The sequence below is a fragment of the Streptomyces sp. NPDC004838 genome (assembly GCF_053600955.1).
The window spans coordinates 57,672-98,320 of sequence record NZ_JBSGAW010000033.1; the positions used below are offsets into that span (position 1 = coordinate 57,672).

Sequence of the window (40,649 nt, forward strand, 5' to 3'; positions counted from 1 at the left end):
GTCGCCGATGAGCGCGGCGAAGCAGGCAGCCGAGTCGAAGCGCGGCAGACAGAGCCAGTCGATGGAGCCGTCCATGCCCACCAGCGCCGCAGTCTGCAGATCGCCGATGAGCGCGTAGTCCTCGATGCGTAGGGTCACGCTTTGGCGTGTTCCCGTCTTGCGCGAAGACTAAGCAGGCACGCGGTCCGGATCGCATGGGGCCGGAGGTGTTGGAGCGACTGATTCCGCTGCGGGAAGGGCGGGTTGCCGGTCTGCGCCGGGTCTGTTCCGGGCGCTTTTCGGACCTTTCGTGAGCGGGCGGGGTTCAGACGCTCGCGGGCTCGGGCTCCGGCGTCTTCCGGGCCTCGGCGGCCCGGCGGTCGCGCAGTTCACGGCGTACGAGAACCACCCAGCCGATGGGCACTCCGGTCGTGAACAGCCACCACTGGATCGCGTACGCCATGTGCGCGCCGATGGACTCGTGGTCGGGCTCGGGAATCAGCTCGGGGCTGTCGCCCGGAGGCTTGGGCTCGCTCTGCTCCAGATAGCCGCCGAGCACCGGCTTCCCCAGCGCCTCCGCCCGCTGCTCACTGTTGATCAGCATGACCTGGCGCGGCGGCAGACCGGCGAGGTCCTTGATGCCGCTGCCCTTCGTCGTCTCGTCGGCCTTGAGGCGGCCGGTGACGGTCACCGTGCCCTTGGGCGCGGGCGGCACGGCGGGGTACGCCTTCTGGTCGGCGGAGGCCGGGACCCAGCCCCGGTTGACCAGGACGGCGCGGCCGTCGGTGAGGAGCAGCGGGGTCAGCACATGGAAGCCGACGCGTTCATCGGCGTTGGTGCGGCGGCGTACGACGACCTCGTTCGCCACGTCGTAGACGCCGGTGGCGGTGACCGTACGCCAGTAGTCCGAGCGGGGGACCCGGTGGCCGGGGGAGGTGAGATCGGTCATCGGCACCGGGGCCGCTTCGAGGTTCCGGGCGATCAGCGCGTTCTGCTCGACGCGGCGTTCATGGCGGTGGAACTGCCAGAAACCCAGCTCGATCATCGTGGGGATGAGAACGAGTCCGATGAGGGTGAGGATCACCCACTGCCGGGACAACAGGAAGCGGTACACGGCACTGACCGTACCCGCTGCCGTCCCGCGTCCCGCCGGTGGGGCCCGGTCCGCGCCCGGCCCGGCCCGCCCGGAGTGGCCGGGCCCGGCGCGGCACCGGCCAGGCGCGGACCGGCCCTGCGTCACCGTGGCCGGGTGGGCCCCGTGTCCCACCCGGCCACGAGCTCATACCTTGTCGACGATGCCCACCCTGCCCTCCGCCCGGGCGCAGTGCGCGCCGCAGTACCAGTGGCCCTCGACTTCCACGCCCTGACCGATGATTTGGACCCGGCAGTGCTCACAGATGGGCGCCATGCGGTGGATGGCGCAGGAGAAGCAGTCGAAGACGTGCACGGCGCCCTGCGCGTGCACCTCGAAGGACATTCCGTAATCATTTCCGCAAACCTCACAACGTGCCATGCGCCACAGGGTGCGGGGCGGGATTCCCGAAGAGTGGGCGGCACGCCCGTCCGTCACCCGTCTGCGTCGCCCCCGCCGTCTCCGTCCACCGGGGCCACGTCCCGCAGGAGCTGGGTGAAGGCCGCCTCGTCGACGACCGGGGTGCCGTACGCCCTCGCCTTGACGACCTTCGAGGTGAGGGAGTCCGGATCGTTGGTGACCAGAAGGCTGGTCAGCCGGGAGACGCTGGTGGCGATGTGCAGACCCGCCTCGAAGGCCCGGTCCTCCAGCAGCTCGCGGTCGACGGAGGTGTCGCCGGAGAACGCCACCCGCATGCCCTGCTTCAGCGGTTTGTCCCTCTCGTACCGCCCCGGATTGGGGTAGGGGCAGGCCGGGCGCTTGCGCGAGGGCCGCCAGCCGCCGGCCGCCCCCCGTGCGGACGGGCCGTACGAGGACTGTCCCGGCCGCCCGTACGGGGGGCGGCCGGCGGACCGGTCGTACGACGCCTGGTAGCCGATGCGCGGGCTCACGGGCGAGTCCGACCACTCGGTGAGCGGACGGCACTCCAGCAGCGGCAGCCGGACGCCGTCACGGGCCGCCCTGTGCAGACTCGGCCGGAACGCCTCCGCCAGCACCCGCGCGTCGTCCAGCGCGTGGTGGGCGCGCCGCTGGACGACCCCGAAGTGCGCGGCCAGCGACTCCAGTTTGTGGTTGGGCAGCGGAAGCGCCAGTTCCTTCGCCAGCGCGATGGTGCACAGCCGCTGCCGGGTGGGGGCGGTGCGCTCCGCCCGTGCGTACTCGCGGGCGATCATGGACCAGTCGAAGATCGCGTTGTGCGCGACCAGCACCCTGCCGTCGAGCCGCTCGGAGAACTCGTCGGCGATCTCGCCGAACAGCGGAGCCCCTTCCAGCGCGTCGCTGGTCAGGCCGTGGATCCACACCGGGCCCGGATCGCGCTCCGGATTGACCAGCGTGTACCAGTGGTCCTCGACATCGCCCTGGGCGTCGAGACGGTACACCGCGGCGGAGACTATCCGGTCGTCGCGTGCGAGCCCGGTGGTCTCCACGTCGACGACCGCATACCCCTGGGGGTATGCGGTCGGCCAAGTCGCGGCTGCTGTCGTCCTGTCGTCGAGCATGGTCACAGAGAATACGGGCACGGACTGACATCCCTGACGCGCCTGTCCTGTACGCCCCTTACGCCCCCTCATATCAGGAGGGGACGGTCCTCGACCCGATCGCGGCGAAGGCCGCACCGACGCCGGCGGAGATCGCGGAGCCGCCGACGGACGTCCCGGCCGGAGCGGGAAGCCCGGTGTTCGCCGGGGGCGGGTCGGTGCGCGTCCGGTGACCTCGGTGGTGGGACCCTCCCGTGGTGACCCATCATGAGCCGCACGTCGGCGCGGCGATCAGCACCCGGCTGAACTGGCTCCGCGCCGCCGTGCTCGGCGCCAACGACGGCATCGTCTCCACCGCGGGCATCGTCGTCGGCGTCGCCGGCGCGACCGGCGACCGTGCCTGGCTGCTGACCTCCGGCCTCGCCGGGCTGCTCGCCGGTTCGTTGTCCATGGCCGCGGGCGAGTACGTCTCCGTCTCCACCCAACGCGACTCCGAGAGAGCCGCGCTGGCCGTGGAGAGACAGGAGCTCCAGGAGGAGCCGACGGCCGAACTCGAAGAGCTGACCGCCCTGCTGACCGACCGCGGACTCTCCCGCGAGGTCGCCCGCGAGGCCGCGGTCCAGCTCACCGAACGCGACGCGCTGAGCGCGCACGCGCGCGTGGAACTGGGGATCGACCCGGAAGCCCTGGCCAACCCCTGGCACGCGGCAGGCGCGAGCTTCGTCGCCTTCACGGTCGGCGCGCTGCTCCCGCTGCTGGCGATCGTCCTCCCGCCGGCCTCGGTCCGGCTCGCGGTGACGGTCTGCTCGGTCCTGGCGGCCCTGGCGTTCACCGGCTGGTGGAGCGCCAGGCTCGGAGCCGCGAGAACGGGCCCGGCGATGGCCCGGAACGTGGGCGGGGGAGCGGTGGCGATGGCGGTGACCTATGGGGCGGGGGCGTTGCTGAGGGCGGTCGGCGTGTGAGCGGCCGATCGCGGGTGCGCGGGTGCGCGGGTGCGGCCCGCCCGGCCCGACTCCGCCGGGACCACAGGCCCGACACGCGGGATCGCGTACGTACGAAGGGGCCGGACGGCCCGAGTGCCGGCGCGCCCGGCCCCCCCGCGTAAGGAGATCGGCGGAGATCAGCGGCGAACCGCGTCCAGAGCGTCCGCGACGCCTTCTCCATAGAACCCGTTCTTCCGCCTGTCGCCCTCGCACACCGCGTCCACGACGCCGTCCTTGTCGATGTCGTACGGATCGGTGCACCCGGTGTCGTCGGCCTGCCCGTACAGCAGCGACTTCACGACGGCGGGTGAGGCATGCGGGTGCTTCGACTTGATGAGCGCGACGACGCCCGCGACATGCGGTGAGGCCATCGACGTACCGGCCTTGTAGCCGTACCGGCCGTTCGGCAGCGTCGACAGGACGCGGCCGTCCGTGGCGGGGGCGTCCGGGGCCTGGAAGCGGGTGCCGTCGCCGCCGGGCGCCGAGATGTCGACCACGTCGTCACCGTAGTTCGAGAACGAAGACTTCAGGCCCTTCGCGCCGAGCGAGGACGTCGTCACCACGCCGGGGAGCTGTGTCGGGATGTCCAGACACCGGCTCGGGTCGACGACCCGCGGGCCCGGGGCGGAGTCGTTGGGGCTCGTCACGTCCGTCAGCTCGTCCGCCGCCAGATCCATGGCGGAGTTGCCCGCCGCGGCGACGTTCACCGCGCCCTTGCGCTCCGCGTACCGTGTGGCGCGGGCGAGGGCGTCGGTCAGCGCCTTCTGGTCGGGGTCGTCCGCGCAGTTGAACAGCCACGGGTCCACGTAGTAGCTGTTGTTGGTCACCTCGACACCGCGCTCGGCGGCCCATACGAAGCCGCAGACGACCGCCTCGGTGTAGAAGAACCCGTCCGTCGTGGACACCTTGATGCCGGAGACCTTGACGCCCGGCGCGACACCGGTGACGCCGACGCCGTTCCTGGCCGCGGCGATCGTGCCGGCCACATGGGTGCCGTGGTCGCTCTCGTTCTCGGCAGGACGCCAGGAGCCGGGTGTGGTGTCGGGCTTGCCGGTGACGCAGTTCGCCGAGGCGTCCCGGTCGAAGTTGGGCGCGAGATCGGGGTGCGTGTCGTCGACACCCGTGTCGATGACGGCGACCGTGACCTTCTCGCTGCCCAGCGAACGCTTGTGCGCCTGGTCCGCCTTGATGGCGGGCAGGCTCCACTGGAGCGGTTCGAGCGGATCCTGCCCCGCGTCCGCGGCCTCGGCAGCGTCCCGCGCCTCCTGGGCGGTCAGCGGACGCTCGGACCCGATCGAGGTGTCCTTCGCGGCGGCCAGCGGCGCGGTACGGGTGGCACCGGCCGACTCCACCCCCCTGACCTGACGGATCGTCCCGGCGAAGTCGGGGTTCCGCGAGTGGACGACGATGACCCCGATCCGGTCGTAGGCGACCACGATCGAACCGCCGGCCTCCGCTATCGCCTCCTTCACCGATGCGGCGACGCGGCGGCCGCCCTCCACGTTCACCACGTACGACAGCTTCGGACCGTCGGTCACCACAGCGGCGGACGGGTTGTCGGCGGCCGGGGCGGCTAAGGCGGCCCCCACGGGGAGGAGGCCGAGCGAGGCCGTGAGCGCCAGACCCGCGGGCAACGCGATCGCGCGCCGTCGTCTTGGTCCCGGATGAGCCATGGGTTCTCCACATCATCGGTGTCGACCGTCCGAACACGGGGTTGCGTTTGGACGGGTACATGACGAGCGAAGCTAGCGTCGATCCTGATCATCATCAATGCGTTCGAGTGGAATCGGATCACGGCGCGAGGAAAAAAGGCCGATGTTGAACCGGTTCGGCGTGCTCACCGTGCCGTTGTCAGGGGGTGGAACGACATCACACCTCTCCCGCCCCCATGGAACGAGGTTCCGCCTTGTCCAACCCCACCGCACCCGCGTCACGAGGAGATTCCGTGGCTACCGACGCACCCCCGCCCCCGCCTCCGCCCGATACGGCGACCGGCCCGGCCCAGCCAACGACCGAGCAGTTCATCGAGGTGCAGGAGAGCGCGGAGTTCGGCGAACTGCGCCGTGCCTACCGCTCCTTCGCGTTCCCCCTCACCATCGCCTTCATCGCCTGGTACCTGCTCTATGTGCTGCTCTCCAACTACGCGGGCGGCCTGATGGGCGCCAAGGTCTTCGGCAACATCAACGTCGCCCTCGTCTTCGGCCTCGCCCAGTTCGCCACCACCTTCCTGATCGCCTGGTTCTACTCGCGCCACGCGGCCCGGAAGCTCGACCCCAGGGCCGAGGCCATCAAGTCCCGTATGGAGGCAGAGGCATGAGCGGCACCCTCCAGCTGGCCGCCGGCGGCCTCGCCACCTCGGACCTGGCCGCCGAGAGCGTCACCACCGAGCACCGGCCGCTCATCATCACCCTCTTCGCCGCCTTCGTCGTGGCGACCCTCTTCATCACCGTCTGGGCGGGACGGCAGACCAAGAGCGCCGCCGACTTCTACGCGGGCGGACGCCAGTTCACCGGATTCCAGAACGGCCTGGCCATCTCCGGCGACTACATGTCCGCCGCCTCGTTCCTCGGCATCGCCGGCGCCATCGCCCTCTTCGGCTACGACGGCTTCCTCTACTCCATCGGCTTCCTGGTGGCCTGGCTGGTCGCCCTGCTGCTGGTCGCGGAGCCGCTGCGCAACTCCGGCCGGTTCACCATGGGCGACGTCCTCGCCTACCGGATGCGCCAGCGCCCCGTCCGTACCGCCGCCGGCACCTCCACCATCGTCGTCTCCATCTTCTATCTGCTCGCCCAGATGGCGGGGGCCGGTGTGCTGGTCTCCCTGCTGCTCGGCATCACCAGCGACAGCGGCAAGGTCCTGATCGTCGCGCTCGTCGGCGTCCTGATGATCCTCTACGTCACCATCGGGGGCATGAAGGGCACCACCTGGGTCCAGATGGTCAAGGCCGTCCTGCTGATCGCCGGAACACTGCTGATCACCTTCCTGGTGCTGCTGAAGTTCAACTTCAACATCTCCGACCTGCTCGGCACCGCCGCCGACCAGAGCGGCAAGGGAGCCGCGTTCCTGGAGCCGGGACTGAAGTACGGCGCGACCGGGACGTCCAAGCTCGACTTCATCTCCCTCGGCATCGCGCTCGTCCTCGGCACCGCGGGACTGCCCCACATCCTGATCCGCTTCTACACCGTCCCCACGGCCCAGGCCGCCCGTAAGTCCGTCATCTGGGCCATCGGCATCATCGGCGCGTTCTACCTCATGACCATCGCCCTCGGCTTCGGCGCGGCGGCGATCGTGGGACAGGCCGACATCACCGCCTCCAACAAGGCCGGCAACACCGCGGCACCCCTGCTGGCCCTGCATATCGGCGGCGTCGACTCCGCGGGCGGCGCGATCCTGCTGGCGGTGATCTCCGCGGTCGCCTTCGCCACCATCCTCGCCGTCGTCGCGGGCCTCACCCTCGCCTCGTCCTCGTCCTTCGCCCACGACATCTACGCCAACGTCATCCGCAGGGGCCAGGCCACCGAGAAGGAGGAGGTCCGCGCGGCCCGCTGGGCGACCGTCGCCATCGGCGTCGTCTCCATCGCGCTCGGCGCGCTCGCCCGCGACCTCAACGTCGCCGGTCTGGTCGCCCTCGCCTTCGCGGTCGCCGCGTCCGCGAATCTGCCCACGATCCTCTACAGCCTCTTCTGGAAGAGATTCACCACCCAGGGCGCGCTGTGGTCCATCTACGGCGGCCTGATCTCCTCCGTGGTGCTGGTGCTCTTCTCACCGGTCGTCTCCGGGAAACCCACCTCGATGTTCAAGAACGCGGACTTCTACTGGTTCCCGCTGGAGAACCCGGGCATCGTCTCCATCCCCCTCGGCTTCCTCCTCGGCTGGCTCGGCTCCGTACTGACCAAGGAAGAGCCAGACCAGGGCAAGTACGCGGAACTGGAGGTCAAGTCCCTGACCGGGACCGGAGCCCACTGACACCGGGCCGGCAGCCGGATACGCGCGCGGCCCTGTCGTAGAGCCCCCCACGACAGGGCCGCCGGTTCGACGACAGGGCCGCGGCGTTCCCGTTCACATAGGGCTCCGCTTCTTCCCGATCACTGGCGTAGGCTCGACGCAGATCGACCCATGGCCTCGGCCACTGGATCGAACCGGATCCGAAGCGATGGGGAGGGGCTCAGTGCTCGTCGACACCTATGGCCGGGTCGCCACCGACCTGCGTGTCTCGCTGACCGACCGCTGCAATCTGCGGTGTACGTACTGCATGCCCGAAGAGGGCCTCCAGTGGCTTGCCAAGCCGGATCTGCTCACCGACGACGAGACGGTCCGGCTGATCCGCGTCGCCGTCACCGGCCTCGGTGTCACCGACGTCCGCTTCACCGGAGGCGAGCCGCTGCTGCGGCCCGGCCTCGTCGGCATTGTGGAGCGAACCGCCGCGCTCCTGCCACGCCCCCGAATATCGCTGACCACCAATGGCATCGGCCTCGGACGCACGGCGGCGGCCCTGAAGGCCGCCGGCCTCGACCGGGTCAACGTCTCCCTCGACACCCTGCGGCCCGAGGCGTTCAAGGCCCTCACCCGCCGCGACCGCCACCACGACGTCCTGGACGGCCTCCGGGCCGCTCGGGAAGCAGGACTCACCCCCGTCAAGGTGAATACGGTCCTGATGCCCGGCCTCAACGACGACGAGGCCCCCGAACTGCTCGCCTGGGCCGTCGACCACGGCTATGAGCTGCGCTTCATCGAACAGATGCCGCTCGACGCCCAGCACGGCTGGAAGCGCGACGGGATGATCACCGCGGGTGACATCCTCACATCGCTGCGTACGCGCTTCACCCTCACGGCCGAGGACGAGGGCGAGCGGGGCTCCGCACCCGCCGAACGCTGGATCGTGGACGGCGGGCCGCACCGGGTCGGAGTGATCGCCTCGGTCACCCGTCCCTTCTGCGCCGCCTGCGACCGCACCCGCCTCACCGCCGACGGCCAGATCCGCACCTGCCTGTTCGCCCGCGAGGAGACGGACCTGCGGGACGCGCTGCGCTCGGGCGCGACCGACGAGGAGATCGCCCGTCTGTGGAAGCGGGCGACGCTCGGCAAGAAGGCGGGCTCGGGGCTGGACGATCCGGCCTTCCTCCAGCCGCAGCGCCCGATGTCATCGATCGGAGGCTGAGCGGCCCGGCGGCCCTCGCCCGGCAGCCCTCCCGCGAGTCCCGCCAGGGCCTCGGGGAGTCCTGCGGACCCTGCGGATCCTATGAACCCTGCGGATCCTATGAACCCTGTGGGCCCGCCGAGTCCGGGGCATCCGGTGAAGGCCGGTCACCGCGGGCGTTCCACTCCGCCGGCGTCACGACCTCCTTCAGAAAACCGCGTATGTCAAGGAAGTTGGACAGATGCGCGCGGTGCTCGTCGCACGCGGCCCAGGTCTTACGGCGCTCGGGGGTGTGCAGCTTCGGATTGTTCCAGGCCAGCACCCACACCGCGGCGGCACGGCAGCCCTTGGCCGAACAGATCGGGTTCTCGTCGTTCACCGGGTCAGTACTCACCGGATCATTGTCCACAGAGGATCATCGCCCTCAAAGGCGACGCCGAGCAGCCACGGGGGGAGCTGCCCGGCGTCGGTCCGTCGCTCCGACGGGGGATGCGGAGCGCGTACGAAGTATGTCACGGGTACCGGGGTGTGGTGCACCGGAACTTCATGATTGATCTGAGCTTTTCTTGAGCTAGCGAACGCCGCTGAATCCGCCCCGGTCCCGACCATGACCGTCTCCGTCGAAGGCCGCGCCTTCCGCCTCGGATTCCGTCGCCGGCGCCGCGGACGCTGCCGAAGTCGCCGGAATCGGCGCGATCATGGGCCGGGACGGCATCGGAACGAAAGTCGACGGAAGCGAAGGAGGCCGCTCCCGGCCCGCGTTGGCGATGACGACGGCGACGTAGGGGAGGAGCATGCCGAGCACCACGGCCACGATCGCCACATGGCGTTCCACATTCCACAGCACCGCGGCGAGCACCACGGACACGGTCCGCACCGACATCGAGATGACATAGCGGCGCTGCCGGCTGCGCACATCGTCGGCCAGCCCCTGCCGGGCTCCCGTGATCCGGAAGACCTCCGCGCCGGCTTGCTTCCGCATGACGTTCCACCACCCGATGTGTGCGGGACGCTCCCCGGTCCCGGCCGGGTTCCACGGTACGCCGCACCTGCGCCGCCCAGGAGAGGGGGTCGGCCTCCGGCCGAGTACCGGGCCTCCGCCGTACCGCGTATGGCGCCGCCCGACATGCGCCGTATGGCGGATAAGCCCAGAATGACGGCGTAACTGCTCGCGCAGGGCCTTTCAAGGAGGCGACCATGGGCTGGTTGTGGGCGATCATCGTGGGATTCGTGCTGGGTTTGATCGCCAAGGCGATCCTGCCGGGCAAACAGCATCTCCCCTTGTGGCTGGCGACCGTCTGCGGCATCGGCGGCGCCGCGATCGGCAACTGGATCGCCGCGGGCCTGGGGGTCAGGGAGACGGCGGGCATCGACTGGAGCCGTCACCTGTTCCAGATCGTCGCCGCGATCATCCTCGTCTTCCTGGGCGACCGGGCCTGGACGGCCATGCGGGGCAGAAAACAGAGAGCCTGACCCACCGGGGCCCGGCTCCGGCACGGGGAAGGCCGGGGTACACCGGCACGGGGAAGGCCGGGGTACACCGGCACGGAAGACGGCCGCGGCCGGACGGACACCTCGTCCGTCCGGCCGCGGGCCGTACCGCGCACGAGCCGCGGGTCAGCCGATCTCCACCGCGGCCAGGTTCTTCTTGCCCCGGCGCAGCACCAGCCACCGCCCGTGCAGCAGCTCGTCGCGGGCCGGAACCGTGTCCTGGGCCGTGACCTTCACATTGTTCACGTAGGCCCCGCCCTCCTGCACGGTACGGCGGGCCGCCGACTTGCTGGCCACCAGACCGACCTCGGCGAAGAGATCCACCACCGGAGCCGGCTCGGCGACCTGGATCCGCGGCAGCTCGGACAGGGCCGCCCGCAGCGTCGGCTCGTCCAGCTCGCTCAGCTCCGCCTGCCCGAACAGCGCCTTGGAGGCGTGCACCGCCGCCGCGCACTCGTCGGCGCCGTGCACCAGCGTCGTCAGCTCCTCCGCCAGCGCCCGCTGGGCGGCCCGCATCTGGGGGCGCTCCTCGGTCAGCCGCTCCAGCTCCACGATCTCCTCACGGGACGCGAAGCTGAAGATCCGCAGGAACTTGGAGACATCCCGGTCGTCGGCGTTCAGCCAGAACTGGTAGAAGGCGTACGGAGAGGTCCGCTCGGCGTCCAGCCAGACCGTGCCCGACTCCGTCTTGCCGAACTTGGTGCCGTCGGCCTTGGTGATCAGCGGCGTGGCCAGGGCGTGCACCTGCGCTTCCGGAGCGACCCGGTGGATCAGATCGGTGCCCGCGGTGAGGTTGCCCCACTGGTCGCTGCCGCCGGTCTGCAGGACACAGCCGTGGCGGCGGTACAGCTCCAGGTAGTCCATACCCTGCAGGATCTGGTAGCTGAACTCGGTGTAGCTGATGCCCGCGTCCGAGTTCAGCCGCCGCGCGACCGCCTCCTTCGCGATCATCTTGTTGACCCGGAAGTACTTGCCGACATCCCGCAGGAAGTCGATCGCCGACAGCCCCTGAGTCCAGTCCAGGTTGTTGACCATGGTCGCGGCGTACGGCCCCTCGAAGTCGAGGAACCGCTCGATCTGCCCGCGCAGCCGGCCCACCCACTCCGCGACGGTCTCGGGCGCGTTCAGCGTGCGCTCCGAGTTCGGCTTCGGGTCGCCGATCAGGCCCGTCGCCCCGCCCACCAGCCCCAGCGGGAGGTTTCCCGCCTGCTGAATCCGGCGCATGGTGAGGATCTGGACCAGATTGCCGAGATGCAGGCTCGGCGCGGTCGGGTCGAAACCGCAATAGAACGTGACGGGACCGTCCGCGAACGCCTTCCGCAATGCGTCCTCGTCAGTGGAAAGGGCGATCAGCCCGCGCCACTGCAACTCGTCGACGATATCCGTCACGTCTCTCGCGTCTCCTCGGCTGTAGGTGTTCCCGGTGCTGTGGGTGCTACCGGCGCCATGGGCGCTGCCGGCGAGGGCAGCGCCTCCCGGCCTGCCTCCCGGTTCGCCTTCCGGCTCCTTTGAGGTTATACGCCCTGGCTGACCGAGCTCATATTGAAATCGGGCACCCGGAGCGCGGGCATCGCCGCCCTGGTGAACCAGTCGCCCCACTCGCGCGGCAGCGTCTTCTCCGTACGGCCCGCCTCGGTCGCCCGGGAGAGCAGATCGACGGGCGACTCGTTGAACCGGAAATTGTTCACCTCGCCGACCACCTCGCCGTTCTCCACGAGATACACCCCGTCCCTGGTCAGCCCGGTGAGCAGCAGCGTCGCCGGGTCGACCTCACGGATGTACCAGAGGCAGGTCAGCAGCAGCCCGCGCGCGGTCGCCCGGACCATCTCGTCCAGCGAGCGGTCGCCGCCGCCGTCCAGGATCAGATTTCCGGCGCCGGGCGCGACCGGCAGCCCGGTGAGACCCGCACTGTGCCGGGTGGTCACCAGATGCGCCAGCTTTCCGCCGCGCACCCAGTCCGTCGCCGCCAGCGGCAGCCCGTTGTCGAAGACGGAGGCGTCGTCGCCGGAGGCGTGCGCGATCACGAACGGCGACGACTCCAGACCCGGCTCGTCAGGGTCGCTGCGCAGGTTCAGCGGCAGCGGGGAGAGCGTCTCGCCCACCCTCGTCCCGCCGCCGGGCTTGGAGAAGACCGTACGGCCCTCCGCCGCGTCCCGCGCCGTCGACGACCACAGCTGGTAGATCAGCAGATCCGCCACCGCGGTGGGCGGCAGCAGCGTCTCGTACCGCCCGGCGGGCAGCTCGACCCGCCGCTCGGCCCAGCCGAGCCGCTGTGCCAGCTCCGCGTCGAGCGTGGCCGGGTCCACGTCCTTGAAGTCCCGCGTGGCCCGCCCTGCCCAGGCGGACCGCGAGCGGTCCGGAGACTTGGCGTTCAGCTCCAGCGTCCCGTTGGGCTGGTCATGCCGTAGCCGCAGCCCCGTCGAGGTGCCCAGGAAGGTGGAGGACAGCTCATGGTTGGCGAAGCCGTACAGCTCCCGCCCGCCCGCGCGGGCACGGGCGAACGACTCGCCCAGCGCGGGCGCGAAGTCCGCGAAGACGGCCGGCGACGTCTCGGCGGGCGAGTCCCTGAAGCCTCCGGACGCCTCGCGCCCCGCCACCAGCGGCTGAGCGTCCTCGGCGGGCTCGGACGTACGGGCCGCCGCCTCCGCCGCCCGCACCAGCGGCTCCAGGTCCTCGGCGGTCACGGCGGACCGGGACACCACCCCGGACGCCGTCCCCTCGGCGCCGTTCACGGTCGCGATGACGGTGAGCGTACGGCCCCGGGTGACACCGTTGGTGGTGAGGGCGTTGGCGGCCCAGCGGAGATTGGCGGAGGAGTGCTCGTCGGCGATGACGACGCAGTCGTCCGCAGTGGAGAGTTCGAGGGCGCGCTCGACGATCTCGTACGGCTTGCTGTCACGGCTCATCGGCCGGCCTCCTGCTCGGTGCTGTGCTGACCCGCTCTGTGGTGATCCGCTCCGCGGTGACCCGCTCCGGCGTGACCGCTCATCGTGTCCGCGCGGCCCCCGGACCCCCTGCCCGCGTGGTGGTGGCCCGTCATCGGCCGGCCTCCTGCGTCGTGTTCAGGATGTTGACGCCGCGGAACAGGGCCGACGGGCAGCCGTGGGAGACGGCGGCGACCTGGCCGGGCTGCGCCTTGCCGCAGTTGAACGCGCCGCCCAGCACATAGGTCTGCGGGCCGCCCACCTGCTCCAGCGAGCCCCAGAAGTCCGTCGTCGTCGCCTGGTACGCCACATCCCGCAGCTGACCCGCCAGCCGGCCGTTCTCGATCCGGAAGAACCGCTGTCCGGTGAACTGGAAGTTGTACCGCTGCATGTCGATCGACCACGAGCGGTCGCCGACGACATAGATCCCGCGCTCGACCCCGCCGATCAGATCCTCCGTCGACAGGCCGCCCACCGCGGGCTGGAGGGAGACGTTCGCCATGCGCTGCACCGGCACATGGCCGGGGGAGTCCGCGTAGGCGCAGCCGTTGGAGCGGCCCAGACCCGTCAGCTTCGCGATCCGCCGGTCCAGCTGGTAGCCCACCAGCGTGCCGTTTCTGACCAGGTCCCAGGACTGGGCCTGCACGCCCTCGTCGTCGTAGCCGATCGTCGCGAGGCCGTGTTCGGCGGTGCGGTCGCCGGTCACATTCATCACCGACGACCCGTACTCCAGCTTCCCCAGCTTGTCGAAGGTGGCGAAGGAGGTCCCCGCGTACGCGGCCTCGTAGCCCAGCGCCCGGTCCAGCTCGGTGGCGTGCCCGACGGACTCGTGGATGGTGAGCCAGAGGTTCGAGGGGTCGACGACCAGGTCGTACCGCCCCGCCTCGACGCTCGGGGCGCGCATCTTCTCCGCCAGCAGCTCGGGGATCCGCTCCAGCTCGGTGTCCCAGTCCCAGCCGGTGCCGGTCAGATACTCCCAGCCGCGGCCGACCGGCGGCGCGATCGTCCGCATCGAGTCGAACTCGCCGGTCGTCTCGTCCACGGCGACCGCCGTGAGCTGAGGATGCAGCCGCACCCGCTGCTGGGTGGTCACGGTGCCCGCCGTGTCCGCGTAGAACTTGTTCTCCTGCACGGTGAGCAGCGAGGCGTCCACATGCGCGACGCCGTCCGCCGCGAGCAGCCGGCTGCTCCATCCGGCCAGCAGCGCCGTCTTCTCGTCGTCGGCCACATCGAACGGGTTGATCTCGTACGACGAGATCCACGTCCTGTCGGTGTGCACCGGCTCGTCGGCCAGCTCCACCCGGCCTCCGAGTTCGCCGGGCCCCCCGGAGGGACCCGCCGCCGCGATCACCTCCGCCGACAGCCGCGCCATCGCGACCGCCTGGCCCGCGACCCTGGCCGCCGCGTCCATGGTCAGATCGACCCCGGAGGCGAAGCCCCACGCCCCGCCGTGCACGACCCGTACCGCGTACCCGAGATCCGTGGTGTCCGACGAAGCGGCCGGCTTGGCGTCCCGCAGACGCCAGGCCGCGCTGCGCACGCGCTCGAAACGGAAGTCGGCGTGGTCGGCGCCGAGTGCCCGCGCCCGGGCGAGCGCCGCGTCGGCGAGCGCCCTCAGCGGCAGCGCCAGGAACGCCGCGTCGATGGAATGAGGCACGAATGTCTCCTGTCGTTGAGACCGGCCGCCTCGGTTCGCTGAACCGGTCGTCCCGATCATGTCGCGCCGGAGGGTTCGTTGCCCAGCGGCTTACAGTGCCGTTGCACGGCGGCTTTCTGTAGGGACCCGACAGCGACGCGCGAGAGGCGCTGTCAGGGCCCGATTCTCCGGGAGCGTCGCGGGACCGATAGTTTCGGGGGTAATGGGGGATACCAGTCCGCATTCGAAAGTCCGCAATCGAAAGGGTGATCCGTTGAGCCGCTCGGTTCTCGTCACCGGAGGAAACCGGGGCATCGGCCTCGCCATCGCCCGCGCGTTCGCCGACGCGGGCGACAAGGTCGCGATCACATACCGCTCCGGCGAGCCGCCCGAGGCCCTGACGCAACTGGGCTGCCTCGCCGTCAGGTGCGACATCACCGACACCGAGCAGGTGGAGCAGGCGTACAAAGAGATCGAGGAGAAGCACGGTCCGGTGGAGGTGCTGGTCGCCAACGCGGGCATCACCAAGGACCAGTTGCTGATGCGGATGTCGGAGGAGGACTTCGTCTCCGTACTCGACACCAACCTCACCGGCACCTTCCGGGTCGTCAAGCGGGCCAACCGGGCGATGCTGCGCGCCAAGAAGGGCCGCGTCGTGCTGATCTCCTCCGTCGTGGGGCTGCTCGGTTCGGCGGGGCAGGCCAACTACGCCGCCTCCAAGTCCGCTCTGGTGGGCTTCGCCCGTTCGCTCGCCAGGGAGCTCGGCTCCCGGAACATCACCTTCAACGTCGTCGCGCCCGGCTTTGTCGACACGGACATGACCCAGGCGCTCAGCGACGAGCAGCGCGCGGGCATCGTCGCCCAGGTGCCGCTCGGCCGTTACGCGCTGCCGGAGGAGGTCGCCGCCGCCGTGCGCTTCCTCGCCTCCGACGACGCCTCGTACATCACTGGAGCCGTCATTCCCGTTGACGGCGGATTGGGCATGGGTCACTGACCGATATGAGCGGAATCCTCGCCGGCAAGCGCATTCTCGTCACGGGAGTCCTCACCGATTCCTCCATCGCCTTCCACGCGGCCAAGGTGGCGCAGGAGGAGGGCGCGGAGGTCATCCTGACCGGCTTCGGCCGGCTCTCCCTCGTCGAGCGCATCTCGAAGCGGCTGCCCAAGACCGCACCCGTCATCGAACTGGACGTCACCAACCAGGAGCACATGGACGCACTCGCGGACCGGATTCGCGAGCACTCCAGCGACGACTCCGGGCTCGACGGCATCGTGCATTCGATCGCCTTCGGCCCGCAGGGCGCGTTCAACTTCCTGGAGGCGGGCTGGGAAGACGTCTCGACGGCGGTCCAGGTCTCCGCGTACTCCTACAAGTCGCTGGCCATGGCCTGTCTGCCGCTGATGGAGCAGCGCGGCGGGTCGATCGTCGGCCTCACCTTCGACGCCACCATCGCCTGGCCGAAGTACGACTGGATGGGCGTGGCCAAGGCGGCCCTGGAGTCCACCAACCGCTATCTCGCGCGGGATCTCGGCCCGAAGGGCATCCGCTGCAACCTGGTCTCGGCGGGCCCGCTCAAGTCGATGGCCGCCAAGTCCATCCCCGGCTTCGAGGACCTGGCGGACGTGTGGAACCACCGCGCTCCCATCGGCTGGGACCTCGCCGACCCGGACCCGGCCGGCCGTGGCGTCGTCGGCCTGCTGTCGGACTTCTTCCCTCGTACGACGGGTGAGGTGGTTCACGTGGACGGCGGGGTCCACATGATGGGCGCGTAGTCGCCTGCGGCGGGCTTCGGGGGCCCGCGTCGGTCCGGCTGTCCGGGCCCGGCGCGGGCCCCCGGCACGCTGCGGGGCCTGGCCCCGGGTTCGTGCTGCCTTCGGCGATCGGTCGAGGGCAGCGTTGCGCCGGTGCGCGGTGCGCGGTGCGCGGTGCGCGGTGCGCGGGTCGTCGGGTTCGCCGGGACAGGCCAGGGCCCCGGGCTCGGTTCCGGTTCGGTTCGTCTGCGATGGACGTGCCCGCATGGGCGGCGCGCGGAGAGTGGCGGGCGGGTGAGCGTGCCGGGTGCCCCCCGGACGTACCGGACACCGAGCCCGCACGCGTACCGCCACGCGGCACCCACGTGCTCGCCCCGCGTCCGCCGAGGATCCGTTCCGGCGGCGGAACCCGGTCGTACGGCAGCCGTGACCGCAGCGGAACCACGCTCCGTCCCCGCGCTCGGCGCGGCGGCGGGGCGTCGCCCATTCGGCCCCCAAGGCGCGCGGTGCGCTGCCGGACGGGTGAGGGTGGAGACGCAATCCCCCTTGTGGTGCAGCCGCGGCCGACGTGCCGCCGGTACGGCCGAGGAGGTCCCGCCTGTGCGTACGATCCTGAGGTCCGCCCCCGCACTCGCCACGGTGGCGATGCTGCTGTGGGCGACGACCGGGGTCGTGTACGGCGCGATAGGCGGCTCCCGTTCGGACGCGGGCGGGAAGTCGAGTGCGGCCGAACGGGCCGCGAGTGAACGGACCACGAGCGGCGAGTACGGTCCCGGCGAGCAGCCGCCCGTGTACGAGGCCGACTGCCGCATTCAGATCGAGGGCTCGCGGGCGACCGCGTACTGCCACAACGCCTACCCGGTGACCGACCGGGTCCAGATGCATGTCGAGTGCGAACGCTGGTGGGACATAGATCAGGACTCCGCGCCCGCCGAGGTCGGCCCGGCCCAGTATCTGGAGCTGACCGGCCGCTGCTGGAAGGAGATCCGCGCGGTCTGGGTCAGCCAGCGGCCCCTGACGCACGGCGCAGGCAGATGAACGCGTAGCCGGCGGCCTCCGAGGCCGCGGTGTCCCCGTCGCCCGCGCGGATCGCCTCGACCAGCCGGGCGTGGTCCAGGTGCTGTGCGGGACGCAGCCCGTCGATCATCTCGTGGCGCAGCAGATCGCCCAGGTCCGCGTACAGCTCACGGAGCACCTCGTTGTGCGCGGCGCTCACCACCGCCAGATGGAAGGTCATGTCGGCGGCGGCGAACCCTTCCGCGTCCCCCGCCTCCCACGCCGCGTCACGGCGGCCGAGCAGCGTCTCGATCTGTCTCAGGTCGCGGTCCGTGCGCCGCTCGGCCGCCAGCCGGGCGGCCGAGGACTCCAGCGTGGAGCGCACCTCGGCGATGTGCTGGGGGCTGGCCTCGGCGAACCTGCGGTGCATCACGCCCGCCAGCTCACTGGTCGCCACGACATAGGTCCCCGAGCCCTGCCGGATGTCCAGCAGGCCGTTGTGCGCGAGGGCGCGGACCGCCTCCCGGACGGTGTTGCGCGCCACACCCAGCTGTTCGACGAGCGCCGGCTCGGTGGGGATCCGTGAGCCGACCGGCCACTCACCGGACGTGATCTGGTTGCGCAGCTGGGCGATCACCTGGTCGGTGAGCCCCGACCGCCGTGGCGATGTCAGCGACATTCGTGCAGCTCCTATAGCCCGTGGCCCCGGCCGTGTCCGCGGCTGTGCCCGTGGTGGATCAGTATGGCCCGTTCCATGGTCGTACCGGGTGCGCCGATAGTGACTGGTTCGTGATTGGACAATCAATCATCCCATGATTCTATGATGGCTCCATGTCTGACGAGACCCAGACCCAGACCCAGACCCGGAGCCGGCCCGGGATCCGGGACCAGCGCCTGAAGCGGCGTCCGAACCCCCGGCCCACCGATCGCCCGTCCGTGGCGTCCCAGCCTCTCCGGTCCTCACGGAACACGGTCTGGTTCACCCGGATCGCCATGGCGGCCCTCGTGCTGGCCGCGCTCAACCTCCGCCCCGCCATCGCCAGCCTCGGCGCACTCCTCGAAGAGGCGCGGGCCGGGCTCCAGATGAGCGGCACGGTCGCCGGACTCCTCACGTCCGTACCGGTGCTCACCTTCGCGATCTTCGGAATCGCGGCTCCGCGCCTCGCCCGCCGCTTCGGGCCCGCCGCGGTCGTCTGCGCGGGCATGGCCGCGATCGCCGTCGGGCTGCTGATCAGGCCCTTCGCCGGAGGCACGGTCGGATTCCTCGTGGCCAGCGCGCTCGCGCTCATGGGCATCGCCGTCAGCAACATCCTGATGCCGGTGATCGTCAAGCGGTACTTCCCCGGGCGCGTCGGCACGATGACCGGGCTCTACTCCATGGCCCTGGCGATCGGCACCTCGGCCGCCGCCGCGGCGACCGTCCCCATGACCCATGCGATGGGGGGCGGCTGGCAGACCGGTCTCGCGGTCTGGGGGCTCCTCGCCGCTGTCGCCGTGGTGCCCTGGACCGTTCTGGCGCGCGCCCGCCGGGGCGCGGCGGAGCCGGAGGCACGCCGGAGCGCGGTCAAGCCCGACGCGGCGGAGAAGCCCGACGCGGCGGTGGAGCCCCAAGCGGTACGGAATGCTCCCGCCCCCGGGATCGTGCGCAGCCCGACGGCCTGGGCGCTCGCGGTCTTCTTCGGGCTCCAGTCCACCGGCGCCTACATCACCTTGGGCTGGATGCCCCAGATCTTCCGGGACGCGGGTGTGCCGGCGGGCACCGCGGGGGTGCTGCTCGCCGTGACCATGGTCATGGGCGTCCCGCTCGCCTTCGTCATCCCCCGGCTCGCCACCCGGTTCAGGAACCAGGGGCCCATCGTCGTCGTCCTCGGACTGTCCGGGCTGACCGGCTACGCGGGCCTGTTCTTCGCGCCGGCCGCCGGAGCCTGGGCCTGGGCGCTGCTGCTCGGCGTCTCGAACTGCGCCTTCCCGCTCGCGCTGACCATGATCGGGATGCGGTCGAGCACGGCCTCCGGTGTCGTACGGCTCTCCGCGTTCTCCCAGTCCGTCGGCTATCTGCTCTCCATTCCCGGCCCGCTGCTGGTGGGCTTCCTCTACCAGCACAGCGGCGGCTGGAGCGTGCCGATCGCGCTGATGGCGGGGCTCCTCGTACCGCAGATGGTGTTCGGGGCGCTGGCAGGGAGGGACCGGACGATCGAGGACGAGACCGGGATGCGAGACTGAGGCCATGCCAGTGCTCGACCCGAATCCGCAGAACGGTCAGAAGAAGCTCCTCCTCGTCTTCGGGACGATGATCGCCTTCTTCGTGGTGGTGGGGATCATCGCGACCATCGCCTCACCCTGACAGGGCCGTTGGCCATCCCCGGGATGGTGGTGCCAGCACCACCATCCCCTAGGGGGCCAGGGTCAGGGGCAAGTGGGTGGCTCACCGGATGGGCCCGGGAGCGCGTGATCCGTAGGTTTGAGGCAATCGACCGCAAACCCCCGGATCGGGGCTCAGTACTCAGCCCGAGGAGGCGGCCATGTCGGCCCACACGCCCACCCCTTCCCCCGCCAAGGGCGGCGTCGACAGCCGGCTTCCCTGGTGGGCGCTGGCACTGCCGGTCCTCGCCTTCGTCCTTCTGCTCCTCATGATCGCTGACCCCGCGCAGGCACAGTCCGGCGGCGGTGACCCGGCGATCGCCCGCGTACTGGAGCACATCCGGCTCGTCCTGACCCGCTGAGCGGCGGACCGCGGACGGGGGACCGGCAGCCCGCAGCCCGGCAGCCGACTGACCCGCTGAACCCCTGGATCCGCAGACCCCTTGAATCTGCAGACCCCCTGGATCAGTAGACCCCCTGGATCCGCAGGCCCGCCCCGCCGTCCTGCTCGCGGCCATGCCACTCCCGGTCACCGGCGGACCACTCCCGGTACCGGCGAAGACCGCCCTCCCGCCTCCACGGCCGGGCCGCCCGAGGCACCGGCCGACGCGCCCGCCGCCGGGTCGCATGTCGCAGGGAGGAGCACGTCAACACCCCGCGCCCAAAGGAGCGTTTCGTGCGAAGCTGGGGGGCATGAGCGTCGCCACGTCTTCCGGGGGGACAAGCCCCGGATCCCCCGAATCCCGCAGGATCGTCCTCCTCCGGCACGCCAAGGCCGACTGGCCGCAGGTGTCCGACCACGACCGCCCACTCGCCGAGCGTGGCCGCAAGGACGCCCCCGTGGCGGGCCGCCGGCTCGCCGACACCGGAATCACCTTCGATCTGGCCCTGTGCTCCACCGCCGCCAGAACACGAGAGACGTGGAAGCTGGCGGTGCACGAACTGCCGGACCGGCCCCGGACGGTGTACGAGGAGAGGCTGTACGACGCCTCCCTCGGCGAACTCATCGCCGTGGTGAACGAAGTCCCGGACGAGGTGAACAACGTCCTCCTGATCGGTCACAACCCCGGAATGCACGCGCTCGCCGACGCCCTCTCGGGCGAGGCCGAGGACGGTCTGATGTCCCGGATGAGCCGCAGCGGCTTCCCCACGTCGGCCTTCGCGATCATCGGCCTCACCGGCTCGTGGAAGACCGTGGAACACGGCGTCGGCAGGCTGCTCGACTACTGGACTCCGCACGACTGACCCGCGCCCGGTCCGTGTCCCGTCCGTGTCCGGTCCGCTACGTTCCGCGACCGGACCGCCACCCGACCGCCACCCGACCGCGACCGGTCCACGACCAGCGCCGAAGACCGTTCCCAGGGCTGCGGGCACCAGTGCCCGCAGCCCACGACGGGCCCCCGGCGACCGCCGTGCTCGGCACTCCCGGCCCGTACACGCGAGGAACGTCCGCCACCAGCGGTCCCTACCGCACCCGGCACACGCGTGCCCCGGCGTGACCGATCGCGCCGGGGCACTCTCGTGTCCGCCCGAGAACGGATCAGTGCTCGACGCCCGCGCCGTCGGCACCGTCGCCGTCGGCTGCCTCGACCTCTTCACGTGTGATGCCCAGCAGATAGAGCACGGTGTCGAGGAACGGCACGTTCACCGCGGTGTGCGCGGCCTGCCGGACCACCGGCTTGGCGTTGAACGCGACCCCGAGTCCGGCCGCGTTCAGCATGTCCAGATCATTGGCGCCATCACCGATCGCCACCGTCTGCGCCAGCGGCACGCCCGCCTCGGCGGCGAATCTGCGCAGCAGCCGCGCCTTCCCCGCCCGGTCCACGATCTCACCGGTCACCCGCCCGGTGAGCTTCCCGTCGACGATCTCCAGCGTGTTCGCCGAGGCGAAGTCGAGCCCCAGCCGCTCCCGCAGATCATCCGTGACCTGGGTGAACCCGCCCGACACCACCCCCACTTGAAACCCGAGCCGCTTGAGCGTACGGATCAGGGTCCGCGCGCCCGGAGTCATCCGCACCTCGGAGCGCACCTTGTCCACGACCGAGGCGTCCAGCCCCGCCAGCAGGGCCACCCGCGCGTGCAGCGACTGCTCGAAATCGAGCTCCCCGCGCATCGCGGCCGCCGTGACCTCGGCGACCTTGTCCTCACACCCCGCGTGCGCGGCGAACAGCTCGATCACCTCGTCCTGGATGAGGGTCGAGTCGACGTCCATCACCACGAGCCGCTGCGCACGCCGGTGCAGCCCGGCCGACACCACGGCGATGTCGACCCCGATCTCCGAGGCCCCGATCGCCAGCGCGGTGCGCAGCGCCTCCGTCTCGGCCCCGGACACCGCGAACTCGACGGCGGTGACCGGGTACTTGGCGAGCCGGAAGATCCGGTCGATGTTGCCGCCGCTGCCCGTGATCCTCGCCGCTATCGCCGCGGTCGCCTCGGCGGTCAGCGGATGCCCGAGGACGGTGACATGGGAACGGCCGCTTCCACGCGGCCGGTTGTCACCCGTGCCCGAGATGATCTCGGCCTGCAGTTTGAGGGATTCGGCCCAGCTGTGCACGGTGGCCCGCAACTCGCCCTCGTCGGTCCCGGCCGCGGTCGGCGCGGTGACCAGGGCGCACAGGACCAGGCGGCCCCGTGAGACGACCTGCTCGATGTCGATGACATCCACCGAGTAGGCGGCCAGGGTGTCGAACAGCCCAGCGGTGATACCGGGGCGGTCCTTGCCGAAGATCTTGACCAGAAGGGTGCGTACGTCGGAATTCTGCGAAGCGCTCATGGTGCTTCCACGGTAACCGTCGAAGGTCACGCCGACACGCTCCGGTCCGATAGGCGGACACCGGCCCAGGAGTGCCCGGAGCGGAGTCCCGCTCCGGGCCGCGCCGCTGCACGAAGTGTCACCGGAGCCGAGCCTACCGCCCTGACCTGGGCAGACCCGGAGGCGGCGGGCCGTCGTCCGTTCCGGGCGGGGCCTCGCCGGAACCGGGCCGCGGCCGGGAGGCGCGCGGTGGTCTCCGGGGATTCGGCGGCCGAGGGAGCGGGCCCGCCACCGTTCCCGCGTCGTGCACGTCCGGCGGTATCCGCAGATACGGGTTGGTGTCCGGGTTCGGCGGACGGTACGGCGTCGCCGGAAGGTACGGCCCCGGCTGCCCCGCCCTCCCCGCGGCCTCCGCGCCTTCCGCCGTCCGCGCTCCGTCGGCCGCGGGATGTTCTTCCCCCGGACCCCGTGTCACATACACCAGCAGTGCTCCCGCGCCGCCCGCTCCCGCACCCCACAGCGCCCCGAGCATCAGCGCCGTCCCCGCCTGGCCGTGGAGTTCGACGCCCGCTCCGAAGGCGTCGAAGCCCAGCACCGACAGCGACGCGCCCACCGAGACATCCGTCAGCCACACCAGCAGCGGCAGCGCCACGGCGGTCACGACGGCCAGCCGTACCGCGCACCGGCCCGCGAAGCCGCCCGCGCCCCGCCCGTCGGCCGGGGTACGCGCCGAGGCGAGCACGCCCGCGTACAGCATCATCACCGCGGTCGCCACGGGCAGCAGCCACACCCGGCCGTCCAGTTCCGCCAGCCTCCCCACCGTCGCCGGCTCCTGCGCCGACAGCCGGAAGAACTCGTCCAGCGGATCGGGCAGCAGCTTCGCCAGCTCACCCGTCGCCCTGCCGTCCCACGGCACGAAGAGGCCCAGCGGAATCCCCAGCCACACCCCGTTCGGAGCGCCCAGCAGCGCGGCCCCCGCGATCCGCCGGGGGTTGTCGTCGCCGATCGCCGCGTAACCGGCCGCCGCGTACCCCGCGAGGACGGCGACCAGCAACACGGACACCAGAGCCGAAGCGGCGGGCCGCACCTGGCGCCGTACTGCGTCGAGCGCCCGGGGCAGTGGCGCGCGCCGTCCCGCGAGCAGCGCGATCACCAGTACCCCGAGCACCCAGACGAGCGCGCCGACCAGCGAGTCCGCCGTGTTCACCGTGAACCCGACCGACGCCTTCGCCTCCGCCAGGTCCCCGAGCCGGTCCGGCAGCAGCCCGCCGACGTCTCCGAGGTCCCCGAGCCCGGGAATCTCGATGCCGCCGCCCCCGGCACCGGGCACCTTGTCCGCGTCGAGCCCCAGCTTCGCCCCGTCGATGGTGATCACATCGTGCCCCGCCCAGGCGAGCCCGCCCACCAGCGCGACGAACAGCACCACCACCCCGCCCGCCCGCGCGGCGAGTTCGGTCCCCGAGATGTACGCCCCCGCCCTGCGCAGCGAGCGCAGAAAGACATACGCAAGGAGCAGCGCCCCGAACAGACTCACCCCGAGTGGCGCGATATCGATGGCGGTCCGGGCCTCCGCGCCCTCCAGACCGAAGGCCGACACATCACCGGACGGCGTGACCGAGCCGTTCACCGCCAGCACCACCACGGCCGCCGTCATCGGCCCGAGCGCCCCCGCGGAATCCGCCTCCAGCAGATGGAGCCCGAGCGCGGCCGCACCGGCCATCCCGATGAGTGCCCAGCTCACAGCGGAGATGGAGGCCAGCGCCACCTCGCCCCAGGGCACTTTTCCCCTACTGCCGGACCCGCCGGCTCCGTTCATGAGAACCCCCCCGACTCCCTGCTGGGTTCGACCCAGTTGCCCCCACTCCGCATGATCCGTAATGATCCGTGTGCAGTGATGAGCGCTTACCACTGTCCGTGCGTGTTTCTCCGCCGTCAACGGTCTGCCCCGACAAGGTCCTCGCGAGGCCCGACTTCCGGATACGGGACCGCGCCTGAAATAGTTCCCCCCGATGTTCGCCATCCCTAGACTCCCTGTGACGGGGGTATTTCGGGGGACAACTAGTGGGGCATGGAGTGCGGGAACTCGTACTGGAATTGAACGGAAGAACCTGGACACTCGATCCGTCCAGGTCGTACACCCTCGGCCGGGATCCACAGGGCGATCTGGTCGTGGACGACGCAAGGGTCTCGTGGCGGCACGCCAGCATCAGCTGGAACGGCCGGAGTTGGCTGATCGAGGACCACGGGAGCACCAACGGCACCTATATAGCCGGCCAGCGCATCCACCAGAGGGACATCGGCCCGGGCTCGGCCGTGCACCTGGGCAACGCCACCGACGGTCCGCTGCTGAAACTGTCCGGAGCGGCGGCGGACGCGCACAGCGTGCAGAGCGCGTCCCCTCAGCAGGCAGCCCAGCAGGCAGCCCAACAGGCCGCGCCGGCCCAACGGAACTGGCCCCAGGCGCCCCAGGGACCCCAGGCGCCCCAGGGGCCGCAGGGGCCGCAGGCACCGCAGGCGGCGCACGCGCAGTCACCCGCGCCGCACCCTCAGCCCGTATGGCCCGACCCGCAGCAGCCCGACGCCGGGAACCAGCGGCCGATCCCCCAGCAGCAAGGACAGTCGCAGGGCCGAGGACAGGGACCGGGCGGTGCCGCGGGGGCACCACCCGTGTACGGCGACCGCAGCCCCACCACCTTCCACCAGCTGGCACTGGGCCGGGTGATGCGCATCGGCCGCGCCCTGGAGAACGAACTCGTCGTCTCCGACCTCCAGGTCTCCCGCCACCACGCCGAGTTCACCGCCACCCCCGACGGCCGCTTCCAGCTCCGCGACCTCGGCTCCCACAACGGCACCTACGTCAACGGCCAGCCGATGGCCAAGTCCGGCACCGTGTTCATCGGCCCCAGCGACATCGTCGGCGTCGGCCACTCCACCTTCCGGATCGTCGGCGACGGGCTGGAGGAGTTCGTCGACACCGGAGAGGTCTCCTTCTCCGCACGCCACCTCACGGTCACCGTCGAGGGCGGCAAGCAGATCCTGCGGGACGTCTCCTTCGGCGTACCGGAGAAGTCCCTGATCGGCGTCATCGGACCCTCCGGCTCCGGAAAGTCCACCCTGCTCAAGGCGCTCACCGGATACCGGCCCGCCAATGAGGGCGATGTCCTCTACGACAACCGCAGCCTCTACAGGCAGTTCGCCGAGCTGCGCCAGCGCATCGGCCTGGTCCCGCAGGACGACATCCTCCACAAGGAACTGACCGTCCAGAAGGCGCTCAAGTACGCGGCCAAGCTCCGCTTCCCCGGCGACACCGCCGCGGCCGAGCGCGAGGCCCGGATCGACGAGGTGCTGCGCGAGCTGAAGCTCGACATCCACAAGGACAAGAAGGTCACCTCGCTCTCCGGCGGCCAGCGCAAGCGCGTCTCCGTCGCCCTGGAACTGCTGACCAAGCCGTCGCTGATCTTCCTGGACGAGCCGACCTCCGGCCTCGACCCCGGCATGGACCGCGATGTGATGCAACTGCTGCGCGGCCTCGCCGACGACGGCCGCACGGTCCTGGTCGTCACCCACTCCGTGGCCGAGCTGGCGCTCTGCGACAAACTGCTCGTCATGGCCCCCGGCGGTGCGGTCGCCTACTTCGGCCCCCCGGAGGAAGCGCTCAACTTCTTCGGCTACACCACCTGGGCCGATGTCTTCTCCGCGTTCGAGAACTACCGCGAGTACGACTGGGCGGGCCGCTGGCGCGGATCACAGCACTACCAGATGTACGCGGCCGACATCGACGCCGTCGCACCCCAGCCGGTGAACCTGCCGTCGCCGCAGCAGATGCGCCCGCCGAAACCGCAGAGCTGGGGAGCCCAGCTCATCACTCTGATCCGCCGGTACGTCTCCGTCATCGCCTCCGACAAGGGCTTCATGGGCCTGATGGTGATCCTGCCCGCCGTCCTCGGCCTGGTCAGCGTCGTCATCCCGGCCAAATTCGGCCTCGCCGCCCCCGACGACGGCAAGTCCGCGTTCAACGCGGACGCGGGCACGATCATGCTGATCCTCGCGGTCGGCATGTGCTTCTCGGGCGCCGCCAACTCCGTACGAGAACTGATCAAGGAACGGGTCATCTACGAACGGGAGCGGGCCACCGGTCTCTCCCGCTCCGCCTATCTGATGTCCAAGGTGATCGTCCTCGGCTTCATCACGGCCCTCCAGGGCGTCATCATCTGCGGCATCGGCTTCTCCACCCGCAGGCTCCCCGAGGAGGGCCTGCTCATGCCGCCCGCGGTGGAACTCTGCCTGGCCATCACCGCCCTCGGCTTCACCTCGATGATGTTCGGCCTGGTGATCTCCTCGCTGGTGAAGACCGCCGAGAAGACGATGCCGCTGCTGGTCATGTTCGCCATCGTGCAGGTCGTGTTCACCGGCGTGCTCTTCAAGGTCTACGGCTCGCCCGGCCTTGAGCAGTTCGCCTATCTGATGCCGTCCCGCTGGGCCATCGCGGGCGCGGCCGCCACACTCGACCTGGCGCACCTGATGCCTCCGTGGGACCCGAAGAAGCCCACCGACCTGGACCCGCTCTGGGAGAGCGCCGTCTCCCAGTGGGGCATGAACCTCGGCATCCTGCTCGGGATCGGCGTCGTCTGCGGCTTCGCGGTCGCACGGCTGCTGCGCCGCCACGAGCCCGAGGTCATGCGCAAGTAGCCGGCTCCGGCCCGCGCACCGCGTATGTACCGCGTGTACGGAGTACTCCGCGTACTCCGGGCCGGCCCGCACCCGCCGATGGGCGGCGCCTCCTGGTGACAGGAGGCGCCGCCCATCGGCGTATGGACGTCTACTCGGCTCAGTAGGCGCTGAAGACGTTGTCGATCGAGCCGTAACGGTCCGCGGCGTAGTTGGCCGCGGCCACGATGTTGGAGACCGGGTGGTACAGGTCGAACGGCGTGCCGGCGACGTGGTACCTGTCGAACGTCGGCTGGATGACCTGGAGCAGGCCCTTCGACGGGATGCCGTTCCTGGCGTTGATGTCCCAGTTGTTGATGGCGCGCGGGTTGCCGCTCGACTCACGCATGATGTTGCGGTGCAGCCCGTCGTACGAACCCGGGATGTTGTGCTTCTTCATGATGTCGAGCGCCTCGCGGATCCAGCCGTCGAGGTTGTTGGCGTAGACCGGCTTGCGCGGCGTGGCGGACACGGTACGGCTGGCGGGCTGCTCGGCGGCGCGCTGCTCGGCGACGGCCTTCTTCACGGCTGCCTCGGTGGCGGCCTTCTTCACGGCGGCGTCCGCCTGGGCCTTCGCGTCGGCCTGGGCGACGGAGGCGGCCTTGGCGGCCTGTGCGATCTGGGTCTCGATCGCCGACTTCTGCGCGGAGGCACCCGTCTGCAGCGACGCGGTCTTCGCGGCGGTCGCTTCGAGGTTCACGGCGGCCGGAACGGCGGCGGCGGCCTTGGCGGGGGCGGCCTCGGCGGTGGCCGAGCCGCCACCGGGAACGAGGGTCAGGGTGATGGCTGCGACGCCGGCGGCGGCTATACCGGCGATCGAGACCCGGTGGGCCTTGGTCATTCGGGTGCTGGACGCGGACATACAGACGTACCTCTTCGCATAGGGAAGTCGCATCAGGCCGGAGCGGCGCTGCGCTCCACGGCGGGCGGCGACGAGAGGTAATTCTTAGCGCCAGCAAAAACATGTGGCAATCATGTGACATACGACGACGGATAGTGGATCAGGGCGGGGTGATCACGCCTTTTCGTCAATTCAGAACCCGTTAACAGGGGCTTTACTCATCCACTAATGGGATTCGTAAGTGATCTGCGTCCTATGTGCGGGGTCACACGGGACCCCTTTCCATTTGACGATGAGTTGCTTCAGCAATTCAATGCGTGAGCGTTCTCGTCCGGGAGTACGAGATGGACGTCGCCGAACTCGTGCCAGAGGTAGAGCCGCCGCAGCGCCTCCTCGTACGAACGGGCGAGAGCCGCCCTGCCCGCGATCGCCTCCAGCATCAGCAGATGCGAGGCTCGGGGCTCGTGCAGCCCGGTCAGCAGGCCGTCGACGGCGCGCACCCCGCGCTCGGGCGTCACCACGAGATCGGTCCAGCCACCGGATCGCCGTACCGTCCCGTCCGGACCGGCGGCGGACTCCAGGGCCCGTACGGACGTCGTGCCGACCGCCACGATCCGCCCGCCGCCCGCACGCGCCGCGTTCACCAGCCACGCCGTCGCGCCCGGCACCTCGAAGCGCTCCGGATACGGCGGCTCGTGCGTCTCCGCCGACGCCACCCCCGTATGCAGCACGATCGGGGCGAACTGCACCCCCCTGCTCACCAGCTCCGCCACCAGACGCGCCGTGAAGGGCCGGGCGGCACTCGGCATCTCCGCGGAGCCCGAGCCGTCGGGGGAGGGGAGCGCGAAGACCGTCTGATACGCGGACAGCGGCTGGTCCCACGCGGTGTACGCGTACCGGATCGGCCGCCCGTAGCGGCGCAGCAGGCCCACCACCCCCGAGCCGGGGGCCAGGGCGGGAGAAACGGACACCGAAGCCCACCACAGCCGGTCCGCGCCCGCCGCGAGCGGCTCTTCGAGGACGAGCCGCCCGCCACCGGGAAGCCGTACCACCGCGGCCTTCGGCCCTCCCGCGCGCGGCCGCGTGCTCCCGGAGCCCTCGGGGGCGCGCAGCTCGACGGCCCACCGCCCGTCGTCCCCCCGCGTCGAGAAGTGCACGACGACCGGATCCCCGCCCAGCCGCCCGTTCACGGCGGCGGGCAGGGTCGCGGACGTGTTGACCACCAGCACATCCCCCGCCCGCAGCTGCCCGGGAAGATCCCGGAAGCGGTGATGGGACACCCGGCTCCCGCGCGTCACCATCAGCCGGACGTCGTCCCGCCCGTTCCCCCGTACCTCGGCCGGCTCCCGCGCGGACAGCTCATCGGGAACCCGCAGGGCGTCCAGCACGGCCGTGGACCGCGCGGCCGCGACCTCGCCACCCGTACCCGTACGACCCCCGGACCGGGCGTCAGCCCCCTCACCGCCCCCGAGCCCGGCCCCGCCCTCCGTACGCGCCCCGGCCGCTCCCGGAACCCGAACGTCCCCGCCGTCGGGGCCGCCGCCCCCGCACTCGCGGCCGCATCCGCCCGGAGCCCGGCGACCCTCCGGCCGCCCGGCTCCCTGCGGCGGCCCGCCTCCGCCCTCGTCGGCGGCCCTCACACCGATCCCAAGAGCGCCGGAGCCCCGTACCGGCCGCTCACCGGGCGCTCGTCCAGGAGCCGGAGGAACCCGGGCACCACCGACTCCGGGGCCGGACGCGGATCGTCGTCGTCCGGAACGGCCGCCGCATAGAGATCGGTGTCCATGTCACCCGGATCCACCGCCCACACCCGCAGCTCCGGCTCCTCGACGGCCAGAACCGCCACCAGCTGGTCGAGCGCCGCCTTCGAGGCCCCGTAACCACCCCAGGTCTCGTACGCCTCCGCCGCCGCGTCCGAACTGACCGCGATCACCGTCCCGGCCCGCGCCGCCCGCAGCAACGGCAGCGCCTCCTGTACGAGCCCCAGCGCGGCCACCACATTGGTCTCCAGTGCCACCCGCAGACCGTCCAGCGGCAGGGCGTCCAGCCGCACCAGCGGCTCCGCGCCCAGCACACTCGCGTTGCTCACCAGCAGATCGAGCCCGCCCAGCCCACGCGCCGCGGCCATCAGCTCCCGCCGGTGCCCCGCATCGGCGACATCCCCCGCCACCGCCACCACCCGCGTCCCGTGGGCCCCCACGCGCTCAGCGCTCTCCTGAAGCACACCGGCGGTCCTCGCGCCCAGCACCAGATCCCAGCCCCGCTCGGCGAGCGCCGCCGCGAGAGCATGCCCCAGCCCCTTGGAAGCACCTGTGATCACCGCGACCGGCATACCGTCCATCCCCTTGCTCTCACAGCTTCCCCGGCGTACACACGCCGTCGGCGCCGTTCCCGCCGACGCCTCCACCGTAGAAACGCGGCCCGGTCCGCCGCGTCCTCCGGGGGACCCCATCCGGGATGGCACTTCGACCTAGTCCCGCAGTCCTAGCCCGCGGTCCTAGGCTGGACGATCTCCGGTCCGATACGGAGTGTCACTCGTCGCCGGTACCGTGAGTTCATGAGCCATCGACCCAGCTCCGGCCTCGCGGCCGTGAGCACCGCGCTCCTCGCGATGAGCAGGCACCTCGAAGTCCGGGACGTGCTGAAGACGATCGTCGTCTCGGCGCGCGAGCTGCTCGACGCGGAGTACGCGGCGCTGGGCGTCCCGGACGATCACGGCGGCTTCGCCCAGTTCGTGGTCGACGGAGTCACCGACGAACAGTGGAAGGCGATCGGCCCGCTGCCCCGGCAGCACGGCATCCTCGCCGCCATGCTCCGGGACGCGCGGACCGAGCGGCTCGCGGATGTGCGCAAGGACCCGCGCTTCGAGGGCTGGCCGTCCACCCACCCCGACATGTCCGACTTCCTCGGCCTCCCGGTCAAGGACGGCGACCAGGTCATCGCCGCGCTCTTCCTCGCGAACAAGCGCTGCCCCGAGGACTCCCCGTCGAGCGAGGACGGCTGCGGCTTCACCGCGCAGGACGAGGAACTGCTCTCGATCCTCGCCCAGCACGCGGCGATAGCCCTGACCAACGCCCGGCTGTACGAGCGCAGCCGGGAGCTGACCATCGCCGAGGAGCGCTCCCGCCTCGCCCATGAACTGCACGACGCGGTCAGCCAGAAGCTCTTCTCCCTGCGGCTCACCGCCCAGGCCGCCGCCGCCCTGGTCGACCGCGATCCCGCCCGCGCCAAGGGAGAGCTGCAGCAGGTCGCCGCGCTCGCCGCCGAGGCGGCCGACGAACTGCGCGCCGCCGTCGTCGAACTGCGCCCCGCCGCGCTCGACGAGGACGGCCTGGTCAACACCCTCCGTACCCACGTCCAGGTCCTCGACCGGGCCCACTCCGCCAGGGTCACCTTCGACACCTGGGGCGCCAAGGCCCTGCCCGCCGCCCAGGAGGAGGCGCTCCTGCGCGTCGCCCAGGAGGCCCTGCACAACGCGCTGCGGCACTCCGGAGCCGACCGCGTCGACGTCGTCCTGGCCCGCCGCGGCCCGAGCGGCGCGATCCTCAGCGTCACCGACAACGGCAAGGGCTTCGAACCCCGTACGGTCCGCAGGGCGGGCCGCCATCTGGGCCTCGTCTCCATGCGCGACCGCGCGAGCGGAGTCGGCGGAAGACTCACAGTGCACTCCGCGCCCGGCAAGGGCACCACGATCGAGATGGAGGTCCCCGGTGGGTGACAAGCGAATCCGGGTCCTGCTGGTCGACGACCACCAGGTCGTACGCCGGGGTCTGCGCACCTTCCTCGAAGTGCAGGACGACATCGAGGTCGTCGGAGAGGCGGGCGACGGCGACGAAGGAGTCGCCCGAGCCCAGGAGCTGAAGCCGGACGTCGTCCTGATGGACGTGAAGATGCCCGGCACCGACGGCATCGAGGCCCTCCGCAAGCTCCGCGAACTCGCCAACCCGGCGAAGGTCCTCATCGTCACCAGCTTCACCGAACAGCGCACGGTGGTCCCCGCCCTGCGCGCCGGGGCGTCGGGCTATGTGTACAAGGACGTCGATCCCGAGGCACTGGCCGGAGCGATCCGCTCCGTCTATGCGGGACACGTCCTCCTCCAGTCCGAGGTCGCGGGCGCACTGCTCGCGCAGGACGAACCGGCCACCGGCTCGGGCCGCGGCGGCACCCTCACCGAACGGGAGCGGGAAGTCCTCGGCCTGATCGCGGACGGCCGCTCCAACCGCGAGATCGCCCGCGCGCTCGTGCTCTCCGAGAAGACGGTCAAGACCCACGTCTCGAACATCCTCATGAAACTCGATCTGGCGGACCGCACCCAGGCGGCACTGTGGGCCGTACGCCACGGTATGACCGACTGAGCCGTCGAACCCTCTTTCGGTTCGCACTCCACGCCGGTCCGAGATTCATACTGTCGGGTGTATGTCACCCGGACGGCGCACCCTGTGGACCCGTCCGCCGTTCTCCATGACGTGCCGCGGCGACCTGCCGCGGCGAATGTCCAGGAGGATTTCGAACGTGAAGAACCTGAAGAAGGCCGCCGCCCTCACCATGATCACCGGCAGCCTCGTCGCCGCGGGCGCGGGCATCGCCTCCGCCACGCCGGGCGCCCACGCCGAGGGCAAGGCCGTGGGCTCGCCGGGCGTCGCCTCCGGCAACCTCATCCAGGTCCCGGTCCACGTGCCCGTCAACGTCAGCGGCAACTCGGTCAACGTGATCGGCCTGCTGAACCCGGCCTTCGGCAACATCAGCCACAACGGCTGACACCCCCACCCCGACCCCCGCGCCGAAGGCCGCCGGACCCGCCGGATCCCGGCCTCGCCGGCGTCCGACGCGCGGGGGCCCGGGGCCCGCGCTCCCCAGAGAGCACCCCCGGCAGAGCAGAGCACCCCCGGCACAGCCCCCGACAGACGGCCCGCGCCACACCGGGCGCGGCACCCCAACCGCCCCGCCCGCCCCGGACGCCTCCCGCTCTACATCCCTCGCTCCAGCTCCTCCACATACGCGTTGTACGCGGCCACCCGCGCCCGCCTCGCCACCCGCTCCACCGGCCTCAGCGCCTCCCCCCTCGCCGCCATCTCCGACGCGCTGACCGCCCCGCCGTGCCCGTTCTCGTACGCGATCGAGATCAGCAGCCCCACCCGGTGCGCCAGCTCCAGGACCCGTACCGCCCGAGCCGGATAGCCCGGAGCGAGCCCGGACCGCCCCGACTCCGCCCGCGCCCGGTACGCGTCGATCGCCGCCTCGGCCACCGGCCCGGACGCGGCCACATCCAGCCGCGACAGCACCTCCGTCGCCTCCCGCAGCGCCTCCGCCAGCTCCCGCTCCGCCTCCCCGAGCGAGGGAACGTCCGCCGGCGGAGCCTCCCGCACCGGCAGACAGCGCCAGAGGACCTCCACATGCAGGTCGGCGGCGTCCGACCCGGATCCCGCCCAGGTCACCTCGGGTACCAGCCCGTACCCCGCGCCGTACCCGACGACCGCCTCCTCCGCCTCCAGCGCCCGTTTGTTGAACTCCGGCGGCCCGCTGAGCCCCAGCGGATGCCCCGGCACGGGCAGCGCCACCCGCCACCCGGTCACCCCGAGAGACCGCAGCCGCCCGAGCGCCAGCGTGAGCCCGACCGGCCCCGCCTCACCCGGCAGCCCCTCCACCCGGTGCACCGCGTCGTCGCCGACGATCGCGTGCGCCGCGTCGTCGGGTGACGCGGCTCCGGCCAGCAGGGCGTTCCCCCAAGCGGCCAGACGTCCTGAACGTGGTTCCGAAGGTCGCGAATGCATGGGCCCAGCCTAAGGACCTTCATCAGGAAAGGACCGGGGGACAGGGCTGCCCGACCGGTGGCGTAGATTTCTTCGAGGGCTGCCTACCGGCGTCGAGCCCTCCGCATCTCGACACGATTGCATGGGGAGACAACGCGCTCATGAGCGATGTACTGGATCTGGTGGACGTATCCGTGGTCCGCGACGGACGCGCTCTGGTGGACGACGTCTCCTGGTCGGTCAAGGAGGGTGAGCGCTGGGTCATCCTCGGCCCCAACGGCGCCGGCAAGACGACCCTCCTCAACCTCGCCTCCAGCTATCTGTTCCCGACCAACGGCACGGTACGGATCCTCGGCGAGCGCCTCGGCGGCGTCGGTGTCGATGTGTTCGATCTCCGCCCCCGCATCGGCATGGCCGGCATCGCCATGGCGGAGAAGCTCCCCAAGCGCCAGACCGTGCTCCAGACGGTCCTCACCGCCGCGTACGGCATGACCGCGACCTGGCACGAGGACTACGACCCCGTGGACGAGGAGCGCGCCCGCGCCTTCCTCGACCGTCTCGGCATGAACGAGTACCTGGGCCGGAGGTTCGGCACGCTCTCCGAGGGCGAGCGCAAGCGCACTCTGATCGCCCGCGCCATGATGACCGACCCCGAACTGCTCCTCCTCGACGAGCCCGCCGCGGGACTCGATCTCGGCGGCCGGGAGGATCTCGTACGCCGTCTCGGCCGCCTCGCCCGCGACCCGTACGCCCCCTCCATGATCATGGTCACGCACCATGTCGAGGAGATCGCCCCCGGCTTCACCCACGTCCTGATGATCCGCCAGGGCAAGGTCCTCGCGGCCGGTCCCGTCGAGATGGAACTGACGTCCCGCAACCTCTCCCTCTGCTTCGGCCTCCCCCTCGTCGTCGAGCGCCTGGGCGACCGCTGGACGGCACAGGGACTCCCGCTCGGCTGAACCCGCGTCTCACGAAGACCACAGCACCCACAACCCCCACAGCGACCCGCCCGCGCCTGCCCGGACATGCGTGAACAGGCCCCGACGGCCCTTTTGCCCCCTGTCCCCACCCGGACCCGCGGATCTACCATGACCATGTGGAAATCGACGCGTGGGTGTGGTGGCTGATCGGTGCGGTCGGACTGGGCATTCCGCTGGTCCTGACGGCGATGCCCGAGTTCGGAATGCTGTCGGCCGGAGCGGTCGCCGCCGCCGTCGTCGCGGCACTGGGCGGCGGGACGGTCGCCCAAGTCCTCGTGTTCGCCGCGGTGTCCGTCGCCCTGATCGCCGTCGTACGTCCGATCGCGACCCGGCACCGGTCCGGCAGACCCGAGTTCAGCAGCGGAGTCGACGCGCTGAAAGGCCGTCAGGCGGTCGTCCTGGAACGGGTCGACGCCGCCGGAGGCCGCATCAAACTCGCCGGCGAGGTATGGTCCGCACGCCCCCTCGACGCAGACATGACGTACGAAGTCGGCCAACAGGTCGACGTCGTCGAGATCGACGGCGCCACCGCGGTGGTCATGTGAGCCCAGCCGCCCGGCGGACCACGATGCCACGGGTCACGCTCACCCGGACCACGAGGTGAAACCGTGATCCCACCGGGGAAGCAGAACAGCCCCCACACCAGCCCCAGGTCTGGGAAGCTCGATCATCATCACACCATCATCCGGCAGCGAAGGGCACGGGGAAACCGATGCAACCGATCATCATCGTCCTGATCATTCTGGTGGTGCTGGTCTTCATCGCCCTCATCAAGACGATCCAGGTCATCCCGCAGGCCAGCGCGGCCATCGTCGAACGGTTCGGCCGCTACACCCGGACCCTGAACGCGGGACTGAACATCGTCGTCCCCTTCATCGACTCGATCCGCAACCGCATCGACCTCCGTGAACAGGTCGTCCCCTTCCCTCCCCAGCCGGTGATCACCCAGGACAACCTGGTCGTCAACATCGACACGGTCATCTACTACCAGGTCACCGACGCTCGGGCCGCGACCTACGAAGTCGCCAGCTACATCCAGGCCATCGAGCAGCTCACCGTCACCACCCTCCGCAACATCATCGGCGGCATGGACCTGGAGCGGACCCTCACCTCCCGCGAGGAGATCAACGCCGCCCTGCGCGGAGTCCTCGACGAGGCCACCGGTAAATGGGGCATCCGCGTCAACCGCGTCGAACTCAAGGCCATCGAGCCGCCCACCTCCATCCAGGACTCGATGGAGAAGCAGATGCGCGCCGACCGTGACAAGCGCGCCGCGATCCTCACCGCCGAAGGCATCCGCCAGTCGCAGATCCTCACCGCCGAGGGCGAGAAGCAGTCCGCGATCCTGCGCGCCGAGGGCGAGGCCAAGGCCGCGGCCCTACGCGCCGAGGGCGAGGCCCAGGCCATCCGTACGGTCTTCGAGTCCATCCACGCCGGGGACCCGGACCAGAAGCTGCTCTCCTACCAGTACCTCCAGATGCTCCCGAAGATCGCCGAAGGCGACGCCAACAAGCTCTGGATCGTCCCCAGCGAGATCGGCGACGCCCTCAAGGGCCTCTCCGGAGCCTTCGGCAACCTCGGCGGCGGCGTGCCGGGCTTCAACACCGGCTCCGAGCGGCGCGAACAGCCCCCGGTCGACTGAGCCCCACCCGCCGTCAGGCATGATCGGTGCATTCAGCACCGATCATGAAGGGGACGCGGAGTGACCATCTGGGAGATGCTCGCCGTCTTCGCCGCGGGAATCAGCGCCGGGACCATCAACACCATCGTCGGTTCCGGCACGCTGATCACCTTCCCCGTACTCCTCGCCACCGGGCTGCCGCCGGTCACCGCCACCGTCTCCAACGCCCTCGGCCTCGTCCCCGGCGCGATCAGCGGAACCATCGGCTACCGCGCGGAGCTGAAAGGCCAGCGAGGCCGCGTTCTGCGCCTGAGCGTCGTCGCCGCCATCGGTGGCGTCACCGGAGCCGTACTCCTGCTCCAGCTCCCCTCGACCGCCTTCGAGACGATCGTGCCGATCCTGGTCACCCTCGCCCTCGTCCTGGTGATCCTCCAGCCCCGCATCTCCAAAGCCGTCCAGCGCCGCCGGGCACGCAAAGGCACCCCCGCCCACCCCGACGGCGGCCCGCTCCTGGTCACCGGACTGCTGCTCTCCAGCGTCTACGGCGGCTACTTCACCGCGGCGCAGGGAATCATCTACATGTCCCTGATGGGCATGCTGATCGACGACACCATGCAGCGCCTGAACGCCGTGAAGAACATCCTGGCCGCCGTCGTCAACAGCATCGCCGCGATCTTCTTCCTCTTCGTCGCGGACTTCGACTGGACCGCGGTCCTGCTCATCGCCGTCGGCTCCACCATCGGCGGCCAGCTCGGAGCCAAAGTCGGCCGCAAGCTCCCCCCGACCGCACTGCGCGCGATCATCGTCGCCGTCGGCACGGTCGCGGTCGTCCAACTACTCGTCCGCCGCTACGGCTGACCGCGCCCCTCGACAGCGCCAAGGGCCCGTCCTCGTCCTCCCGAGGTCCGGGCCCTTCGCCATCCGTCCTTGCGCTACGCCGCCGGCTGAGCCACCAGCCACTCCGGCAGCTCCGAACGCTCACCCGCCCGCATCCCCAGCAGCATCGCGTCCGCCGGAGAGGGCACGAACGGCTGGTGCAGCAGCGGCATCCCCGCCTGGTCCGGCGTACGGTCCGCTTTACGGTGATTGTCCTCGGCGCAGGAGGCCACCGTGTTCAGCCAGCTGTCCGCACCACCGCGCGACCGCGGAACCACATGGTCCACCGTCGTGGCACGCCTGCCGCAGTAGGCGCACCGGTGCTGGTCCCGCACCAGCACCCCCCGTCTCGACCACGGAGCCTGTCTTCGGAACGGCACCCGGACATATCTGCACAGTCTGATCACCCGCGGCACCGGAAGATCGACGGCGGCGGCACGCATACGGAGTCCGGGGTGGGCCTGCTCGACGACGGCCTTGTCCTGGAGCACCAGAACCACCGCACGGTTGAGCGTCACCGTCGACAGCGGTTCGAAGCTCGCGTTCAGCACCAGTGTCTCGCGCACGTCCCCCACCTCCGTTCGCCGGGCCCGGCCCGTCGCGGGCCCTGGGCATGGATCAACTCTGGCCGGGCACGCCGAGATGGACAACGCAATATCCGTGCCTCCCCGGCGTCCCCCATGTACGGCAGAGAAAAAACTGCCCTGTCCTGATCTCTCCAAGACCAGGACAGGGCAAACAACAAACGAACGGCCGGTGCCGTGGTCAGCCCGCCGCGGGCCCCTCGTACTCACCGATCAGCTGCGCACGGGCGAGCGTGTGGAACCGCAGGTGGAAACCCACCACGGCGGGCGAGACATCCGCGTCCGGCCCCAGCTTCTCGCTGTCCACCGCGTACACGGTGAAGACATAGCGGTGGTTCTCCCCGGCCGGGGGAGCGGCGCCGCCGAAGTCCTTCGACCCGTAGTCGTTGCGGACATGCACCGCACCCGCGGGCAGCCCCTTGAACTCCCCGCCGCCCGCCCCCGCCGGCAGTTCCGTGACCGATGCCGGAACATCGAAGAGCACCCAGTGCCAGAAGCCGCTCCCCGTCGGCGCGTCCGGATCGAAGCACGTCACGGCGAAACTCCCGGTCTCGGCCGGGAACCCCTCCCACCGCAACTGCGGCGAGGTGTTGCCCTCCGCGTAGACCTGGGCGTCCTTCAGCACCGATCCCGGCGCGATGTCATCGCTCACCAGCGTGAACGAAGGCACCTCGGGATGAAAGTCATGCGGAAGGGGAGCCCTCTTCTGCTCGGTCACGTCTGAACCTCCGGTTCGCCGTCCTGCCTTGGGCCGCCTGGGCGGCAACCCTGCCTCTGACGACCCTAGAGCCCGGCCTAGAACCAGTTGCGACGGCCGCCGATCTCGGCGAGCCACTGGTTCAGATAAGCGCCCCAGTCGGTCGAACGGAAGTCCTGGTGCCCCACCTTGAAAGCCTTGTACGAGTCACTGCCCTCGCTGAACAGACCGGGCTTCTTGTCCATCTCCAGAATGACGTCCATCTCACGGTCGTCCGCGACGAACGTCAGCTCGACCTGGCTCAGCCCCCGGTACCGCTCCGGCGAGAAGAACTCGATCTCCTGGTAGAAAGGCAACCTCTGCCGCGTCCCGCGGATGTGCCCACGCTCCATGTCCGCGCTCTTGAAGCGGAAACCGAGCTGGATGAAGGCGTCGAGAATCGCCTGCTGCGACGGCAGCGGGTGCACATTGATCGGGTCCAGATCGCCGGAATCCACGGCCCGCGCGATCTCCAGCTCGGTCGTCACACCGATGTGCATCCCGCGCAGCTGCTGCCCGTCGATGCTCGTGACCGGGGTCTCCCAGGGAATCTGCAGCCCGAACGGCACCACGTGCACCGCCCCGGCCTTCACCTCGAAGGCGCCCCCGAGCCGCTGCTTGACGAACTCGAGGTCCTGCTTGACCTCCTGGTCACCGCTCTCGACCTCGACCCGGGCCTGAAGCCCGACGGACAGTCCCTCGATCTGCTGGTCGACCGATCCGCCCTGGATACGCACCTCGCCCTGGACGACACCGCCCGGCACGACGTTCTCGTCGGTGAGCACCGTCTCGACGGACGCCCCACCGGCGCCCAGGCTCGCGAGCAGCTTCTTGAAACCCATGTCCACTCCTTCCAGATCCTGCTAGATCCTCATTCGTCATACGCGTCACGGTCGCAACCGGTTCCCGAGTACCCTCGGACGCCATGATCGAAAGCCCCGACCGTACGCCGATGTCACGGGACTTCTTCGACCGTCCCGTTCTCGAGGTCGCACCCGAACTCCTCGGCTGCACCCTCGCACGCCACTCCGACGCAGGTCCCATCGAGCTGCGCATCACCGAGGTCGAGGCATACGCGGGAGAGCTCGACCCCGGCTCCCACGCCTTCCGGGGCCGCACCCCGCGCAACGAGGTGATGTTCGGCCCGCCCGGACACGCGTATGTCTACTTCACCTACGGTATGTGGCACTGCCTGAACCTCGTATGCGGCCCGAAGGGCCGGGCGAGCGGAGTCCTCCTCCGGGCCGGCGAGATCCTGGTAGGCGCCGAGCTGGCTCGTAAACGTCGAATCTCGGCCCGATATGACAGAGAACTGGCCAAAGGGCCGGCACGCCTCGCCACTGCCCTCGATGTCGATCGAGCCCTCAACGGCACGGACGTCTGCACCGACGCGACCGACCCCCTGGTCCTGTTCCACGGCACCGCGCCGTCGCCTGACCAGGTGCGCAACGGCCCTCGCACCGGAGTCGGCGGCGACGGCGCCCACCACCCCTGGCGCTTCTGGATCGACGGCGATCCCACCGTGAGCCCCTACCGCGCCCACGCGCCACGCCGCAGGGCAACTTGACTCGCCCATCCGAGACGCCTAACGTAGCCCGAGCCGCTTGAAACGGGCCCTGCTGTTCAGCAACCCAGAAGCGGCCACCTACTACTGACGACGAACCCACATCGGGTCTCTTTTCGGCATGCCCGGAATTAAACGCGATGAACTCGATTATGAGTTGCTACGGGAATCGGCTAACGTAGTGAACACGCCGAAAGGCAAAAGGCTTCTCCAATCGGCCGCTCGATCGAAATTCCAAGCCGGAAACGGAATGGGAAAAAGGTCTGGTAAGGTTGGAAACGCAAGACCGAAGGGAAAAGCCCGGAGGGCCTGGAAGGGTCTGATGGAAGCGTCCGTTCCTTGAGAACTCAACAGCGTGCCAAAAGTCAA

General features: G+C 70.4%; 41 protein-coding genes (1 of these 41 only partly in view). 21 read left to right on the forward strand and 20 right to left on the reverse strand.

The window, feature by feature from the left end; translation table 11 throughout:
- The 4 genes from ACWEFL_RS30280 to ACWEFL_RS30295 form a co-directional block, all read right to left on the reverse strand.
- On the reverse strand, positions 1-138 hold the 5' portion of the coding sequence (locus tag ACWEFL_RS30280) for a glycoside hydrolase family 15 protein (protein WP_451718593.1). 1,650 nt of this gene lie to the left of the window's left edge; 138 of the gene's 1,788 nt are visible here — the first part of the coding sequence; its start codon is at positions 136-138; its stop codon lies beyond the left edge, outside the window.
- Positions 139-304: 166 nt separating this feature from the next.
- Positions 305-1,093, reverse strand: coding sequence for an SURF1 family cytochrome oxidase biogenesis protein (locus tag ACWEFL_RS30285; protein WP_451718596.1), 789 nt, complete (start codon positions 1,091-1,093; stop codon positions 305-307).
- Between the two features lie 165 nt (positions 1,094-1,258).
- A complete protein-coding gene (locus tag ACWEFL_RS30290) occupies positions 1,259-1,492 on the reverse strand; it encodes a hypothetical protein (protein ID WP_451718598.1) in 234 nt (77 codons plus the stop codon).
- 53 nt (positions 1,493-1,545) lie between these two features.
- Positions 1,546-2,610 carry a DEDDh family exonuclease gene (locus tag ACWEFL_RS30295; protein WP_451718693.1) on the reverse strand — a complete coding sequence of 355 codons (1,065 nt, stop codon included), beginning with the start codon at positions 2,608-2,610 and terminating at the stop codon, positions 1,546-1,548.
- Positions 2,611-2,846: 236 nt separating this feature from the next.
- Between ACWEFL_RS30295 and ACWEFL_RS30300 the strand changes: the two genes are divergently transcribed.
- Complete coding sequence (locus tag ACWEFL_RS30300; protein WP_451718600.1) at positions 2,847-3,551, forward strand: VIT1/CCC1 transporter family protein; 705 nt, start codon at positions 2,847-2,849, stop codon at positions 3,549-3,551.
- A 158-nt stretch (positions 3,552-3,709) separates the two neighbouring features.
- Here ACWEFL_RS30300 and ACWEFL_RS30305 read toward each other — a convergent pair whose 3' ends face one another.
- On the reverse strand, positions 3,710-5,245 hold the full coding sequence (locus ACWEFL_RS30305) for a S8 family peptidase (RefSeq protein ID WP_451718603.1): 1,536 nt from the start codon (positions 5,243-5,245) through the stop codon (positions 3,710-3,712).
- Between the two features lie 272 nt (positions 5,246-5,517).
- Here ACWEFL_RS30305 and ACWEFL_RS30310 point away from each other — a divergent pair, with 272 nt between their 5' ends.
- The 3 genes from ACWEFL_RS30310 to moaA all read left to right on the forward strand — a co-directional run bounded on the left by ACWEFL_RS30310 (position 5,518) and on the right by moaA (position 8,730).
- On the forward strand, positions 5,518-5,889 hold the full coding sequence (locus ACWEFL_RS30310) for a DUF485 domain-containing protein (RefSeq protein WP_451718606.1): 372 nt from the start codon (positions 5,518-5,520) through the stop codon (positions 5,887-5,889).
- Complete coding sequence (locus ACWEFL_RS30315) at positions 5,886-7,538, forward strand: solute symporter family protein (protein ID WP_451718608.1); 1,653 nt, start codon at positions 5,886-5,888, stop codon at positions 7,536-7,538. The genes ACWEFL_RS30310 and ACWEFL_RS30315 overlap by 4 nt, the downstream gene beginning before the upstream one ends.
- Before the next feature lie 202 nt (positions 7,539-7,740).
- Positions 7,741-8,730, forward strand: a complete 990-nt coding sequence (gene moaA / locus ACWEFL_RS30320; protein WP_451718696.1) for a GTP 3',8-cyclase MoaA — start codon at positions 7,741-7,743, stop codon at positions 8,728-8,730.
- 97 nt (positions 8,731-8,827) lie between these two features.
- Here moaA and ACWEFL_RS30325 read toward each other — a convergent pair whose 3' ends face one another.
- Together ACWEFL_RS30325 and ACWEFL_RS30330 are read right to left on the reverse strand one after the other, a co-directional pair.
- On the reverse strand, positions 8,828-9,103 hold the full coding sequence (locus tag ACWEFL_RS30325; RefSeq protein ID WP_451718610.1) for a hypothetical protein: 276 nt from the start codon (positions 9,101-9,103) through the stop codon (positions 8,828-8,830).
- Between the two features lie 177 nt (positions 9,104-9,280).
- Positions 9,281-9,691 carry a DUF3099 domain-containing protein gene (locus ACWEFL_RS30330; protein WP_451718612.1) on the reverse strand — a complete coding sequence of 137 codons (411 nt, stop codon included), beginning with the start codon at positions 9,689-9,691 and terminating at the stop codon, positions 9,281-9,283.
- 215 nt (positions 9,692-9,906) lie between these two features.
- Here ACWEFL_RS30330 and ACWEFL_RS30335 point away from each other — a divergent pair, with 215 nt between their 5' ends.
- Positions 9,907-10,182 carry a GlsB/YeaQ/YmgE family stress response membrane protein gene (locus ACWEFL_RS30335; protein ID WP_451718615.1) on the forward strand — a complete coding sequence of 92 codons (276 nt, stop codon included), beginning with the start codon at positions 9,907-9,909 and terminating at the stop codon, positions 10,180-10,182.
- A 144-nt stretch (positions 10,183-10,326) separates the two neighbouring features.
- Here the strand turns inward: ACWEFL_RS30335 and tyrS are convergent, their stop codons facing one another.
- The 3 genes from tyrS to ACWEFL_RS30350 all read right to left on the reverse strand — a co-directional run bounded on the left by tyrS (position 10,327) and on the right by ACWEFL_RS30350 (position 14,781).
- Positions 10,327-11,589, reverse strand: coding sequence for a tyrosine--tRNA ligase (tyrS, locus tag ACWEFL_RS30340; RefSeq protein ID WP_451718618.1), 1,263 nt, complete (start codon positions 11,587-11,589; stop codon positions 10,327-10,329).
- Between the two features lie 125 nt (positions 11,590-11,714).
- Entirely contained in the window at positions 11,715-13,106 is a 1,392-nt protein-coding gene (locus tag ACWEFL_RS30345) for a metallopeptidase TldD-related protein (RefSeq protein ID WP_451718620.1), read from the reverse strand.
- A 130-nt stretch (positions 13,107-13,236) separates the two neighbouring features.
- Positions 13,237-14,781 carry a TldD/PmbA family protein gene (locus ACWEFL_RS30350; protein WP_451718622.1) on the reverse strand — a complete coding sequence of 515 codons (1,545 nt, stop codon included), beginning with the start codon at positions 14,779-14,781 and terminating at the stop codon, positions 13,237-13,239.
- Between the two features lie 253 nt (positions 14,782-15,034).
- Here ACWEFL_RS30350 and fabG point away from each other — a divergent pair, with 253 nt between their 5' ends.
- The 3 genes from fabG to ACWEFL_RS30365 all read left to right on the forward strand — a co-directional run bounded on the left by fabG (position 15,035) and on the right by ACWEFL_RS30365 (position 17,550).
- A complete protein-coding gene (gene fabG / locus ACWEFL_RS30355) occupies positions 15,035-15,754 on the forward strand; it encodes a 3-oxoacyl-[acyl-carrier-protein] reductase (protein ID WP_451718625.1) in 720 nt (239 codons plus the stop codon).
- A 5-nt stretch (positions 15,755-15,759) separates the two neighbouring features.
- Entirely contained in the window at positions 15,760-16,533 is a 774-nt protein-coding gene (fabI, locus tag ACWEFL_RS30360) for an enoyl-ACP reductase FabI (RefSeq protein WP_451718627.1), read from the forward strand.
- A gap of 579 nt (positions 16,534-17,112) precedes the next feature.
- Entirely contained in the window at positions 17,113-17,550 is a 438-nt protein-coding gene (locus ACWEFL_RS30365; RefSeq protein ID WP_451718629.1) for a hypothetical protein, read from the forward strand.
- On the opposite strand, the gene ACWEFL_RS30370 is transcribed toward ACWEFL_RS30365, so the two are convergent.
- Positions 17,513-18,187: a FadR/GntR family transcriptional regulator gene (locus ACWEFL_RS30370; protein ID WP_451718632.1), complete on the reverse strand. Its 675-nt coding sequence runs from the start codon at positions 18,185-18,187 to the stop codon at positions 17,513-17,515. The genes ACWEFL_RS30365 and ACWEFL_RS30370 overlap by 38 nt on opposite strands.
- Before the next feature lie 314 nt (positions 18,188-18,501).
- On the opposite strand from ACWEFL_RS30370, the gene ACWEFL_RS30375 reads away from it, so the two are divergent.
- From ACWEFL_RS30375 to ACWEFL_RS30390, 4 genes are all read left to right on the forward strand, one after another.
- Positions 18,502-19,731 (forward strand): CynX/NimT family MFS transporter, encoded by a 1,230-nt coding sequence (locus ACWEFL_RS30375; protein WP_451718698.1) that lies wholly within the window; start codon positions 18,502-18,504, stop codon positions 19,729-19,731.
- 4 nt (positions 19,732-19,735) lie between these two features.
- A complete protein-coding gene (locus tag ACWEFL_RS30380; protein ID WP_399250290.1) occupies positions 19,736-19,852 on the forward strand; it encodes an SGM_5486 family transporter-associated protein in 117 nt (38 codons plus the stop codon).
- A 178-nt stretch (positions 19,853-20,030) separates the two neighbouring features.
- Positions 20,031-20,231 (forward strand): hypothetical protein, encoded by a 201-nt coding sequence (locus ACWEFL_RS30385; RefSeq protein ID WP_451718634.1) that lies wholly within the window; start codon positions 20,031-20,033, stop codon positions 20,229-20,231.
- 331 nt (positions 20,232-20,562) lie between these two features.
- Complete coding sequence (locus tag ACWEFL_RS30390; protein WP_451718636.1) at positions 20,563-21,114, forward strand: SixA phosphatase family protein; 552 nt, start codon at positions 20,563-20,565, stop codon at positions 21,112-21,114.
- Positions 21,115-21,409: 295 nt separating this feature from the next.
- Here ACWEFL_RS30390 and serB read toward each other — a convergent pair whose 3' ends face one another.
- Both serB and ACWEFL_RS30400 read right to left on the reverse strand, forming a co-directional pair.
- Positions 21,410-22,642: a phosphoserine phosphatase SerB gene (gene serB, locus ACWEFL_RS30395; RefSeq protein ID WP_451718639.1), complete on the reverse strand. Its 1,233-nt coding sequence runs from the start codon at positions 22,640-22,642 to the stop codon at positions 21,410-21,412.
- 133 nt (positions 22,643-22,775) lie between these two features.
- A complete protein-coding gene (locus ACWEFL_RS30400) occupies positions 22,776-24,437 on the reverse strand; it encodes a streptophobe family protein (RefSeq protein WP_451718642.1) in 1,662 nt (553 codons plus the stop codon).
- Between the two features lie 245 nt (positions 24,438-24,682).
- Between ACWEFL_RS30400 and ACWEFL_RS30405 the strand changes: the two genes are divergently transcribed.
- The gene (locus ACWEFL_RS30405) at positions 24,683-27,310 is read left to right on the forward strand and encodes an FHA domain-containing protein (RefSeq protein ID WP_451718645.1); all 2,628 of its coding nucleotides are present in this window, start codon (positions 24,683-24,685) and stop codon (positions 27,308-27,310) included.
- Between the two features lie 139 nt (positions 27,311-27,449).
- Here the strand turns inward: ACWEFL_RS30405 and ACWEFL_RS30410 are convergent, their stop codons facing one another.
- From ACWEFL_RS30410 to ACWEFL_RS30420, 3 genes are all read right to left on the reverse strand, one after another.
- Positions 27,450-28,190 carry a transglycosylase SLT domain-containing protein gene (locus ACWEFL_RS30410; RefSeq protein WP_451718648.1) on the reverse strand — a complete coding sequence of 247 codons (741 nt, stop codon included), beginning with the start codon at positions 28,188-28,190 and terminating at the stop codon, positions 27,450-27,452.
- A 281-nt stretch (positions 28,191-28,471) separates the two neighbouring features.
- Positions 28,472-29,557 (reverse strand): S-adenosylmethionine:tRNA ribosyltransferase-isomerase, encoded by a 1,086-nt coding sequence (locus ACWEFL_RS30415; RefSeq protein ID WP_451718650.1) that lies wholly within the window; start codon positions 29,555-29,557, stop codon positions 28,472-28,474.
- 248 nt (positions 29,558-29,805) lie between these two features.
- A complete protein-coding gene (locus ACWEFL_RS30420; protein WP_451718700.1) occupies positions 29,806-30,501 on the reverse strand; it encodes an SDR family NAD(P)-dependent oxidoreductase in 696 nt (231 codons plus the stop codon).
- 225 nt (positions 30,502-30,726) lie between these two features.
- On the opposite strand from ACWEFL_RS30420, the gene ACWEFL_RS30425 reads away from it, so the two are divergent.
- The 3 genes from ACWEFL_RS30425 to ACWEFL_RS30435 all read left to right on the forward strand — a co-directional run bounded on the left by ACWEFL_RS30425 (position 30,727) and on the right by ACWEFL_RS30435 (position 32,927).
- Positions 30,727-31,887 carry a GAF domain-containing sensor histidine kinase gene (locus ACWEFL_RS30425; RefSeq protein ID WP_451718653.1) on the forward strand — a complete coding sequence of 387 codons (1,161 nt, stop codon included), beginning with the start codon at positions 30,727-30,729 and terminating at the stop codon, positions 31,885-31,887.
- Positions 31,880-32,524: a response regulator gene (locus ACWEFL_RS30430; protein WP_451718655.1), complete on the forward strand. Its 645-nt coding sequence runs from the start codon at positions 31,880-31,882 to the stop codon at positions 32,522-32,524. The genes ACWEFL_RS30425 and ACWEFL_RS30430 overlap by 8 nt, the downstream gene beginning before the upstream one ends.
- Positions 32,525-32,681: 157 nt before the next feature.
- Positions 32,682-32,927: a chaplin gene (locus ACWEFL_RS30435; RefSeq protein WP_451718658.1), complete on the forward strand. Its 246-nt coding sequence runs from the start codon at positions 32,682-32,684 to the stop codon at positions 32,925-32,927.
- Positions 32,928-33,136: 209 nt separating this feature from the next.
- Here the strand turns inward: ACWEFL_RS30435 and ACWEFL_RS30440 are convergent, their stop codons facing one another.
- On the reverse strand, positions 33,137-33,940 hold the full coding sequence (locus ACWEFL_RS30440; RefSeq protein ID WP_451718661.1) for a hypothetical protein: 804 nt from the start codon (positions 33,938-33,940) through the stop codon (positions 33,137-33,139).
- 140 nt (positions 33,941-34,080) lie between these two features.
- On the opposite strand from ACWEFL_RS30440, the gene ACWEFL_RS30445 reads away from it, so the two are divergent.
- The 4 genes from ACWEFL_RS30445 to ACWEFL_RS30460 all read left to right on the forward strand — a co-directional run bounded on the left by ACWEFL_RS30445 (position 34,081) and on the right by ACWEFL_RS30460 (position 37,378).
- Positions 34,081-34,878: an ABC transporter ATP-binding protein gene (locus ACWEFL_RS30445; protein ID WP_451718664.1), complete on the forward strand. Its 798-nt coding sequence runs from the start codon at positions 34,081-34,083 to the stop codon at positions 34,876-34,878.
- A gap of 137 nt (positions 34,879-35,015) precedes the next feature.
- On the forward strand, positions 35,016-35,444 hold the full coding sequence (locus tag ACWEFL_RS30450; protein WP_451718667.1) for an NfeD family protein: 429 nt from the start codon (positions 35,016-35,018) through the stop codon (positions 35,442-35,444).
- Positions 35,445-35,611: 167 nt separating this feature from the next.
- The gene (locus ACWEFL_RS30455; RefSeq protein ID WP_451718670.1) at positions 35,612-36,541 is read left to right on the forward strand and encodes an SPFH domain-containing protein; all 930 of its coding nucleotides are present in this window, start codon (positions 35,612-35,614) and stop codon (positions 36,539-36,541) included.
- A gap of 60 nt (positions 36,542-36,601) precedes the next feature.
- Positions 36,602-37,378, forward strand: a complete 777-nt coding sequence (locus tag ACWEFL_RS30460; protein WP_451718673.1) for a sulfite exporter TauE/SafE family protein — start codon at positions 36,602-36,604, stop codon at positions 37,376-37,378.
- A 74-nt stretch (positions 37,379-37,452) separates the two neighbouring features.
- On the opposite strand, the gene ACWEFL_RS30465 is transcribed toward ACWEFL_RS30460, so the two are convergent.
- From ACWEFL_RS30465 to ACWEFL_RS30475, 3 genes are all read right to left on the reverse strand, one after another.
- Positions 37,453-37,962 (reverse strand): HNH endonuclease, encoded by a 510-nt coding sequence (locus tag ACWEFL_RS30465; protein WP_451718676.1) that lies wholly within the window; start codon positions 37,960-37,962, stop codon positions 37,453-37,455.
- Between the two features lie 199 nt (positions 37,963-38,161).
- Positions 38,162-38,698: a YbhB/YbcL family Raf kinase inhibitor-like protein gene (locus ACWEFL_RS30470; protein WP_451718679.1), complete on the reverse strand. Its 537-nt coding sequence runs from the start codon at positions 38,696-38,698 to the stop codon at positions 38,162-38,164.
- A 77-nt stretch (positions 38,699-38,775) separates the two neighbouring features.
- On the reverse strand, positions 38,776-39,558 hold the full coding sequence (locus ACWEFL_RS30475) for a sporulation protein (RefSeq protein ID WP_451718681.1): 783 nt from the start codon (positions 39,556-39,558) through the stop codon (positions 38,776-38,778).
- An 83-nt stretch (positions 39,559-39,641) separates the two neighbouring features.
- Here ACWEFL_RS30475 and ACWEFL_RS30480 point away from each other — a divergent pair, with 83 nt between their 5' ends.
- Complete coding sequence (locus tag ACWEFL_RS30480; protein WP_451718683.1) at positions 39,642-40,283, forward strand: DNA-3-methyladenine glycosylase; 642 nt, start codon at positions 39,642-39,644, stop codon at positions 40,281-40,283.
- Positions 40,284-40,649 lie beyond the last annotated feature (366 nt).

What these genes read in the sequence shown, in the direction of transcription:
- ACWEFL_RS30290 (WP_451718598.1), bottom strand. Translation starts at nt 1,492, where the DNA reads ATGGCACGTTGTGAGGTTTGCGGAAATGATTACGGAATGTCCTTCGAG.
- ACWEFL_RS30295 (WP_451718693.1), bottom strand. Translation starts at nt 2,610, where the DNA reads ATGCTCGACGACAGGACGACAGCAGCCGCGACTTGGCCGACCGCATAC.
- ACWEFL_RS30305 (WP_451718603.1), bottom strand. Translation starts at nt 5,245, where the DNA reads ATGGCTCATCCGGGACCAAGACGACGGCGCGCGATCGCGTTGCCCGCG.
- ACWEFL_RS30315 (WP_451718608.1), top strand. Translation starts at nt 5,886, where the DNA reads ATGAGCGGCACCCTCCAGCTGGCCGCCGGCGGCCTCGCCACCTCGGAC.
- ACWEFL_RS30330 (WP_451718612.1), bottom strand. Translation starts at nt 9,691, where the DNA reads ATGCGGAAGCAAGCCGGCGCGGAGGTCTTCCGGATCACGGGAGCCCGG.
- ACWEFL_RS30335 (WP_451718615.1), top strand. Translation starts at nt 9,907, where the DNA reads ATGGGCTGGTTGTGGGCGATCATCGTGGGATTCGTGCTGGGTTTGATC.
- ACWEFL_RS30345 (WP_451718620.1), bottom strand. Translation starts at nt 13,106, where the DNA reads ATGAGCCGTGACAGCAAGCCGTACGAGATCGTCGAGCGCGCCCTCGAA.
- fabI (WP_451718627.1), top strand. Translation starts at nt 15,760, where the DNA reads ATGAGCGGAATCCTCGCCGGCAAGCGCATTCTCGTCACGGGAGTCCTC.
- ACWEFL_RS30370 (WP_451718632.1), bottom strand. Translation starts at nt 18,187, where the DNA reads ATGTCGCTGACATCGCCACGGCGGTCGGGGCTCACCGACCAGGTGATC.
- ACWEFL_RS30375 (WP_451718698.1), top strand. Translation starts at nt 18,502, where the DNA reads ATGGCGGCCCTCGTGCTGGCCGCGCTCAACCTCCGCCCCGCCATCGCC.
- ACWEFL_RS30380 (WP_399250290.1), top strand. Translation starts at nt 19,736, where the DNA reads ATGCCAGTGCTCGACCCGAATCCGCAGAACGGTCAGAAGAAGCTCCTC.
- ACWEFL_RS30385 (WP_451718634.1), top strand. Translation starts at nt 20,031, where the DNA reads ATGTCGGCCCACACGCCCACCCCTTCCCCCGCCAAGGGCGGCGTCGAC.
- ACWEFL_RS30390 (WP_451718636.1), top strand. Translation starts at nt 20,563, where the DNA reads ATGAGCGTCGCCACGTCTTCCGGGGGGACAAGCCCCGGATCCCCCGAA.
- serB (WP_451718639.1), bottom strand. Translation starts at nt 22,642, where the DNA reads ATGAGCGCTTCGCAGAATTCCGACGTACGCACCCTTCTGGTCAAGATC.
- ACWEFL_RS30400 (WP_451718642.1), bottom strand. Translation starts at nt 24,437, where the DNA reads ATGAACGGAGCCGGCGGGTCCGGCAGTAGGGGAAAAGTGCCCTGGGGC.
- ACWEFL_RS30410 (WP_451718648.1), bottom strand. Translation starts at nt 28,190, where the DNA reads ATGTCCGCGTCCAGCACCCGAATGACCAAGGCCCACCGGGTCTCGATC.
- ACWEFL_RS30420 (WP_451718700.1), bottom strand. Translation starts at nt 30,501, where the DNA reads ATGCCGGTCGCGGTGATCACAGGTGCTTCCAAGGGGCTGGGGCATGCT.
- ACWEFL_RS30425 (WP_451718653.1), top strand. Translation starts at nt 30,727, where the DNA reads ATGAGCCATCGACCCAGCTCCGGCCTCGCGGCCGTGAGCACCGCGCTC.
- ACWEFL_RS30440 (WP_451718661.1), bottom strand. Translation starts at nt 33,940, where the DNA reads ATGCATTCGCGACCTTCGGAACCACGTTCAGGACGTCTGGCCGCTTGG.
- ACWEFL_RS30445 (WP_451718664.1), top strand. Translation starts at nt 34,081, where the DNA reads ATGAGCGATGTACTGGATCTGGTGGACGTATCCGTGGTCCGCGACGGA.
- ACWEFL_RS30455 (WP_451718670.1), top strand. Translation starts at nt 35,612, where the DNA reads ATGCAACCGATCATCATCGTCCTGATCATTCTGGTGGTGCTGGTCTTC.
- ACWEFL_RS30475 (WP_451718681.1), bottom strand. Translation starts at nt 39,558, where the DNA reads ATGGGTTTCAAGAAGCTGCTCGCGAGCCTGGGCGCCGGTGGGGCGTCC.
- ACWEFL_RS30480 (WP_451718683.1), top strand. Translation starts at nt 39,642, where the DNA reads ATGATCGAAAGCCCCGACCGTACGCCGATGTCACGGGACTTCTTCGAC.